General features: G+C 44.1%; 37 protein-coding genes. 23 read left to right on the top strand and 14 right to left on the bottom strand.

Going from position 1 to position 41,052, the window contains the following annotated elements:
- Positions 1–1,335 (bottom strand): TonB-dependent receptor (locus tag Q0081_RS06570; protein WP_298350516.1); only part of this gene is annotated, 1,335 nt, incomplete at its 3' end.
- A gap of 247 nt (positions 1,336–1,582) precedes the next feature.
- Here Q0081_RS06570 and Q0081_RS06565 point away from each other — a divergent pair.
- From Q0081_RS06565 to Q0081_RS06550, 4 genes are all read left to right on the top strand, one after another.
- Positions 1,583–2,266 (top strand): response regulator transcription factor, encoded by a 684-nt coding sequence (locus Q0081_RS06565; protein WP_298350515.1) that lies wholly within the window; start codon positions 1,583–1,585, stop codon positions 2,264–2,266.
- Entirely contained in the window at positions 2,263–3,513 is a 1,251-nt protein-coding gene (locus Q0081_RS06560; protein ID WP_298350514.1) for a HAMP domain-containing sensor histidine kinase, read from the top strand. Before Q0081_RS06565 ends, Q0081_RS06560 begins: the two co-directional genes overlap by 4 nt.
- 223 nt (positions 3,514–3,736) lie before the next feature.
- Entirely contained in the window at positions 3,737–5,119 is a 1,383-nt protein-coding gene (locus Q0081_RS06555; protein WP_298350513.1) for a carboxypeptidase-like regulatory domain-containing protein, read from the top strand.
- Between the two features lie 57 nt (positions 5,120–5,176).
- Positions 5,177–6,871, top strand: coding sequence for a TonB-dependent receptor (locus Q0081_RS06550; protein WP_298350511.1), 1,695 nt, complete (start codon positions 5,177–5,179; stop codon positions 6,869–6,871).
- Between the two features lie 123 nt (positions 6,872–6,994).
- Here the strand turns inward: Q0081_RS06550 and Q0081_RS06545 are convergent, their stop codons facing one another.
- The 4 genes from Q0081_RS06545 to Q0081_RS06530 all read right to left on the bottom strand — a co-directional run bounded on the left by Q0081_RS06545 (position 6,995) and on the right by Q0081_RS06530 (position 15,918).
- Positions 6,995–9,436: a bifunctional YncE family protein/alkaline phosphatase family protein gene (locus Q0081_RS06545; RefSeq protein ID WP_298350510.1), complete on the bottom strand. Its 2,442-nt coding sequence runs from the start codon at positions 9,434–9,436 to the stop codon at positions 6,995–6,997.
- Positions 9,437–9,510: 74 nt separating this feature from the next.
- Positions 9,511–11,040, bottom strand: a complete 1,530-nt coding sequence (locus tag Q0081_RS06540) for a SusD/RagB family nutrient-binding outer membrane lipoprotein (protein ID WP_298350509.1) — start codon at positions 11,038–11,040, stop codon at positions 9,511–9,513.
- Positions 11,041–11,159: 119 nt separating this feature from the next.
- Positions 11,160–14,315: a SusC/RagA family TonB-linked outer membrane protein gene (locus Q0081_RS06535; RefSeq protein WP_298350508.1), complete on the bottom strand. Its 3,156-nt coding sequence runs from the start codon at positions 14,313–14,315 to the stop codon at positions 11,160–11,162.
- A gap of 313 nt (positions 14,316–14,628) precedes the next feature.
- Positions 14,629–15,918 (bottom strand): metallophosphoesterase family protein, encoded by a 1,290-nt coding sequence (locus Q0081_RS06530; protein ID WP_298350506.1) that lies wholly within the window; start codon positions 15,916–15,918, stop codon positions 14,629–14,631.
- Positions 15,919–16,101: 183 nt separating this feature from the next.
- Between Q0081_RS06530 and Q0081_RS06525 the strand changes: the two genes are divergently transcribed.
- Genes Q0081_RS06525 through pstB form a run of 5 tightly spaced genes read left to right on the top strand, consistent with a single transcriptional unit; the run spans position 16,102 to position 19,476 of the window.
- Complete coding sequence (locus tag Q0081_RS06525) at positions 16,102–16,956, top strand: PstS family phosphate ABC transporter substrate-binding protein (RefSeq protein ID WP_298350503.1); 855 nt, start codon at positions 16,102–16,104, stop codon at positions 16,954–16,956.
- Positions 16,949–17,842: a phosphate ABC transporter permease subunit PstC gene (pstC, locus tag Q0081_RS06520; RefSeq protein WP_298350501.1), complete on the top strand. Its 894-nt coding sequence runs from the start codon at positions 16,949–16,951 to the stop codon at positions 17,840–17,842. Before Q0081_RS06525 ends, pstC begins: the two co-directional genes overlap by 8 nt.
- 3 nt (positions 17,843–17,845) lie before the next feature.
- Positions 17,846–18,244, top strand: coding sequence for a PstA family ABC transporter permease (locus Q0081_RS06515; RefSeq protein ID WP_298350498.1), 399 nt, complete (start codon positions 17,846–17,848; stop codon positions 18,242–18,244).
- Positions 18,245–18,703: a PstA family ABC transporter permease gene (locus tag Q0081_RS06510; RefSeq protein WP_298350518.1), complete on the top strand. Its 459-nt coding sequence runs from the start codon at positions 18,245–18,247 to the stop codon at positions 18,701–18,703. It abuts the gene before it with no gap.
- A 2-nt stretch (positions 18,704–18,705) separates the two neighbouring features.
- Positions 18,706–19,476, top strand: coding sequence for a phosphate ABC transporter ATP-binding protein PstB (pstB, locus tag Q0081_RS06505; RefSeq protein ID WP_298350496.1), 771 nt, complete (start codon positions 18,706–18,708; stop codon positions 19,474–19,476).
- Positions 19,477–19,481: 5 nt separating this feature from the next.
- Here pstB and Q0081_RS06500 read toward each other — a convergent pair whose 3' ends face one another.
- Positions 19,482–20,414 (bottom strand): ATP-grasp domain-containing protein, encoded by a 933-nt coding sequence (locus Q0081_RS06500; protein ID WP_298350494.1) that lies wholly within the window; start codon positions 20,412–20,414, stop codon positions 19,482–19,484.
- Positions 20,415–20,747: 333 nt separating this feature from the next.
- On the opposite strand from Q0081_RS06500, the gene Q0081_RS06495 reads away from it, so the two are divergent.
- A complete protein-coding gene (locus tag Q0081_RS06495; RefSeq protein ID WP_298350492.1) occupies positions 20,748–21,029 on the top strand; it encodes a hypothetical protein in 282 nt (93 codons plus the stop codon).
- A 537-nt stretch (positions 21,030–21,566) separates the two neighbouring features.
- Here the strand turns inward: Q0081_RS06495 and Q0081_RS06490 are convergent.
- The 3 genes from Q0081_RS06490 to Q0081_RS06480 form a co-directional block, all read right to left on the bottom strand.
- Complete coding sequence (locus Q0081_RS06490; RefSeq protein ID WP_298350491.1) at positions 21,567–21,968, bottom strand: DUF6855 family protein; 402 nt, start codon at positions 21,966–21,968, stop codon at positions 21,567–21,569.
- Positions 21,969–21,972: 4 nt separating this feature from the next.
- Positions 21,973–22,443, bottom strand: coding sequence for a hypothetical protein (locus Q0081_RS06485; protein ID WP_298350490.1), 471 nt, complete (start codon positions 22,441–22,443; stop codon positions 21,973–21,975).
- 67 nt (positions 22,444–22,510) lie between these two features.
- Positions 22,511–23,314 carry an RNA polymerase sigma factor gene (locus Q0081_RS06480; RefSeq protein WP_298350488.1) on the bottom strand — a complete coding sequence of 268 codons (804 nt, stop codon included), beginning with the start codon at positions 23,312–23,314 and terminating at the stop codon, positions 22,511–22,513.
- Positions 23,315–23,810: 496 nt separating this feature from the next.
- Between Q0081_RS06480 and Q0081_RS06475 the strand changes: the two genes are divergently transcribed.
- The 6 genes from Q0081_RS06475 (at position 23,811) to Q0081_RS06450 (ending at position 29,700) form a co-directional block, all read left to right on the top strand.
- On the top strand, positions 23,811–25,601 hold the full coding sequence (locus Q0081_RS06475) for a TonB-dependent receptor (protein ID WP_298350486.1): 1,791 nt from the start codon (positions 23,811–23,813) through the stop codon (positions 25,599–25,601).
- 85 nt (positions 25,602–25,686) lie between these two features.
- Positions 25,687–26,523: a hypothetical protein gene (locus Q0081_RS06470; RefSeq protein ID WP_298350484.1), complete on the top strand. Its 837-nt coding sequence runs from the start codon at positions 25,687–25,689 to the stop codon at positions 26,521–26,523.
- 103 nt (positions 26,524–26,626) lie between these two features.
- Positions 26,627–27,397, top strand: coding sequence for a hypothetical protein (locus Q0081_RS06465; protein ID WP_298350482.1), 771 nt, complete (start codon positions 26,627–26,629; stop codon positions 27,395–27,397).
- A gap of 17 nt (positions 27,398–27,414) precedes the next feature.
- The gene (locus Q0081_RS06460) at positions 27,415–27,939 is read left to right on the top strand and encodes a PolC-type DNA polymerase III (RefSeq protein WP_298350481.1); all 525 of its coding nucleotides are present in this window, start codon (positions 27,415–27,417) and stop codon (positions 27,937–27,939) included.
- Positions 27,940–28,039: 100 nt separating this feature from the next.
- Positions 28,040–28,576, top strand: a complete 537-nt coding sequence (locus Q0081_RS06455) for a TetR/AcrR family transcriptional regulator (protein WP_298350479.1) — start codon at positions 28,040–28,042, stop codon at positions 28,574–28,576.
- Positions 28,577–28,620: 44 nt separating this feature from the next.
- Entirely contained in the window at positions 28,621–29,700 is a 1,080-nt protein-coding gene (locus Q0081_RS06450) for an MBL fold metallo-hydrolase (RefSeq protein WP_298350477.1), read from the top strand.
- Positions 29,701–29,801: 101 nt separating this feature from the next.
- On the opposite strand, the gene Q0081_RS06445 is transcribed toward Q0081_RS06450, so the two are convergent.
- The 5 genes from Q0081_RS06445 to Q0081_RS06425 all read right to left on the bottom strand — a co-directional run bounded on the left by Q0081_RS06445 (position 29,802) and on the right by Q0081_RS06425 (position 32,637).
- A complete protein-coding gene (locus Q0081_RS06445; RefSeq protein WP_298350475.1) occupies positions 29,802–30,065 on the bottom strand; it encodes a NifU family protein in 264 nt (87 codons plus the stop codon).
- Between the two features lie 119 nt (positions 30,066–30,184).
- A complete protein-coding gene (locus Q0081_RS06440) occupies positions 30,185–31,291 on the bottom strand; it encodes an Mrp/NBP35 family ATP-binding protein (RefSeq protein WP_298350473.1) in 1,107 nt (368 codons plus the stop codon).
- Positions 31,292–31,484: 193 nt separating this feature from the next.
- Complete coding sequence (locus tag Q0081_RS06435) at positions 31,485–31,640, bottom strand: hypothetical protein (protein WP_298350471.1); 156 nt, start codon at positions 31,638–31,640, stop codon at positions 31,485–31,487.
- Between the two features lie 123 nt (positions 31,641–31,763).
- A complete protein-coding gene (locus Q0081_RS06430) occupies positions 31,764–32,249 on the bottom strand; it encodes a hypothetical protein (protein WP_298350469.1) in 486 nt (161 codons plus the stop codon).
- A gap of 46 nt (positions 32,250–32,295) precedes the next feature.
- Positions 32,296–32,637 (bottom strand): hypothetical protein, encoded by a 342-nt coding sequence (locus Q0081_RS06425; RefSeq protein WP_298350468.1) that lies wholly within the window; start codon positions 32,635–32,637, stop codon positions 32,296–32,298.
- Between the two features lie 267 nt (positions 32,638–32,904).
- On the opposite strand from Q0081_RS06425, the gene Q0081_RS06420 reads away from it, so the two are divergent.
- The 7 genes from Q0081_RS06420 (at position 32,905) to Q0081_RS06390 (ending at position 40,813) form a co-directional block, all read left to right on the top strand.
- Complete coding sequence (locus Q0081_RS06420; RefSeq protein WP_298350466.1) at positions 32,905–33,582, top strand: HAD family phosphatase; 678 nt, start codon at positions 32,905–32,907, stop codon at positions 33,580–33,582.
- Between the two features lie 9 nt (positions 33,583–33,591).
- The gene (locus tag Q0081_RS06415; protein ID WP_298350464.1) at positions 33,592–33,981 is read left to right on the top strand and encodes a VOC family protein; all 390 of its coding nucleotides are present in this window, start codon (positions 33,592–33,594) and stop codon (positions 33,979–33,981) included.
- A 2-nt stretch (positions 33,982–33,983) separates the two neighbouring features.
- Positions 33,984–35,141, top strand: a complete 1,158-nt coding sequence (locus tag Q0081_RS06410) for an MFS transporter (RefSeq protein WP_298350463.1) — start codon at positions 33,984–33,986, stop codon at positions 35,139–35,141.
- 74 nt (positions 35,142–35,215) lie between these two features.
- Entirely contained in the window at positions 35,216–36,016 is an 801-nt protein-coding gene (locus tag Q0081_RS06405; RefSeq protein WP_298350461.1) for a DUF4905 domain-containing protein, read from the top strand.
- Positions 36,013–37,083, top strand: coding sequence for a LysM peptidoglycan-binding domain-containing protein (locus Q0081_RS06400; RefSeq protein ID WP_298350459.1), 1,071 nt, complete (start codon positions 36,013–36,015; stop codon positions 37,081–37,083). The genes Q0081_RS06405 and Q0081_RS06400 overlap by 4 nt, the downstream gene beginning before the upstream one ends.
- A 131-nt stretch (positions 37,084–37,214) precedes the next feature.
- Entirely contained in the window at positions 37,215–40,439 is a 3,225-nt protein-coding gene (locus tag Q0081_RS06395) for a VPS10 domain-containing protein (protein ID WP_298350457.1), read from the top strand.
- 170 nt (positions 40,440–40,609) lie between these two features.
- Complete coding sequence (locus tag Q0081_RS06390; RefSeq protein WP_298350455.1) at positions 40,610–40,813, top strand: hypothetical protein; 204 nt, start codon at positions 40,610–40,612, stop codon at positions 40,811–40,813.
- Positions 40,814–41,052 lie beyond the last annotated feature (239 nt).

Below are 41,052 nucleotides of genomic sequence, written 5' to 3'. Positions count from 1 at the left end.
TTTAAGTTTGTCGGTAGGTAAATGATCGCCCTGCAAAGTTGAATTATACACATTTTGACGACGAAAGACCGAGCGGTCATTGTTGCCCACGTCACCAAACAAAGTCAATTGATTGCTTAAAACGTGGCGATGCTGCCAATCGTCCAATTGCATAAACAGGTTGTATAAACTCAATTTATTACGACTGTTAAATGCGTAGTCTAATTTCAGATTCAACCCCAAACGAGCTTGCTCGTTGGAATAGGTTCGTTTCTGAACCGACTCAAAAAGCGGTGTATTCGCAACAGGGTCGGGGCTGGGTTGCCCGTTTAAACTAAAAAAAGAAGAATTACTGCCTCGATACGTATGTTGATAGCTTCCCCCCAAAAGAAAGCCTAACTTATGGTTGAAAATACGATTTCCCAAGGATAAACTTAAAAGGCTGTTGACAGGCAACGAAACCGTTTTGTACTGCAAGTTTTTGACTGAAAAATCCGAAGTTTTGGCCACGTATAAATTGCCGTGAATTTCAGAAGGCGATTTAAATTGGACGTCCTTAGTTCTGAATCCTTCAAAAGGCTGACTGCGGAACAATTGACTGTATCCGCCCGAAGCTGTTGCAGAAACAATCAGGTAATCAGGAACGCTTTTCATGACCATATTCATGGCCCCTCCAATGGCATCGCCTTCCATATTGGGGGTCAGGGCTTTTACCACTTCAAGCCTTTCCAGCAAATCAGCAGGAAAAATATCCATAGGAACATAGCGATTTTTGTTGTCAGGGCTCGGAATTTTCACTCCGTTAATGGAAGTATAATTATAGCGCTTGTCCATGCCTCTGATGACTGCATACTGTCCATCACCTGTACTATTTCTGACTACCGATACGCCCGAAACGCGTTGCAGGATATTTCCGACGGTAATGTCGGGAAGCAATTGAATTGTTTTTGCACTGATGATATTCAGCACGTTATCCGATTTCTGCTCGGTTTTTCGGGCACTTAATTCACTTTCGCGATCTCCTTGGCCCATGACCACCACTTCATTCAATTCTTTGTTGCCTTCCGCAATGGTGAAATTTTCAATGAGCGTATTTGAAGTAACTGTTACTTCTTTTTCGATGGTTTGGTACCCTACATACCGGACAACCATTTTATAGGTACCTGTGGGTACATTTTTTATTTCGTAACTGCCGTCTAAGCCGGCAATTGTGCCTAAATTTGTTTTGTCGAGTCGGACTGTTGCTCCCACCAGTGATTCCCCCGTTTTCCGGTCAGCAATGGTACCTTTTATATTCCCTGCAAATGCCGTTTGAAAAAACAGAAAAAACAAAAAATTGGATAAAACTAATTTCATGTAACTAATAATAAAGTGATAAAATACGCTTGTAAGAGGCAGCGATTAAACTTGACCCCAATATTAGACCCTCAATTCTGTATCAATTTTGGTTTTTTCGGCAAATAGGTTGAATTTAACAATTCAATAAATTTAGAGCCTTAAAATGTCTCAACTATTATTTTTCTGTGATTTTCATTCTATCATTAAGGTACAGTACCGTAATTTGTCAGCATGTCTTTTTAAATTTGCCTGAAGAAGAAAATCTATGAAATTACTATTGGTAGAAGACGAAAAACATTTGGCAGAATCAGTCATTAATTATTTGACTCACGAAGGCTATATCTGTGAATGGGCCGCTGATTTTAAGAAGGCTTCTGAAAAAATTCAGCTATTTCTTTACGACTGTGCTTTGATTGATATTACTCTACCGGGCGGTACTGGTCTGAACTTGGTCCAACAACTGCAACGTCTGGATACAGCGGCCGGGATTATCATCATTTCAGCTAAAAATTCGTTGGATGACAAAATCATGGGGTTAGAGATTGGGGCTGATGACTATATAACCAAACCTTTTCATTTATCAGAACTCAACGCTCGCATTAAATCGCTTATCCGAAGGCGAGCTTTTCATGGAAAGCAAGACGTAGTTTTTCGAGAAATTACGATACAGACAGACTCTTTGGAGGTCTCCGTAAATCAGGAAGCCCTTGTGTTGACTAAAAAAGAACTGGATTTGCTGCTCTATTTCATTGCCAACCAAAATCGTGTTTTAACCAAAGAATCCATTGCCGAACACCTGTGGGGAGAACATGCCGATTCGTTGGATTCACTGGATTTTATTTATACACATATCAAAAACCTGCGTAAAAAATTAATTGAAAAAGGCTGTTCTGACTACATAAAATCCGTGTATGGCATGGGATATAAATTTACCGAGCAAACCAAATGAGACTACTCAACCGCACCGCAACAGCGTATATTATTGCTTCAATTTTAGTCTTGCTGGTATCTATTCCCATCTTTTATTTTGTATTGCATCATCTTTTTGCAAAACAGGCAGACAGTACACTCCAAAGCCGAAAGGAATTTGTGGTTTCTAAATTAGGAGAAATCAATAATGAACTGGAAATAAAGAATTGGACGCGTTTTGAGGATGATATAGAGGTCTCGCGTTTGCCTTCCGATACCGCACCTCTACCCGACAGTATCTACGACAGAATAATGGGTAAAGACGATTACTTTCGGGAATTGGTCACTCAAGCTACTATTTACGGAAACCCCCACCGCCTTGTCATTCGTAGTTCGATGCTGGAAAATCATGAACTTATTGAAACAATTGTTATTTCGCAGGCATTGCTGTTAGCTGTACTGTTGATTTGTTTATTACTCATAAATCGCCGGATTTCCAGACAGGTTTGGCAACCTTTTTATGATACGTTGGCTAAACTGAAAAATTACAGCATCAATCAGCAGACCCACTTACAACTGAGCCATACCTCCATCGAGGAGTTTAGTGAATTAAATGAAGTGGTGGATAAAATGACCCGTAAAATTCAGGCAGATTTTATAAGCCTCAAACAATTTACGGAGAATGCCTCTCACGAAATTCAAACGCCTTTGGCTATTATTCAAAGTAAGTTGGAAGTGATGATACAGGACGAAGAGTTATCTCGTGAACAAATGCAGAATCTACAGATAATTTATGAAACCACTGGGCGACTGTCTAAATTGAATCAAGCGCTTTTGTTGCTGACAAAAATAGAAAACAATCAGTTTGTCCATATAGAGCGTCTTAATCTGAAAGAGCTCATCGAAGCCAAATTGCCTCTTTTTGAAGACTTTATTACTGCCAAAAACCTAACGGTTAAATCTGCACTTACGGATCGTTGGGTACAAATGAACGCGCCTTTGGCCCGAGTAATGCTTACTAATTTGATAAGTAATGCCATCAAGCACAATACGCACGGCGGTACATTGGAAATTATTCTTACCGAAACTTACTTAACAGTATCCAATTCGGGTACGGCGCCTACTCAACCCGCAGAGGCTTTTTTTGATCGATTTAATAAAGCCAACCCTAATTCAGATTCATTAGGATTGGGATTGGCCATTGTAAAAGAAATCTGTGACTATGCCCAATTCAAAATTCATTACGATTACCAGGGGAATATTCACACTCTACGGGTGCAATTTTGATACTTACCTACTTAACTTCCGTTGGTCTCAGGCCAAAAGATAGTCTTTAGTGTCTGAATCTAAACAACTTAATCTTCGATACCTAAAAAAGGTACAATTTTAATACTTTCACTGTAATATTAATGAAATAACAATTTGATAATATTAAATTAACATTTGAGGCTTATATTGTGTGGTTTAAATTAAAATTAATTAACATCAACACGCTAAACTACATTTACCTATGAGATTAAAACATGTACTTTTTTTACTCGTTTCTTGGCTAAGTACAACTGCTCTGTATGCCCAAGTGACAACAGCTTCAATGAATGGTTCCGTAACGGATGACAAAGGAGAACCCCTTTTTGGGGCAACTGTGGTGGCCAAACATGTACCTTCTGGTACCCAATACGGTGTCGTTACCATCAACGACGGGCGTTTTACAATCCCCAATATGCGCGTTGGCGGGCCTTATGAGGTGGTGGTATCTTACGTAGGTTTTAAAGGCGAAAAATACGAGGGTATTAACCTCCAACTCGGCCAAAAATTTGTATTGAATTCCAAATTAAAAAGTGACGCTTCCACCTTGCAGGAAGTAGTCATCAAGGCAGACCCTATTCTAAACAGCACACGTACGGGTGCAGCCCTCAACATTGACAATACCCAGCTGCAAACGCTCCCTACCATTTCGCGCTCGGCTTCTGATTATACCCGCCTTACTCCTATGGCGGCAGAGGGCGGCTCCTTTGACGGACGCAACAGCCAGTACAACAACTACTCGTTGGACGGTGCCATTTTCAACAACCCCTTTGGTTTGGATGCCGCTACTCCCGGCGGGCAGACGGATGCGCAGGCCGTATCATTGGATGCCATTGACCAAATCCAGGTATCCATCGCTCCTTATGACGTAACTCAGGCAGGTTTTACGGGAGCGTCCATCAACGCCGTTACTAAATCGGGTACGAACAAATTTACCGGAACAGCTTTTGCGTTTTTTCGTAACAAAAGCATGATTGGGATTAAAGTAAAAGATACGGAAGTAACGCGCGGTGATTTAAGTGCGTCACAGGCGGGTTTTGCGTTAGGTGGTCCGATTATCAAAGACAAATTGTTTTTCTTTGCCAACTTTGAACTGGAACGTCGTTCCGATTTAGGGTCTTATTTTCTGGCGAATCGCGGTACCGCAGGAGCAAACGTTTCGCGCGTTTTAGCTTCTGATTTAGACAATGTTTCTAACTTGCTGCGTCAAACCTATAACTACGAAACAGGGCCTTACGAGAATTACAAACACAACGCCAATAACCAAAAAGGGTTATTTAAACTGGATTGGAACATCAGCCAAAACCACAAACTCTCAGCCACGGTCAATTTTTTAGACGCCTTCAAAGACAAACCTGCTAACCCAACCGCCATTGGCCGGCGCGGACCGGATGCGATTACGTTGCAATATTATAATTCGGGCTACCGCATCAACAACAAGATTTTGTCGGGTATTGTAGATTTGAAATCTCAATTTGGTAGCAAATTTTCGAATAAGCTACAAGTGGGCTTTGCCCAATTTAATGACACCCGCGACCCATTCTCGGCTCCTTTTCCTGTATTAAACTTTGCCAAAGACGGAGTGTGATACATTGTAGCAGGCCACGAGCCTTTTTCAATCAATAACCGTCTTAAACAACGTGTTTTGCAGTTTACGGATAACTTCAATATTTATGCCGGTAAACACACATTTACGTTGGGAACGAGCCTTGAACGTTTTAGCTTTGATAACTCCTTTAACCTGACAGGCTACGGTGCGAGGGTGTTCTTTGGCCCTGGCGAAGATATTTCTACGGCTGCCACATTTATAAAATCAGCAGGTTTTGCGGCAGAAGTAGCGGGTGCAAAGGCGGCTTATACCAATAATAACGCCAAAGGTACGTGGGCGTTGGCCCAAACTACACTTGGACAATGGGCGGTTTATGGACAAGATGAATTTTCGGTCAATGATAAATTCACTTTAACGTACGGTTTACGTCTGGATATGCCGTTGTATTTCAATACGCCACAATTGGCCGAAGAAAACATCAAGCGGGTAGGCGATTACCAACCTAATGTTCAATATTTTAATGGTGATGCCCAACCCGTTAAACTGAGCAGTACAACTCTTCCTGCTCAAAAACCATTGTTTTCTCCCCGGATTGGCTTCAATTATGACGTAAAAGGGGATCGCTCGCAGCAATTACGCGGTGGTTCAGGTTTATTCACCGGGCGTTTTCCATTTGTATGGATTGGAAACCAAGTAGCTAACCCTGCCTTTTATTTTTATTGCGTGACTGACCCTAACTTCAAGTTTCCGCAGGTTTGGCGTACCAATTTGGGCTATGACCATAAGTTCAAGTCAGGCTGGCTGGTATCGGCTGACGTGATTTATACCAAGGACGTCAACGCGGTAATGGTGCAAAACTGGGGATTGAAAACACCATCGGGTCGTTTGCAGGGGGTAGAGACTCGTCCCATTTATAATGACAGCGACCGAGCTAAACATGATTTTGGGGGAGTAACTAACGCTTACGTATTCACAAACAGTAATTTAGGCAGTACATTTAACCTTCAACTTCAAGCTGAAAAAACGTGGGCAAATGGCTTATTTGTCAAAGGAGGTTATAACTTTTTGGATGCCAAAGACGGAGCTTCCACGACCGTTGAAATCTCCTCCGACGTTTATGATTTGAATCCGGCCGATGTACAAAACTCAAACCGTCCGATTCTGGGACCTTCTCCTTTCGGTAATCGTCACCGTTTTGTGGGCGTATTGGCAAAAAAATATGTATACGGTGGTGGTAAATGGGCAACTAATTTCTCGTTGTTTGCCGAATACGTACAAGGCAATCGTTACAGTTTTACCTATTCAGGAGACATCAACAATGACGGTGGTACCAACAACGATCTACTATTCATCCCTACCGATGCTCAGATCGACCAAATGAAGTTTTCGGGTGCTGCTGCCCAGCAATCTGCACAACGCTCGGGTTTGAAGTCGTTTATTGCGCAGGATGATTATTTGAGCAGTCGTCGCGGACAATATGCCGAAAAATTTGCTTCACTGAACCCTTGGTATTCCAAATGGGATTTACGGATTTTACAGGATTATAATTTGCCCAATAAAAACGTAATTCAGTTGAGTGTAGACGTATTGAACCTTGGAAACTTAATCAGCCCTAATTGGGGTGTCCGTCAGTTGGCCTCTTCTACTCGATTGGCTCAGCCACTTGGGGTGAGTGTTGATAATGGAGTGCCTACTTACAGTTTTGATGCGTCTCAAAAACAAACCTATTTCAACGATTTTACCTTAAATTCACGTTGGCAGATTCAGGTAGGTTTGCGTTATCGCTTTTAATTATTTTCTTTTTTTTCTGACACCGATAAAAAAATCCCCGCTTTTCAGCGGGGATTTTTATTGAGCAAACGGCCAAATAGAATTTTTACTCTCGGTTTAGGTAGGTTTACATGCTGCTAATATTTAATCGTCGTCATCCATTTTTACTACTTTAACAAACGCACTTCGACGGGGAACGGGTAAGGTAAAGTTGTCGCCTTTCAAGCCTTTCCAAAGCACTTCGTTGAATAAATTATCATCATTTCTATCAACTTCGGTAAAATCAAACCCTTCCGAAATAGTGGACCAACGCGAGGCTACTTTGTTGGTTTCATCCAGATTGACGGCAGAAGGCAGTGCCTGAAAAGGGGTAAAATCAGGGACAGGAGTAAAACTGCGAAACATCGGCGTAGCCGCTGCATCATACTGACTCATCGGAGGTAAGCCCAAAATAAGTTCTATGGTGCGCAACATCCCTGAGGTAGAATACATGGTATGGTCTACAAACTTACGTTTGGTATAAGGGCTCACTACCAAGGCAGTGGAACGATGCGCATCTACGTGGTCAGGGCCGTTTTGAGCGTCATCTTCCAAAATAAAGACGGCTGACTGATTCCAAACGGGACTTTTGCTCAAATGCTCAATGAACATCCCAACGGCCAAATCGTTGTCCGCAACGCAGGCATACGGGGTAGGTCGTCCCACGGCCATGCCTTGGGTATGGTCAGAACCGAGCCGAATGGAGTTGAAAGCGGGTACGGCTTTGGCTACTACTAACGAGTCAAAATCGCGCTTCCACTGGTTAACGCGGGTTGTATCTTTTACTTTTTGATTGTAATAGCCCGTGAAATAGGAACAAACGTGGTCTTTGTCCAATACCGGAATATTGCCTTTTTTATCGTCGGCAAAAACGCCGTAGGTCCGGTAACTGACGCCTTTACGTTTGCAGAAATCCCAGATAAATCCATCTTTGTCATTGGCAATTTCGCGCCGTCCCATTCCTTCAGTGACGCCTCCGCGGCGTCCGTAGCCCGTTGGCCAGGTTTTTTCCAAATAGTCGTTGGCGTGGGCTCCCAAGCTCCAGTTATGCCCGTCGGCACTTACTTCGGCATCTACGTAAAAATTATCGAGTAATACATATTCTCTGGCCAATTTGTGTTGATTGGGCGTATATTTTTCACCAAACAAACAGAGCGTGGTGTCGCCGTTGCCTTCTTTTATGTCTCCAAAAACCTGATCATACGTGCGGTTTTCTTTCAAAATGTAAAACACGTGTTTGATGGGCGAACTTTCTCCGTGCGACGGTCCGACCACTTTCATCGGAATCGGGTTGCCTGCCTCCCCGTCCGTGGCGAGTTCTTTTTCCTTTTTGTAAGGCGTATTGGCATACACTTTTCGGGAATAAACGGCCAAAGTAGCTTCGTTGGGGCTGTCAATGATACTGAGCGTACCTTTCATTAGATTACCGATGTACTGCCCCCGCGTATCTTCGCCTAAGTGGGACTCGGAACGTACCGCGTTACTGACCGGTTGCGGGCCTTTCGGATTGGCAAACGAGGTAAATCCTTTGCCATTGGCTACGAAAATTTTACTGCCGATGACGCGTACGTTGGTCGGATACCAGCCTACGGGGATGAATCCTTTGGACACGCTTCTTCCTTTGGTACTTACGTCAAAAACGGCCAAGCAATTGTTGTCAGCGTTGGCAATGTAAAGCGTTTTTTCGTCTTTCGACAAAGCCACGCCATTGGTCACCGAACCGACCGGTGAATTGGGATACAGGGCAGCGTCCAGCACTTCAATGACTTTTTGCTGTTTGGTATCAATCACCGACACGCTGTTGTCGCCTGCGTTTGCTACATACATAAGTGTGCCTTTCCTGTTCAAAATTAGCTCGTTAGGGTTGTACGAAGCGGCAATTGTGCTCGTGATTTTACGGGTTTGGGTATCAAAAAAAGCAATTTTACGCCCGCCCCAAAGAGAAATATACAAGGTGTTACGGTCGGGTGAAAGGACGCAGGTGTACCCTTCGTGGCCCATATTTTGCTCGTAAACAAGGGCTTTGGTGTTCAAATCCAGAATGTAAAGCGAGTTGTTTTCTTTGGTAACAGCGTACAGCAATTGGCGTTCATCGTCTATTTCGATACCTACGGGAGAAATCTTATTCGGCCATTTTTTGCCGAGAATCAAGCTGTCTTTGACCACAAGCTTGTTTTCGACGATGGCGTACTTCAAAATCCAATTGTCGTTTCCGCCCGAAGCATAGAGCGATTTTTCGTCACGACTGAATTTCAGTCCGTAAAACGATTTGGGAATTTCGACGTTGTCCAGGATTTTTTCGGTCTTGGTATCAATCAACTGAATCGTCTGTTTCCCCTGTCCGTTGTTGGTGACGGCCATGAATTTTTGAGAAGAAGATACGGCGATGTTTAACGGCAGATCGCCCACTTCCAACGACCACCCCGCCGGGGTCAGCGACCAGCCATTGGGCAGCATCACACGACGACTTTCGAGCTGATTATCAAGATTTTGGGCCACTGTTGCCAACGACGCAATAAGCAGGAAAAGGGTTAGGAATTGTTTCATTTTGGATTATTTTTAAGAATTCAATATTTCCAGAGAAACCTGTATAAGATTCAAAACCTTGTACAGGTTAGATGTTATTTCTCCCACCAAACTTTCACATCACTTTTATCGCCACCCATCGAAGCCACTGCCGCCGCTAACCCCTCGGGGTTAAGCGATTGTAAATAAGTAGGATACGGCACACGACTTGGGAATTTATTTTCGGTCGGAATGCCCGTGCCTCGCGGTAAAACGGGATAACCCGTGCGACGCTTCTCAAACCAGGCTTGGTAATCCACGAAAAAATAAGCGTAATATTTTTGCAGCATGATTTGTTCCAACTGCTTCTCAGAAGTTGCCGTGGCGTCATAAGCTACTCCTTTTTGGGTCAAAAATGTGGCCGGCATCGTGGCTCCCCACTGCACCATCGAAGAAGCAATCCCAGCCTCGTAGTGTGCCTTTGACGTTTTACCTGTTGTATAGCCTTTGAGGGCGAGTTCCGCTTTAATGAATTCGGTTTCGGCAAAAGTCATCATTACCCCCACTTGCGGCAAGGTTTTGAGCGCATCGGTATAACTTGAGTTCTGTCCTACGACGTATTCAAGCGTAGTGGGATAACCACTCTGAATGCCTTTGAAGGTGGGAACCCCCGCAACTGTGACAGGAATAGCCCATATCGCACGACGCGGGTCGTTTGTTGCGTTCATGGGATCAAGGAAAAATTCGGTGAAATAGGTACCGTCGCGCCAGTCCAAGGTGCGGGCGTTGTAATAAGGATTAAAATACGGAAATGTGCCGGGATAGCGAAAAATCGCGTCGTCGGCCGTGGCTGAGAAAGTAGGGTATTTTGTCGCATCGGCCAGCATAGCAGTAAGTTGCTCTTTCACATTGATCTCCCCATCACGTTTTAAAAGGCGGAGTAACAATCTCAATTTGAGCGAATTGGCAAATTTTTTCCAGCGCTGAATTCCGACGTTTTTTGTTCCGGTCAGTACATTGGCATTATATACCAAATCACCGCCAAAGGTTAAAATCTTGGTGTCATCAAACAAGCCGTTAGCCGTTTCCAAGTCTTTCAAAATCTGCGTATAAATGTCTTTTTGCTTGTCGAAAGCGGGTTTAAAGTTACTTTCGGTCGCTTTGATGGCCTGCGAATAGGGCACATCTCCGTACAAATCGGTGAGAATCGAATACGCCCAGCATTTATACACCAGCGCAATGGCTTTGTAATTATTCTCTTTCAAGCCGTCGGCCACTTTGTAAATATCCTCAATATCCGTCAGGTTTTGGTAAAAACCGGACCAAACGCCTGCCCCCGGATTGACTGCGTACCGGTGCAAGCCCTGTCCGCTTGTGCTGGAGCGCGGCGCATCCACCTGCATCAGTTCGTGCGTAAAACCACGCGCTGCCGAAACGCCGCTGTTGATGATTCGGTACTGCATTTGCCCCAAAATCACGCCGGGATTCACTTTTTCGGGACGGTTGGGGTCGGTATTGATTTCTTCAAAGTTGGATGTGCAGGATGCCACCATCAACAAAACAGCCCCCAAACCGAATCGTCGGACCGCCCCAAAGGGGGCTAAAATTAACAGGGCTTTATAAATGTGTCTTAGAATATTTTTCATTTTTTATGAATCGTTTTGAGAATAAAAATAGAACTTCAAATTAGCCCATCTGAAAAAGGCTGAAAAGCAAAGATCTCAGTAAAATAAAGCCCCCATTGGGGGTTTGGGGGCTGGGCTTTTTAAAACTTAAAAGTCAAGTTTACGCCCATGCTCCGTGCCGACGGAAACTGCGTTAGCTCGACGCCCGGGGTAAGCGTACCGCCGTTGAGGTTACCACCTTCGGGGTCGAAGCCCGGAAACTTAGTGAAGTCAAACAAATCCCTTCCAAACAAAGCTACGCTCGTTTGACGAACTCCTACTTTGTTGAGCAACTTTGGCGGTAAATTAAACTCAAAACGGACTTCCCGAATTTTCAAAAACGAAGCATCAAAAATGTTGACTTCGGCGTTGCTGATTTGGTAATAATTGTCGTAATAAGCGCTTGCTGCCACTTTTACCGTATTAGGTTTGTACGAACCATCGGCCTGTAAAACCACGCCTTCGCCAATCAGGCCTCCATCGCGGCCGGGCAACGTCACGCGGGTTTTGCCGAGTGTGTTGTTTTTATGGTTGGTTTGTGAATACATGCTTCCGCCCATTTGACCATCCAATAATACACTTAATTTCAAGCCTTTATACGTAAATTCGTTCATGAAGCTTCCCTTCCAATCGGCAAAAGCATTGCCCCATTTTTTGGTGGTTGGGTCAAGTTGGGCCGGCAAACCATTGGACGAATAAATGATTTGACCATCGGGCGAACGCTGAAAGCCACGTCCATACATATCGCCCATCAAGCCACCCACGCGGGCTTCAATGGTGACGTTGCCGCTGTGGCTGTAAATGGTTTGGTTGGTAATACCGGCAGCCAATTCGCGTACGTGACTGCGGTTGCGTGACCAAATCACCGTAGAATTCCACGTAAAATTGGGTTTAACAATCGGTTTACCCGTCAATTTAACTTCTATACCTTGGCTGTTGATGAGCCCCGCGTTGATAAGAGCGTTTGAGAAACCCGAAGTGGGGTCAAGCGGCACGGCCAAGATTTGGTTGCGGCTGTTGTTGTTGTAATAAGCCACGTCCAGACCGAGTCGATTTTTGAACAAGCGTACATCCAAACCTAACTCGTAGCTTGAGGTAATTTCAGGTTTGAGGTTGGCGTTGAACAGCGTACCCGGATTGGTAAAACTGTTTCCGTAAATACGGTCGTAATAACGAGTCGTTTGGTAGGGACGTGTGTCATTTCCTACCTGTGCCCACGAAGCCCGGAATTTGGCAAACGATACGGCATCGGGCATTTTGAATAACTCATTCAATAAAAAACTGCTGCTGACCGACGGATAGAAAAACGAGTTATTGGCAAAGGGCAATGTACTCGACCAGTCATTGCGACCCGTTACGTCCAGAAAAACCTTCTCGTCGTAGGCAAACTGCGCGGCTCCGTAGATACTGTTAATGGCTTTTTTTGTCTTCAACGGATCGGCGACGGCTTGGTCTAAACTGTTGGAAATCTGATAAATACCGGGCTGAGCCAATTGATCGGCGTACATGCCGGCAAAATCGTAGGTTTGGCGCATGGCATTCCCACCCGCCGAAGCCGTGACGCTGATTTTGTTGGTAAAATTATCTTTGTACGTCAGCAAAAAGTCGGTGTTTGATTCGTAACTGAAAACATTTTGCTCTCTGAACATTCCCCTTGGGTACTTGGTCATGCTGAAAGGCCGTTGCTGCGAGCGATATTCAAACGACATGTCCGTACCCGTTCTGACCAATAAATCTAACTTCGGCGAGATTTCATAATTGGCTGAAATGTTACCGATCAGTCCGTGTTTGTTCATTTTATTCAACATCTCGTACATGTCCAGATACGGGTTATCCGGACCGGGATTGAACGGGTTGCGTTGTTGGATTCCCTCTAAACCCGGCTGCCAGTAGGGTTTGTACCATTCGGGCCTAACGTTGGGTGAGGGACCGATAATCACAAAATACATCAACGATTGATTGTTGTAGCCCGCTGCCGGCAGGTTGTTACTCCGTTTGTTGGTGTAATTGGCTTTTCCCATGATTTTGAGCTTGCTCGACAACTGTTGATTGACCGACAAAGCCGCGTTGATGCGCTCAAAACCCGTATTGGGAACAATCCACTCATTTTTGAGGTGCGTAAACGAAAATCGCGCCGAGCCTTTTTCGGTGCCGCCTTCGAGCGAGATACTGTTGGAAAAGGTGCGCCCTGTTTGGAAATAGCCCGAAATATAGTCTTTGTAAGGAACCCAGGGCGTGCGCTCCGTAGGTTTGCCATCGGGTGCGTTGGGATTGTATTGGAAGTACGATTGTCCGTTAAATTTGGGACCCCACGCCCGACCTGCGGCGGCGGTGGTGCCTGTATTGATACCGTCGGCGCTGTTTAAATAAGAGTAATACACATCGGTACGCCCTTCACCGTATTCAAATTGATAATCGGGCCAACGATTTACCTGCTCAATGTTAAAATTCGTATTGAACGTAACCCCGATTCCCCGGTCTTTTCGTGCCCCTGTTTTGGTAGTAATGATAAGCGCACCTCCTGCCGCCCGGCTCCCGTACAATGCCGTAGCGCCCGGGCCTTTCAGCACCGTCACTTTTTCAATATCGTCGGGGTTCAGGTCGGAAACGGTAGAGCCGTAGTCAATTGGGCTGTCTGCCGAAAGGTGTGAATTAAAGCCAGTACTCGTGATTTTGCTGCTGATGGGTACGCCGTCTACCACAATCAGGGCTTGGTTGTTTTCCAAATTGAGCGACGACTCTCCCCGCAACGTAATCCGCGATGAACCCATCGGCCCACCGCCTACGCCCTGAATGTTGAGACCCGCCACTTTGCCCGAAAGTGTATTGACCCAGTTGTTGGATTTGGCATCTACCACGGCGTTGGCATTGATGGTTTGCGCCGCAAATCCCAGCGACTTTTCTTCCCGTTTGATACCTAAAGCGGTAACCACCACCTCATTGAGCAGCTTGGTGTCTTCCTGCAACAGTACATCAATCGTACTGCGATTACCGACCTTGATTTCCTGCAATGTAAACCCAATGGCCGAGAAAGTAAGGATGGATGTGTTGGAAACGGCATTGATTTTGTACACGCCGTTGGCATCCGTAGTGGTGCCCGTATTGGTGCCTTTCACGAGGACGTTTACGCCCGGAATGGCCTCTCCGGCCACGGAGGTAATCTTGCCGGTGACGGCGTTGGTTTGGGCGAGCGTACTCAATGTAACAACCCAACCCAACAGAAGCGATAATCCACTTAGAAGTAGATTTTTTTTCATAATTTTACAATGTTTTTAGTGAATTGAAAGAAAGCTGAAGACAATCCAAGTCGTAGCCGTTCCAGCGGCTGCGACTTTTTAGTTAGGGTTAACCCATTTGCAAAATTACCATGAAGTTGCAGGTTGGATGTTATGAGAAGTTTAAGAGTGTGTTATGTTTTGAAGGGTCGGGAATCAATAAAAAAATCCCCACTGAGAAGTGGGGATTTTTAGTTTCTTAAAGCAAGTCAGGCAAAAGGACATTGCTCATTTTGATTCAAACACCATTTTTCCATCAATCATGGTTTATAGGCTGGTGGTTGATTTTTAGATTTTATTTTACAATGGAAAAACGGTCTCTGACTACGCCGTCAGCACAAATCCAACGAGCTTCGAGTTTGTTGCCCACTACGTCCAAAATAAGCGAACCGCCTTGGGTATTGTTGGAATAAGCGGCGGCTTTGAGCGGGTAGCCCGGTTCATGTCCGCCTATTTGCCCGCCCGAACCATTGACGATGTAAATCACCCCCTGACGGCCTTTGACATGGTATTGGTCAGGAGCATCTTTCTGTTCAACGACGTGTTTGGCTGGGTCAAAACTTTCCGACAAACCCGTATGTCCCAAAATCGGGTGGGTGCGTTCATACACATGGCTGTGGCCGCCCAAGACCAAATCTACGTTGAACTGTTCCAAAACAGGCAGCAGTTTTTCACGGATTTTTACCATTTTTTCTTCCGTATCCGAGTCGTGAGAGCCTTTGGAATAGGGTGGGTGATGCCAAAATACAATCGTCCACGGCATTTTATTGGCGGTTAGGTCCTTTTTGAGCCAAGTTACCTGCTTGCCAGTAGTATCGGATAAAATTTGTCCCCCATCCAAGATACCTTCCGAGTCCAGCGAAACAAAATGGACATTGCCATAATTAAAGGAATAATACGATTTTGAACCCGATGCAACGCCCCCCGCTTCGCCTTTTTGGGGCATGGAGAAAATATTGAAGTACGGAATGGTAGTACTTTCCAGATGACCACCGTAGTCATGATTGCCAGGCGTAGCAAAAAAGGGCATATTTTTAAGTAAATCTTTCTGATAAACCTCAAAAACGTGCTTTTGATACTCTTCTTCCAAGCCGGTATTGTAGGTATTATCGCCCAACCAAAGCCAAACGTCAGGTCGGTGGCTGGCGGTAGCTTTGAGGATAGCATCACGGCAATCAAACTGATTTTGGGAGCTGTTGCCAAAGTCGCCTAATGCCCAAATCCGAATGGGCTGCGTCGAACCGGGTACGGGAGCCGTAGTAAAAAATTGGTCGGCATCTTTGGGAGCCATTTTGGTACGCGAACCCACGTTGTAAAAATAACGGGTGTTAGGTTTGAGTCCTGCTATTACTACTTCGTGGTCAATGACGGGTTTTACATCCACTACCTTTTTGGTCAATTTATCAGCCTTCGTCCCCAAAAGCACTTGACTGTCTTCCGCTTGAGCGGTTCGCCAGCGAATGGTAATGGAAATGGGGGTAAGCACCTGTAAATAAGGGCCCCGTACCAAAGCAGACGGTTGTGCACAACTATTTTCTGAGACAATCATACTAAGGATTAAGAAAGGAATGAGTAGTTTTTTCATAAACAAATTTTCAATTGATAGGAAATGGGCAGGTAATTCATGCCAGTTTTTGGATCGAAATATACACAGCTGGTTTAGATAAGACACGCTGTATTTGTGTTATCTTTTAGTTAACTCTTCACTAAGCGCTGTCATTTCTTATGTCTTATTACTAAATTTGATAAGAACTACTTTCAAAGCGGGATGCGTCTTCATTGGCTGTCTTACCTTTCCCTCTTTTCGCTTTTGGCGTGCAACGGAAAAAATCATTTACTCAAAATCAAAGGTTCTGATACAGAAGTGAATCTTTCGGTGTTGTTGGCCGAGGCGTATCATCAACAACATGACGACCGACAACTTTCCATTTCCGGAGGAGGGTCGGGTTTGGGAATTGCTTCGTTGCTGAATGGTTTGGCCGATATTGCCAATTCTTCACGTCCCATTAATCCCTATGAAGTGCAGTTATTCAAACAAAAAGGCATCGAAATCATACCTTTTGTCTTTGCTCAGGATGCTTTGGCCATCATTGTTCATGACGATTTGCCCATTGATTCTTTATCCATTGAGGAGGTCAAAAAGATTTTTAGCGGCGAAGTAGTTAATTGGCAACTCCTTACGTCCGACAAATTACCTATTTCACTGTATGGCCGTCAAAGCAATTCTGGTACCCACAGTTATTTGAAAAACAAACTGGGCATTGAGTTTTCGCTTTATGCCAAAGAAATGAACGGAAATGCCCAAATCATTGAAGCCGTGAAGGCAGACAAAGGGGGAATTGGGTACGTAGGAGCGGGTTACGTGGTTAAAAATGGAAAAAAACAGGGTTCAGGTTACAAAATTCTCAACATCTATGAACACAACCGCCCTGCCTACTCGCCTCTGGATTATAACGCCGTGCTTCAAAAGCGGTATTATTTTCAGCGCCCGCTGTATCAGTATGTGTTAAAAAGTTCTTACTCCCGAGCCAAGTCTTTGTTGGAATTTGAAAAAAGCGTAGAAGGTCAAAAAATCATTGTCGCCAATGGGTATTTCCCCATAACTCCCTCTACCGGTGAATAGAACACAATTTCGCATACAATCGGATAATGGGTTCCGCTTTCTGTTTCAGGCATCGGGGGTGCTGTGTATTGCGGTGCTGTTGGGCATTTTTGTGATGCTTTGCTACAATACGATTACTTTTTTTACGCAAATCAGCCCGTGGGATTTTATCTCTGATTCACAATGGAACCCGTCGAGCAGCATCAAAACCTCAGTGTATGGGTTATTGCCCCTGTTGGTAAGTACTTTGTTGGTCACGATGGGTGCCATGCTGTTAGCGGTTCCTTTGGGCGTTGGAACGGCTCTGTTTATTTCCGAATACGCGGGCGAATCTGTTAAGAGAATCCTAAAGCCAACCGTCGAAATGTTGGCGGCTATTCCATCGGTCGTGATTGGTTTTTTGGGGATTGTGGTCATTAGCCCCGCAATTTCCAACGTTTTTGGCTTGCCTAACGGTTTGAATGCACTAAACGGGGCCATTCTACTGGCGATTATGGCCTTACCTACCATCATTACCGTATCAGAGGATGCCATTCATGCCGTCCCGTATTCCTTGAAGGAGGCATCGTTGGGATTGGGAGCAAGTCAATGGCAAACGCTTCGCTTAGTGATGCTTCCTGCCGCCTACCCGGGCATTATTGCCGCCGTGATGTTAGGTATGGGGCGAGCCATCGGTGAAACGATGACCGTATTGATGGCCACGGGAAATTCGTTGGCTTTCCCAAAAGGATTCTTTGATTCGATACGCACCATTACGGCAACGATAGCCATCGAAATGGGCGAAGTGCCTTATCAAACCACTCACTACTACGCTCTTTTTGCCATTGCCTTTGTTTTGTTTCTTATCACCATGTTGGTCAATATTTTGGCTGAACGAGTGGCTAATAACATTCGGAAATTTCAGTAAACTATGAAAGCCCTACTCCACATTACCCGTCAAGAAAATAAGGGGCCGTTTCTGGTTTTGCTGGCCTGTACCCTGATTGTATGCCTGTTTTTATTCAGTATTTTGTTTGCCATTTTTTCTAAAGGACTGGCCGTCGTTTCGTTTGATTTTATTACCCAATCTCCTACGAATGGCATGACCCAAGGGGGGATTTTGCCGGCGATCGTAGGTACGCTGTTATTGACACTGATTACGGCCGTATTGTCGTTACCCTTCGGCATTGCCTGCGCTATTTATTTGAACGAGTATGCTAAAAACAATCGGTTTACCCAACTCATTCGGGCGGCGATTCGTAATTTGGCAGGAGTGCCTTCGATTATATTCGGACTGTTTGGTCTGGCTTTATTTGTACAACTGTTTTAACTGGGAACCTCCTTACTTTCAGCGAGCTTAACGCTGGGTTTGCTATCGCTACCTTACCTGATTACTACCACCGAAGAAGCCCTCAAAACCGTCCCTCAATCCATGCGCGAAGGGGCGCTGGCGTTGGGTGCTACGCAATTTGAGACCATTCGCGACATTGTCCTGCCACAGGCGGTGCCCGGTATTGCAACGGGCGTAATTTTGAGTTTATCGCGGGCGGCGGGCGAAACGGCTCCGATTTTATTCACGGGTGTTGCTTTTTTTATTACCGACCTTCCCACCGATCTGAGCGGGGAATTTATGGCCTTGCCCTATCACTTATACATGCTTTCTACGCAGCACCAGTCCATTGAGGCCGTCAGGCCGCTGGCTTATGGCACTGCTTCTGTGTTGATTATTTTGGTGTTTTTACTGAACCTTACTGCCATTGTGATTCGGAATCGTTATCGTACAAAATAACTATGGAGACACTCATCACCACCAAAACTGCCATCCAAATCAGCGATTTGAACTTGTTTTTTGATACAAAGCAAGCCTTGAAAAATATCAATTTAGAGATTCCCGAGAAAAAAGTAACCGCCTTGATCGGGCCTTCTGGCTGCGGAAAATCTACCTTACTTCGCACCCTGAACCGGATGCATGACCTTACACCAGATGTCCGAATTACGGGAAAGGTAATGGTAGGTACTACCGATATTTTTGACCATCATACCAATGTACATTTGCTTCGCAAAAAAGTGGGGATGGTATTTCAAAAACCCAATCCGTTTCCGAAAAGTATTTACGAAAATATTGAATATGGCCTGAAAATCAACGGTTTCCCCAAGCACAAAATCAAAGATATTGTGGAAGAATCGCTTCGTAAAAGTTATTTGTTTGACGAAGTAAAAGACAAACTCAATGAGCCCGCCAACCGACTTTCGGGAGGACAGCAGCAACGGCTTTGCATTGCCCGTACCATTGCGATCAATCCCGAAATAATTCTCATGGATGAGCCTTGCTCGGCACTCGACCCCATCAGCACCGCAAAAATTGAGGAATTGATTTTGGAGTTGAAAAAGGATTATACGGTAGTCATCGTCACCCACAACATGCAACAGGCGCTGCGGGTATCTGAAAATACGGCTTTTATGTACCTTGGCGAATTGATAGAGTATGACGAAACCTCCGTTATTTTTCAAAATCCGGCGCAGGAACTGACCAAAAATTACATTGGCGGGCATTTTGGTTAACGTAGTTAATCAGGCTGCTGTACAAACTGCCTGTCGTACCAAACCATGGCGCTTTTTATATTTCGTTCAATCAGTTCCTTCATTTGTATTCCGTGATGATTGGCAAGGGCCGGTAAATAGCTGCGCTGCGGGTCTAAGTTAGGCATCGTATTAATGTCAAGTACGTAGATCTCGTCATTAGCTACTCGGATGTCAGTACGAGACATTCCTTTTATTTCAAGAAGTTTATGCAGTGCTAAAATTCCTTCGGTCATCGTATCATACATTGTTTCATCTAATTCAGGCTGAAAATCTTTATAGGTAAGTCCATAACTCTGACCTGCTACATAGATAGCTCTGCCGTCGTTTGGGATAATTTCCAAGGGTGGAAGGCATTGAGGGTTCAGTCCATTTTTTTCAGGAATCAGCGCAAGGGTAAACTCACGGCCTTCAATATAGGGCTGGATTATATAGTCTTCTAAGTTGTTTAATTGCTGATAAGGAATGCTGTCTTTCTTAAAAAACAGCATATTACGGTGCAGGCTACCGTAGCGATGTTTGGCAATAAAAGTCTCAGAAAGAGGCCAATCACCCAATTCATTTAATTGCAAAATAGGAGGGGAATTCAACCCTACCTGCTTACACATATCGGGCAAAAGGGCTTTGTCCATGGCCAAAAGTTGGGTTGAATAAGAGCTAGCGGTATGTTTAACTCCGTGCCAATCAAGCCAACGAACCACTTCTACCTGATCAGCTACACCGTACCCATAGCAAACGTTGAAAACAAGGTCGAACTGACGTAAAAAATCGGCGAACTCGGCAGTAAAACCAACGAAATGGGTCACAAAAGATTGGACATGTTCAGGGGTTGCCTGAATGAGTGAAGCAATGGTGGCGGCATTGATGTTTTCACGCCAAGGGGTAAAATCTGAGTCAGAATATAAATAAAGCAGTTTCATCGAAGAGAGATGGTTTTTGTCTGCGAAAGTAGCGTTTTGTCAAGCGGGGGATGTTAAGGTTTAGTCAACAAATCGTTATGTTTTACATCGAAAAATTTAATGGTAATTTATTGATTATAAACAAAATAAATGACTTTAGCCAGCCACAATAAAAGAACCGTCCCTATGGAAAAAACAATAGCGATTTTAGTGCCTACTGTTCAGATTTAGGAGGGGGTGGCTTGAAAAAATCTTAACATAAACATAATATTTAACTATTGTTTTGTCAAAAAAATAGCTATCTATTTGCAAATTTTTTTGACTCGTACATTTTCTTAAATTGTTCAAACCAAAATGAAATCAAAAATTAGAGCTCAAGCCGGCGAAATCGCCCAAAAAATTGCCGATGTGATTATAGACGAAACCACCTCGAAAAAAATAAAAAAAGCAGTCAGTAAGACTTCGGAAAAATTGGCGAAGAAAATCGAAAAAATTAAGCGCAAGGAGAAAAATGAGAAGCAAAAAGAAGCAAAAAAGACCGAAAAAGAGGTGCTGAAAGCTGCAAAAAAAGTAGCAGAAGCAAAAAAGTCAGTTAAACCCTCGAAAAAGGAAGCAAAAGTTGCCGCAACAGCTTAATACTTATATTTCATAGGTCAACAGCATAGATTTCCAGCCCATTGGGAAGGTATAATATAACCTACCCCAATTTTAAGGAGTATTAAGTAAATAGTACCAAGTATTGCGTTTGTCAAGTTATTGATAAACAAATAATTATACATTTTCTAAATACTCAATTACTTAATACTTAAGACAGGGTTTATAAATTTTGACTCATAAACCCTGTCTTAAAATAGTACATAAAATGAAAAAGCGTATCCAGCACTATTCCGATAGAAATTTTAATGTTATAGGATTAAGTAGATCAATTTACTGCTGCACGGGCAGCCCTGTACCAACCCTGAGAAGAAAGTGCGGAAAATTGACTAATCTGTCCAAATTAAGTGCTAAAGCACAACGGGACCGCCCGTGCGGTTAATCGTTATTTGTTAACCGTTTAAAATCAACGAATTATATCAAAGCAAGTACCCTAAAACTTTTGCTCTACTACTTAATAATACAATTCTGTCTTTGTAGCCCTTCATAAATTCGTAGTAGATAAAATGCTTCTACTCATCAAACAGCCCTCATCCTATTACCTTTGGCATCGTGGGTTACTTCCGCAAGCCCCAACTCTTCCATCAGTGGCGGAATATACATCCCAAACCTGCCTCGAAGGCCTTTTTTGACCCCGTACCAACCTCCGTTTGGATTGGATTCGGAACGCCCCCATGCTTCTACTGTTCCTTCTTTTGCCGTTTTTTGCTCGTCAGCACTGCCCAACTCCATCCAATCGCCGGGATTCTTGAGCATGGCATGCAAGTCTTCAAGAGAGCGATAATCGTACAATAAGGTGGTTTTACCCACCACACACACAATCACCTCTTTCCCGTCCTTTATATCTCTATACATTTCATACTCGGAAGTCAACGGGGGAGTTTTCAACTTCCAGGGGTTTTCTTTTGTTCCATTTTCCATGTTTTCAGTTTTTAGAATTTTGAATAGTTTCGGCTTCCTTTTTTAAATCGAGGGCAAATTGTTGAAAAGAGGAATCAAACGATGGGATGTACTTGGCATACAGAGGGAAAAGCGGACTGCCGATTTTTTCGGTCATAGAAAAAATGTGGGCATTTTCTCTATTTTTAGTGATAGTATAAACACGATTTCCCTGTCCATCGCCCCAAACCAGTTTTTTGTCAGGTTCTGCTTCTTTTACTTTCAACTTAAATACCCTTTTAGGGTCAAGGGTAGATTTGAGCTTGATTTTCCCGCCTAAAGTAATTGTCCCTTCTATGGAAATAATCGTAGAATTCCAACGGGGATAATCAGCTGCATTGGTTAACAGCATCCAAATAATCGTTGGGTCAGCGTGGATTTCAATACTGACCGAGGTTTCGCGACTGAACGTTTTCTTGATTGTGATGGCTTTGCCGTTTTGTTCTGAGGTTATCATACAGGTAAGAATTGCAATTGAATGTTTTGTTTTCTCTTTTGACGAATGAGCAAAACAAAACGATAGGCTAATCACCTTTTTTTTTCAAATATTTTTCCATTACTTGTCTATTATGCTCTAAATGATGCAGTTGCAATTCAGCGGCATTGGATTCAAAGGGGTCAATTCCCCGAAGTATCTGCATTCTTAAATCAAATAAATAGTCCTTATCAGCATTTTCAGCTACTCTTGCCATTTCAATTTTAACAAGCTCTTCCTGCGTATTTTGTTTGGGATTGAATATCCCGTTCAATTCGGTACATTGATGACAAACACCCTCTTTATTTATCAGGGCGCATCTACCTTCAAAAATGTGAATCATTTTTGATCTGCCGGTATGCAGATAATATTTTACAATTGCCTCAGTGATGGTGAGAATTAAGGCAATTTCACCTACCTTAAACTCATAGATTTCTTTGAGTAAGATACAAATTTGCTGCTCTAACGGAAGTGATTTTGCAATGCAGGTAAAGCAAAAAGCGATGTGCTCTTTAATTTCAAAATCGCCTTGAGGCGAAGTAGTACGGATATCGATTGCTTCCTGAAAGAACTGGCGATTAGACAGAACCTCTTCTCTGCAAATGTCCGTTACATTTTCGACCCATCGTTTTCGGACTCTTAGATTGTCTTTGGCAAGATTGGAAGCAATGGTAAACAGCCAGGTTTTCAAGCTTGATTCTCCTCTGAAGGTATCAAATTTTTCGGTAGCCTTTATAAAGGTATCCTGCACAATATCCTCTGTGTCAGCTACACTGGCCGTTATTCGCAAAATATAGGACTTCAATTGCCCTCTCGCCTGTTCAAATTCGTTAGCCAGTTGTTCCAATGTCATTTTTTATTATAATGTGTTTTGTCTGCCATGACCAAAGCTAAATTACCAACCTTGTCAAAGAGGAATTCTTTTACGGTATAATGTCAATTTTACTCTAATATACTGTTGCAATAAACCATTTTAGCTCTCCTTTCTTTCAGTTCTAACCGACAATTCAAATTGCCATTATAGAACCAATACATCCTTATTAGTTGGAATACATTTTAGAAATAATTGCAAAAGAGACCGTTCAACTTAACCCATATTGCTTTTGGCAACCTAAATCAAAGCTAAAAAATTGATGCCAACTATCCAAACTTCGGGCTTAAGTTCTGCTTTATCAACGGGAGGGTTCTGAGTTAGTTCAAGTGAAATCATTTTTCGAACCAGGCCATAAAATCAGCTTCGATTTCTATGTCATTTACTGAGTAAAAGTCAGGCTAAGATGGCGAAAAGTTTGCCCGGAGTAGTAGTTTATACCTATGTTTGCAGCGTGCAACCCACTCCAAAGAAGAAAATGAAACGAATTTTTAGCCACATTTTACTTATTTTAACAGTCACTGAATTTTCACTCGCTCAAGTCCCCACTCGAAAAAAAACCTTAGAGTTAGACACGCTTTATTTGAAGGAAGTTATTGTTTCGGCATCACGTACAGCTGAACCGCTCATGGAAACGCCCGTCACGGTAGAGCGAGTAACGAGGGCACAATTACAACGCCAACCTTCTTCCGAATTTATCTCGTCGCTGTCGCGGCTAAAAGGTGTAGATGTAAGTCAGTCGAGCTGGCTGATTACCAGTTTCAGTACGCGAGGCTTCAACAGTTCCAAAGCCGAGCGTGTGGTGCAATTGGCCGATTACGTCGACGTTACCTCTCCCACGGCTTCGTTGTATTACGGCAACTGGGTGGGCACTTCGGAACTGGATTTAGAAAGTGTGGATTTGGTTTTTGGGGCAAATTCCGCTTTATACGGTTCCAACGCCTTCAACGGGGTGTTATTAATGCATTCCAAAGATCCCTTTAAGTATCAGGGACTTTCAGCCTCCTTACGCGGTGGAAATCGGTCCATGATAGATGGGCAAATCCGGTATGCGAAAGTGCTCGGGAATCGTTTTTCCGTCAAATTCAACGCCAATTATTTTGAAGCCGACGAGTTTTTGTCCTCCAATAATTCCGCCATCAAACGCGTCACTTCGGGCGGTTTGGCAGGCTCCGACCCCCTCAACAACGCCGAAGGAAATCCCGCCGGTTGGAATGCCGTGAATCGCTACGGTGACTTGGGAAGTGCCGTTACGGCTCCTGCCCTTACGGCACTCAACAACAACCAAAGTTACCGCATTTATACCCAAGGATATACCGAGGCCGAAATAGCCAATTGGCCCGAATCGTCCGGCAATCCATTCAAATTGTTTAACAATGGCAACTATAAAGCAGGAAATTATCGCATCAACCCGTCGCTTCATTGGCAGGTAACTACCAAACTAAGAGCTGTTTATGAATATAAATTGGCGGTAAGCAACGGAATTTTTCAAAGTACCAGTCGCTATGCGCAACACGGCATGAAGTACGATGTGCATCGGTTCGAGCTCAAAACCGACAAATGGTTTTTGCGAGCTTACACGGTTTTTGACTACGGCGGAAAAGCCTACGATTTAAGTTCGCTCGCGAGCGGTTTGCTGAATGCACCCATGGCCGTCGGAACGCAGACCAACGGGACGCGTTACCCAACCTTTGCCCAAAACTACTACAGCGTTTGGAATCAAGCATTTACGGCGGCTCGTACCAATGGCTTAGCCGCAGGAACGGCATTGCCCAATGCGTATGCAGCCAACGGGAACGGTGGTGCGCCAACGTCGTATACCTTGCCACAGGCGATTGCGGGCAATCAAAGCATTGAGGCAGCACAGGCATTGGCTACGCAGTTGGCGACCGGCGGCCAATTGCCCATTGGCAGCCCGCTGTTCAATCAACTTCGTGAGCAGATTGTGAACGGCGTCGGGCTGATTGATGTCAACGGTACCAAGACGGTACGCGGTGCGGCTTTTGCCAACACAGCTCGTTTTTGGGACGTGAGCGGACAGCGAGAATGGAATATTGAAAAACTAAATATCATTGCCGGAGCATCTTACCGAACGCATCTTCTGCAATCGGCAGGAACGCTGTTTTCCGACGGCCCCAACTCTCCTATCTCACCCAATACCAACGACATACAACGCCGCGATCGCATCATAAATTGGGATGGCGGTGCGTATGGTCAAGTGTGGGGTATGGTAAAACCGCCTCAAACTCGCAGCAGCAGGACGGTTTGACCGATTCCGTAATTTTAGCAGCCGTTTTTCTCCCCGCGTCTCGGCCGTGCTAACCTTGGGTGATAATCGTCAACATAATTTTCGTTTGAATTACGCACAGGCTTTCCGTCAACCTGCGCAGTTGGATCAGTTTATTTACCTTGATTTTGGTACGCTCTTGGTGAAGGGAAATGTGGAAAATGGCTACCAAGGATTCAACGCCGTTTCCGCTTTGCCAAACGGACAGGCGAATCCAGATTTTTTAAAACCCATTACCCTTAAGAAAATCGCTCCCGAGCAAATGAATACGTGGGAAATTGGTTACAAAGGTCAGTTAATCAAAGGATTGTACGTGGACTTGAGTTATTACCGTTCACTCTACAACAATTTCATCGGAACACTCCGTTTCTACGGCCGCGAAGACGGCATTGCTCCAACGGGCGTACCGCTCCCTGCCGCTACGGGCGATTTTGACAAACCCACTACCGACCGCACCCGTGGGCGCTTGATACAAACGTGGGCCAATGCCGACCGACAGGTACAAACGCAGGGCTTCGTAGCAAGTGTCGAGTATTTTCAGAGTAAAAAACTGAATCTAAACGCCAATTATACGTGGTCACACATCAACGAGGCTGACGTTCCGGGCCTAATTTTAGGTTTCAATACTCCTACTCATAAGTTTAATGTTGGAGTAAACGGCGAACCCATTAAAAACCTAAGTTACGCCCTTAATTATCGTCACAACAGCGTCTATACCTACTTTATGCCCATTGATGAAGGCTATATCAATGCCTTCGGTGTAGTGGACGGACAGGTAAGCTATCGATTACCCAAAAGCAGTCTGCGTTTGGGAGGCACAAACTTAGTGAATGCCAACGCAGTACAGGTCTATGGTGCCGCCTCTATTGGCCGTGTGGTGTATGTGGGCTGGGTGTTTGAATAAGCCTCAAACGCCGTTTAGTAAAATAGTATTGCAATTTGCGGGAGCCCTGTTACTTTTAAAGTTACGGGGCTCTTTTTTTACTCTCTAAACCTTCTTCTCTGCCATGCAATCCGCCACCCAATTTCTCTCTGCCTGGGCTGCTCGCCATCCGCGACAAGCCATTCCTTTGATTGTTTTAGTGGAGATTGCCAACATCCTTATTGGCATAATGGTTGGAAGTGCTTTGTTAACTGGCTTTTCATCTTTGGCCTTAACCGGTTTGATAACAGGAATGATACTGCTCCGTCGAACCCTGAGTCGGTATGCCCAAGTTTGTGTGGAGGATATGATTTCTCATGCTCGCTTTCAATTTCAGAAACGAGTCTTTTTTGGCCTGTTTATCATCAATTTAATGACTTCTACCTTAGCAGGAAGCATTGTTGGACACGTTATAGAATATCCTGAAGCAACGACCAATCTATACGGCAGAATGACGACGGTCTATGAATCGTCATCGAATGGCAAGAAAATCTCGCTTCGCGAAAAAATGCCTCAGAAATACCTTAAACGTAACGCAGAAAACTCTGCCAACAAAGCATGGATGCGATTAGGATACGTTGGCTTATTTCTGTTAGGGATTGTATTGGCCTATTTTGGAACGGTGTTGGGTTGTTCTCTGATCTGTTCTGAAATGGCCTTTTTGGGTATAATGGTTTTGTTACTGAGTACGGGTGTACTTGCGGGTGGGTTTTACTTTCTGGGAAGAGGAATAGATAAAAATATGAAACCATTCCAAGAAATGACCCGAGACGAACGAAAACGGGAATCAAGGCGGTATTGGCGGACGTTATTGATGACGTTCATTGTTCTGTTAGTAATTATATTTAAAGGATAAGTGGTAAATTTGCACTTATGTTTGCTATTGTTGATATTGAAACCACCGGCGGCACCTACGCTACCAGCCGAATTACCGAAATCGCCATCGTCCGTCACGACGGGCAAAAGGTCATTGATTCCTACCAAACCCTTATCAATCCGCAGTGTTGGATACCGGGATTTATTACTCAATTAACGGGCATTGACAATAAGATGGTCAAAGACGCCCCTACCTTTGAAGAAATCTCTCGCGAGGTCTACCGAATGACCCACAATGCCGCCTTTGTGGCTCATAATGTCACCTTCGACTACGGTTTTGTAAAACGGGAGTTTGGTCGCCTCGACGAATATTTCGACCGCGATACGCTTTGCACCGTACGCCTGAGTCGCAAGATTTTTCCAGGTTATAAGTCCTACAGTCTCGGAAATATTTGTCGTGATCTGCAAATCCAACATACCAATCACCACCGCGCCATGGGCGATGCCGCCGCTACGGTTCGTCTGTTTGAACTTCTTCTTGAAAACGACCACAAAGGAATTTTGAAAGACTGGGTTCGATAAAAATTTTCTTTACACTCTCCCATTTTCACTCTACACTTTACCAAAAAGGTGAACTTTATTTTTGGCCGTTCAGTTATGTGAGTGATTGCTCACTTTTTATATGACCGAGAAACAGGAACTGATCTTAGAAACTGCCTTACGGCTCTTTGCCAAATACGGCTTTGACACCACCCCAACGAGCCAAATCGCTAAAGAAGCAGGCGTATCGGAAGGGCTGATTTTTCGCCATTTCACCAACAAAGACGGCCTCATGGATGCGATTTTGGCACTCAGCGATGAGCGCATGAGTACGCATGTCAGCAGAATTGTTGAATTAACCGACCCATTAGCCCAAGTTCACGCTACAATTGAGTTACCTGCCAAGCTGTTCAGTGAAGAGAGAGAGTTTTGGATGTTACAGTTTTCATTAAAATGGCAGAAAAAATATAAAAATCAGCCCTACCAAGCAAGTACACATCAGCTTGAACTGACACAACTCATCACGAATGCGTTCCAAAAATTAGGTTATCCCGAACCGGAAAAAGAAGTTTTATTCTTAATCATGTTACTGGACGGATTGAGCAGCCAATTGATGCGGCAACCTTCTGACGAATTCATCCAAACGATACTTGCCTTTATAAAGTCAAAATACCGATAAGCCATTTAACAAATCAACCCATGTTCCGCAAATTTAGAAAAACAATGCTGTACCTTCTTATTACCATTGCCGTCCTTGCTTTGGGCATTTATGTCTTTATGCAAACCCCTCCTTTTGGACAGAACCCCGAAGGCGCACGTCTTGAACGCACCCAAAAATCGCCCAACTACAAAGAGGTAGCTTTTCGAAATCAGCACTTTACGCCCGATTTGGCCGAAGGGGTCACCTATTGGAAAATCTTAATGGCATATACTTCTCGGGTCGAAAACAAAGAACCGAGTAAGCCTCTTCCCTCTGTAAAAACTGATTTGAAAAACATTCAGTCTGACAAACCTGTGGTGGTTTGGTTTGGGCATTCTTCTTACTTTATGCGCATTGAAGGAAAAAATATATTGGTGGATCCTGTTTTCAGCGGACATGCTTCGCCCGTAACTTTCTTCGGGGCCAATTATCCGGGAAGCAATATCTATTCCGTAGAAGATTTTCCTGAGTTAGACGTACTTATCATTACCCACGACCACTACGACCACTTGGATTATGAAACGGTCAAAAAACTGCAACCGAAAGTCAAAAAAGTAATTACTTCGTTAGGAGTAGGTTCTCATTTAGTACATTGGGGATATACGGAGAATCAAATTGCCGAATTGGATTGGTCGGAAAAAACCTCCGTAGACAGTTTAGAATTTACGGCAGCTCCCGCCCGTCACTTTTCGGGAAGAGGTTTCAAGAGAGGGCAAACCATTTGGTCATCGTTTGTTCTAAAAACACCTCACCATAGCGTTTATATAGGAGGTGATTCAGGCTACGATACTCATTTTAAAGAAATTGGCGAAAAATACGGCCCGTTTGATTTAGCCATTTTGGAATGCGGACAGTACAATGAATTTTGGAAGTACATTCACATGATGCCCGAAGAAACCGCTCAAGTGGCAGTTGAACTGAAAGCTAAACTCCTGCTGCCGGTGCATTGGGCTAAATTTACGTTAGGTTTACACCCTTGGACTGAACCCATTGAGCGAATCGTGAAGAAATCAAAAGAATTGAATCAAGCTATTACAACCCCGATGATTGGAGAAAAAGTTGAAGTCGGGGGCACTGTTCCAGTAAAAGAATGGTGGAAATAGAAAAAGATAAAACTTTGTCAAAGAAACCCATAAGGTTTAGACCTGCTATCCAGTCTTGCAAACCTTATAGGTTTTATAGTCTAAATCTTTGACAAAGTTCTTTAAAATGCCGGAGTAAGGTTCAGGGCTTCGACTTTTTTGATTTCAGGAACAGATTTCAAAATAGCTTCTTCCAACCCTGCCTTAAAAGTCATCGACGACATAGGGCATGAACTGCAAGACCCCAAAAGTTCGAGTATTACTGTCATATCATCCGTTATCTCTTTGACCATCACATTGCCACCGTCGGCTTCCAAATACGGACGGATACCGTTGAGAGCCTTATCAACGCGTGTTTTAAGTGATTCTTCGATGAAGCTTTCCATTTTATAGATGAAATAATACGCTAAGTTGCTAATTTATAAGTTTACAGTTAATAGTTGGCAGTTTACAGTCCACAATTATTAATAACATTGACTATTGACTATCGTCCGTGGACTAACCACTACACTCTAATCTCCACTTGTTTGGTCTTGGCCAAAGTTGCATTACGAATTGCTACCTGTTGTGCCAGATTTTCGGCAGCTTCCTGAAAAGCTTCCTTGGTAATGAGATCGTCGCTCAAATATGCCGGGCGACCTTCATCTCCTCCTTCACGAATACCCTGTACCAAGGGAATGTGTCCTAATACGGGAACGTCAAACTTGTCGGCCAATTGCTGTCCACCGTCTTTTCCAAACAAATAATACTTGTTATTAGGCAATTCGGCAGGAGTAAAATACGACATATTTTCCACAATTCCCAATACCGGAACATTAATTTGCGGTTGCCGAAACATAGCTAACCCTTTGATAGCATCAGCCAAAGCTACTTTTTGAGGTGTAGTTACAATCACCGCTCCCGTTACAGGCAGTGCCTGCACAAGAGTGAGGTGAATATCGCTGGTACCGGGCGGCAAATCAATCAGCAAATAATCTAATTCGCCCCATTCTACATCACCGATCAACTGACGCAAAGCCGTACTTGCCATCGGTCCGCGCCAAACTGTGGCGCTGTCGGCAGGTACCAAAAATCCCATCGAAATCAATTTAATGCCCCACTGCTGAACCGGAACCATCATATTTTTTCCATCTCGCGAAACAATGCGTGGTTGCATATCCTCCGCTCCAAACATCACCGGCATGGAAGGGCCGTAAATATCCGCATCTAAGATTCCTACTTTTGCTCCCGAACGATACAACGCCATGGCCAAATTGGCCGTAACGGTTGACTTCCCTACTCCCCCTTTTCCCGAAGCTACCGCAATGATATTTTTCACCTGAGGTACTACGGGACCACCTGTACGACTGGTGGTTACATCAGAAGTCAGGTTAATATTTACCCGAATATGAGTACCGAAAAATGTATGAATGGCATTGGTACAATCCTTGCGAATAAGTTCTTTGAGGGGGCAGGCAGGAGTGGTCAAAACGACCGTAAAACTCACTGAATCAAGCCCCGTTTCTACATCCCGTATCATTCCGAGAGTAACGAGATCTTTCTTCAAATCTGGTTCCTGAACTGTACTGAGTGCTTGGAGAATCTTTTCTTTGTTTATGGTTAAGTCGCCCATGGGAAAGGTAAATCGTTATAACAGTAACTTGTACTATTTTTTATATTTAGTTTAATTAGAACCCCAAAATTAGAAGGAAAGTTTGCTAAAATGCCATTTGTCCATTGAAAAGACCGGCTCCTTTCGAAAATAAAAAGGTCGGTATTGCTACCAACCACATTTTCTGACTGCTTACTAACCGAACGGCATTAGCTTATTTCAATTCAAATTTTATACCTAAAAACAAATCATTCGGCGTTTCAAACTCAATATTATTATACGAATTTGCATTGTTGTATTCGTATTCTACCCCAATATACACCCCCTGCCATTTTTCAAATGAAATCCACCCCGAAACTTGAAATACCATTTGTCTTTATAGGGAATACGACCCGACTAATTCCGGTGGATGAAAATAAGGAACCTTTGATGAATCTGAATTCTTTGGCAGTAAATTCATAACCCAATACTAAATCAGTCAAAACCCTACTAATCAACGAAATACGCTTATATATTTATTATCGTAGGCTGTATATTGGGGGCCGATACTGATGTATTCTTCGCCTGTCACCGAACCCACTTCGGCACCCAGCTGGAAATTTTTTAATCCATAAATAACCTCCGTATACATGATGAGGTCTTTCATATTTCTGCTTCCGCTTCCCCAGTGCGTATTGGCATCTGCAAAAAACCGGGCATTTAGCAGTCTGTCTTTTTTCAAATATCGGTGATAATCAAACATCGCTTCATTTTTAACGACAGGGTCTGTGGGGACTACAATAGTAAAAGGATAGATTTCCAATTCTGTTTCAAGGTGCCCTTTATCAAGGTGATGAGTTTTGTCAGAAGGCTCTTTCCCGATTAATTCGTGCCATTCTATTTTTTTTAAGGTAGTGTCAGAAGGATGATTTTGACAGAGGGAAATCTTGGGCAGTATCAATGCAACCAAGATATGAAGTGATTTTAGAACTGTCTCCACCTTACAGGTTCGTTAAGAGTGAACATAGTAAAGGTGTATCTATTTTTTAAAGGGAATTATTTTTCGGTGATTGGGGGGAGGATTCCGCTTTTACATCGGGTGACTCAAAACCAATTACAAACACCAAAAACGCCAGCAGTAATACATGGATAACAGGCAACAGGCTTACTTTAAAAGCAAAACTATAATTTTGACGGTAAAAGGCAACCCAGGAAATAATTTGGCATCCGACAATCACAACGGGCAAGGCAATCATTGTCCAAAAAATACGCCATAAATTTTGATTTTCACCGGCATCAAAAATCATAGGAGACATTATCGCCGCTAAAATTACCGGGATTAGTGCTAAAAGCAGAATAACGTTGAGGACAATAGTTGCTATTTTCATCTTTTTGTTGGATAAAGGTTTAGAAATTCAAAGGTAAAGTATTAAACCGGAAAAGTATAAGCTTTAAGAAACGCGTCCAAAAAATAAAAATCAGCGCTCTATTTGCCCATAAATGTTCCATATCGTCAAAAAAACAATAAAGTGTCATAAATGGCAAACAAAGTCGTAGCATTCAAAAGGAAATAGGCAGTAATTTTGCGGTCACAAACAATCCCATGATTCTGATTGCGAAAACTTTTGGAATTATTTAGCATTTTCCATTTTATTATGTCTGACTTTGCCGTAATTTTTGATATGGATGGCGTCATTGCCGATACCAATCCCACTCATAACATCGCTTGGCGAAAATTCCTGGATCGCTACGCCATTATTCCCACCGAAGAAGAACTCCAGAATCACATGTATGGGAAGCACAATAGCTATATTCTGAGTTACTTTTTCAAAAGAGACGTTATTACTGACGAACTTGCTCAATTGCAGTTTGAAAAAGAAGCTTTGTTTCGAGAATTGTATGCCTCCATTGCACAGCCCATCCCAGGACTTTTGGCTTTTTTAGCAGATTTAAAACAAAACGGAGTAAAAACGGGTATCGCCACTTCCGCCCCCGTTGAAAATTTAGTCATGATGGTAGAACAGATACCTGTTTTGGGAGAGGCGATGGAATCAATGTTGTCGGAGCAGGACGTAACGCAACACAAACCCAATCCTGAAGTCTATCTCAAAAGTGCAGAACGATTAGGCGTTGCGCCCTCCCAATGCGTAGTTTTTGAAGATTCGGTCTCAGGAGTAAAAGCTGGATTGGCCGCAGGTATGAAAGTAGTCGGAGTTACTACGTCGCATATTGCCGATGAGCTGCCGCCGTGCAGTGCTTACATCAACGATTACCTTGAAATGAACTATGAGTTTATAGAAAATTTACTCAATCAACCCATCATAACTCATTAATACTGAATTATGTACATTGAACATATTGCTCTTTGGTGCCGCAATTTGGAACAAATGAGGGGATTTTACGAAACTTATTTTGGAGCCAAAGCCAATGAGAAGTACGTAAATACCAAAAAACAATTTGAGTCTTATTTTTTAACTTTTAAAGAAGGCCCTCGACTGGAATTGATGCAAATGGTTGGAATCCCTGACCATCAAAATGACATTTATGAGCAGTTTACAGGCTTGATTCATTTTGCCGTTTCAGTAGGAAGCGAAGTTAATGTCAATCAATTGACGGAACGCCTTCGTACCGATGGATATGAAGTAGTAGGCGAACCTCGTTGGACGGGCGACGGCTACTACGAAAGTGTTGTATTTGACCCAGAGCAGAATCGAATTGAGTTAACCATTTAATAATGACAACACACTTAAAAACATATTTTACCCACAGCCGGAGCTTGGCCATAGGAGCCATTTTTGCTTCGGTCGGTTTTTTGTTTGGAAACTGGGTAACGTGGATTCCCTACGTAAAACAGAAATTTAATTTAGACGATGCCCAATTAGGATTGTTATTGCTCAGTTTACCGCTTGCCTCTACGCTTACCAATCCTTTTTCTACCGTCATTATCAATCGTTTCGGAATGCGGGCTACCGCTATCTGGGGATTAATCGCGATGGCACTCGCCTATTCTTTGCCTGTCAATGTACCCTATTTATGGATGACTTCGGCGGCATTGGGACTAATGGGAATCGGAATCGCCTTCACCAACGTAGCCATGAATACCTGCGTGACGAGCATTGAGCGGCAGGATGGCATTTTCATCATGTCTACTTCCCACGGAATGTTCAGCGGAGGAGGCATGTTAGGCTCGGCGTTAGCCAGTATTTTAATGGGTTTTAAAGTTCCTCCGGCTATCCATGTAGCTGCGGTTTCAGTCACCATTGTAGCATTGGTTTTATTGGTGCGTCCCATCATCATGGGGATTCACGAAGAGAAACGTCAAAGCGAAGGAGGGGCAAAATTTGCGTGGCCCAATCGAGTTTTAATGGGTATGATTGCCATTTCACTTTGTACCAACATCACCGAAGGCACCATGTCCGATTGGACGGCTGTTTACATGCGTGACGTTGTCAAATCCAACGATTTTTTCATCGGTTGGGGCTTTGCCTGCTATGCCTTTTTTATGGCTTCGGGGCGTTTTGTCGGCGATGCCCTCATACCCCAATACGGCAGTCGAAAAGTATTGGTTACGGGAGGAATATTAGCCGCGTTCGGTATTTTATTAGCTGTATTGATTCCACATACCACTACCGCCATTTTAGGTTTTGGTTTAGTTGGCGCAGGTGTTTCGTGCGGAGCGCCCATCTTATACGGGAGCGCGGCGCGAGTTCCGGGTATGGCCAAAGGAGCAGGATTGGCGACGATGAATACGTTCAGTCTGGCAGGATTTTTGGCAGGACCAGCGTTGATTGGCCTCATTTCCAATGCTTACAGCCTCTCTTTTGCCATTGGATTGGTCGCAGTTTTAGCGCTGATTTGGGCTTTCTTATCGAATCGGGCGCATTTGTACTGAAAATCTAAAGCCAATGGGTTTGATATAACTGCCGTCTTTCCCTACTTTTGACCAATTAATTATCAAATTGGCACTTGTTAGATTCCCACAATATTCGTTTTACCCTTCCCATTTGGCGTGTTTTGTACGATGTCCTTCCTACATCGGCCACTCAGAATATTGTAGTTCTCGAACTGCGCGACAAAACCAACGTAGAATGGTGCGCTCTTCATGTCGAAACGGGTGAAATTAGTTGGCAACACGCATTTATCGAAACAGATTGGTGGACCGGACTAATTGGTTTTTACGCAGGGAAACTATTATTACATGCGTATACAGGTAGTGAGCAGCCCGCCCCCAAACAACTTTTAGTCGTCGATGCATTGTCGGGTAACATGAGTTGGACGTTGGCAGGATGTAAGTTTGAGGGGACTGACGGACTAACGATTCAAACATCCCGAGCTAATCCCGAACAGCCTCTTATTTTAGAACATTGGTCAATAGCCAACGGAAATCCTGCGGGGGCTTCTTTTTTACAGCCGATTCAGGAATCTACTTTTTGGAAATTCCCCATAAGTCACGAAGAGTCAAGTCCATATTATTCGGTAATAAGGCAATTTATCCAAAAAATAACGAATAAAATTCCTCAAAAAGCGATAAATTATGGCGAAATCGCTGGACATCTATTGTTTTTTAATTATCTTTACCCCGCTAACGCTATTACTTTATCCCGCTCTATCTTGGTAGTAAATTCAACGAAGACAGTACTATTGAACGAACCAATTGATTCGGACAAGGATAGTGCTGTCTTTGATGAATGTTTTTATAGTGAACACCATATTATTTATTTAAAAAAATTGGACGAATTAGTCGTAATAAAATTACCAAGACCATGATAACGCGAGCCGGATTTTGCCTCGTAATAGCAGCGATTTTGTGGGGAACCTCCGCATTTGCTACTCCTTTTGTTGTTGATTCTACGGGTACTGAAAGTAAGAACGGTAAAACCTACGTACTTCACCGCGTAGAGGCGGGACAGACACTGTACGCCGTAATGCGCAAATACAAGACTACCATTAAAGCGCTTAAAGATGCCAACCCCGGCATGAAAGACAATTTATCGGTAGGACAAACGGTACGTGTGCTTACCGAAAGTCGTGCCGTACCTGCCAAAGCACCTGCGAACGTAGCCGCTAAAGAACCTGAAAAAAAGCCAGATAACACCAAATTGGTGCTTGATTATGAGATTCAACCCAAGGCGAATCCCCCTGTCAAAGTAGAAGAAGAAAAAGTCGAAAATGTAAAGGTTGAGGAGAAAAAAGAGGTTGAAAATCCTCCTGCGAAAGACCCAGAAACGGATAAGGTCGAAGCAAAACCAAGTACCGTTCTGGCCAAAATGGGGATTCATCGCGTAGAAGGCGGACAATCACTCTACGGTATTGCTGTCAAACACGGAGTATTGATGGCTGATATTCGCCGATGGAACGGCCTCACTTCCGACCAACTACGCTCAGGGCAGGAACTGATTGTCTCTGAGCATACCTATCAGGACTATTTAAAAAAGAACAAACTTGACTCTGCTAAATTGACGGAAGTCCGAAAAGCAAACCCCGAGAAAATGCCCCCTCCACCTCATGCCGAAGATTTAACAAATGCCGATTTACCAGAGCCCAAAATTGCCAATACTGGTAAACGAATTTTAGAAACGGGAGTTGCTGAAGTATTGGACGGAACGGATATTAATAACAAATTCCTTGCCCTTCACCGTACGGCTCCCGTTGGTTCTTTGATTCAAGTCAAAAATGTAAACAATAGCCAAAGTATTTGGGTAAAAGTGATTGGTAAGCTACCAGACATCAGCGCCAATAATCGAATCATCATCAAACTCTCGGCACGAGCTCAGGAAAAATTATCTCCAGGCGGTCGTCAGTTTATTGCTGAAATCAGCTATTTGTCACAATAATCATTCAGAAGAATTAATCTTCATCTACATAAAAAGTAATTGTGTCGTTTTGACCTGAGAAAATAGGTTTTCTCAGGTCATTTTTTTTATTTTTGCTCAAACATAATCTTCTCTCCTAACCTAATGAATGTATGAAAAAAACACTTTTATCGGCTTTACTCTTTTCATTTGCTTTGATAACCGTAGGCTTTGCCCAAAAGAAAAAAGCAAAAGAAGTTTCAGCATCGGCACCTCCCTCAGCCAAAACCGTTGATTCTAAACTATTCAATGCCCTTCGCTACCGCAACATCGGCCCCTCCGTGGGTGGGCGCTCATTGGCTGCTACAGGCGTAGCAGGTCAACCCTTGGTCTACTACTTCGGTGCCACAGGCGGGGGCGTTTGGAAAAGCGTCAACGGAGGCAATGATTGGTTCCCCATTTCCGATAGCACCTTCAAATCAAGTTCAGTTGGGGCAATTACCGTGGCCAGTTCCGACCCCAACGTGGTCTATGTGGGCATGGGAGAAACCGACATCCGTGGCAACATCACTTATGGTGACGGAATCTACAAGTCCACCGATGCGGGCAAATCATGGAAACACATTGGTCTTAAAGAAACCATTTCCATTGCACATATTGCCGTGCATCCCCAAAACCCCGAAGTACTCTTTGTAGCCGCCCTTGGCAATCACTGGGGTCCCAATAAAGAACGGGGCGTGTATCGCTCCAAAGACGGTGGAAAAACGTGGCAGCAGGTGCTCGCTAAAAACGACAGCACGGGAGCCGTGGATGTAGTATTTGACCCCACTAATTCCAACATCCTTTATGCAGCTCTATGGCAATCGTTTCGTAACCACCACATGATGAGCAGCGGTGGCCCTGGATCGGGTCTGTACAAGTCCACCGATGGCGGCGACAGTTGGCAACTCATTTCTCAGAACCCGGGAATGCCCAAAGGGCTGTTGGGTAAAATTGGCATTGCTGTCGCTCCTACCAATGGCAACCGCCTTTGGGCAATGGTAGAAAATAAAGAAAAGGGAGGCTTATATACCTCTACCAACGGTGGCGAAACATGGGCTCACATTACCGACAACCCGAATCTCAAACAACGTCCGTGGTACTACATGAATTTGGCCGTGAGCCCTAAAGACGAAAATCAGTTGGTAATTTTGAACGTAAATGCCTTTAAAACCAAAGATGGCGGCAAAACTTTCCAACGCATCAACGTTCACCATGGTGACACTCACGATGTATGGATTAACCCCAACAATCCGGATAACTACATTATCGCTGACGACGGCGGTGCCGAAGTCACCTTCAATGACGGCGAAACTTTTACGGAATTAGACATCCCTACTTCACAGTTTTATCACGTATCGGTAGACAACGACTTTCCCTATAACCTCTACGGAGGACAGCAGGACAACTCCGCCAAGCGCATTGCCAGCCGCTCCGACGATGCTACCATTGGTATCCGCGATTGGTACCAAGTAGCCGGCGGAGAATCGGGCTACATTGTATCCGATCCTCTCGACCCCAAAGTAACTTTTGGAGGCAGCTACGACGGCCTCATCACCCGGCAAGACAAGCGTACCAACCAAGAGCAGGTCATTAACGTGTATCCTGAGTATTTTATGGGAGCACCAAGCAAAGACCGCACTTACCGCTTTCAGTGGACGTACCCGATTTTGTTTAGCCCACATGACCCTAAATTGCTGTTTTGTACGTCTCAGTACGTTCATAAAACCACTAACTACGGGCAGTCGTGGCAAACCATCAGCCCTGATTTGACCCGCCACGATCCCGCCACCATGGGCGAAACAGGAGGACCGATCAGCCTCGACCAAACAGGTGCCGAAACCTACGCAACGATTTTTGCCTTTGACGAATCTCCCGTTGAAAAAGGCGTGTATTGGGTAGGCTCCGACGATGGCTACGTACACGTAAGCCCCGACGCAGGCAAAAGCTGGAATAACGTCACCCTGCCCAAAACTCAATTGGGTGATTTTGCGCTTATCAGCATCATCGAGCCTTCGCAGTTTGACAAAGGAAAGGCGTACCTGACCGCTACCCGCTACAAACTCAATGACTTTAAACCGTATATCTTCAAAACCACCGACTACGGCAAGACATGGACTTCCATTACAAACGGTATTCCTGCCGACGAATGGACACGCGTCGTACGCGAAGACCCTAACAAGCGCGGCCTCCTGTACGCAGGTACTGAACGCGGGATGTATGTATCTTTCAATGATGGCGGAAATTGGGAAAAACTTCAACTCAATCTCCCCCTCACGCCCATTCATGACTTAGTGATTCACAAACGTGAAAAAGACTTAGTGGTTTCGACCCACGGACGTGCTTTCTGGATCATGGACGATGTAACGCCTCTCCATGAAATCATGGACAAGCAGGTAGCCGCCGATGCACAAGCGCACTTGTATAAGCCTCGCCACAGCTATCGTTTCCAAGGCGGTGGTCGTTTTGTGATTGACGAGTCTTTGAGCGATGGTGAAAATACCCCCAACGGCGTCTTGACGCGTTATTACTTCAAAGAAGCTCCCAAAGACGAAGTAAAGCTGATTTATTTTACGGCCACAGGCGACACCATCGTTAGTTATTCGAGCAAGAAAGACCTCAAAGGCGAGGATGTAAAAGACCCGAAGGATTTTTATGCTAACCCCAAAACCCGCGTGCCCAACGTGTTACAGGCCAAAGCAGGCATGAACGTGTTTTTGTGGAATATGCGTTACCCCAACGCCACCGAAGTAGATGGAACCAACGTGATGTGGAGCGGCAGTACCATTGGCCCCAAGGTTGTGCCGGGTAAGTACAAGGTACAGATGGTTATGGGAAAAACGCTCATCAAAGAACAAGAGTTTGATATCTTACAAGATCCTCGCGTGAAAGTACCGTTGGCTGACTTACAGGAACAGTTTGAGCTTTCGATGAAAATCAACAAAAAACTTTCTGACACGCACAAGGGCATCAACCAAATTCGCAAAGTGCGCAACGATGTCAACGCTTATTTGAAAGCCGTTAAGGACGAAAATTTGGCTAAGAAACTCAAAGAGCAGACCAAAGAATTAATGAAAACCTTAGACGAAGTTGAAAGTACGCTCATGCAACCCAAGTCAAAAGCCGGACAGGACGCTTTGAATTTTGCTATTCAACTTAACGACAAGTTAGCCGGTGTAAGCAGCACTGTTTCTTCGGCAGATACCAAACCGACCAAGCAAAGTTACGACGTATATAATGATCTCGCGGGCAAGATTGACAAGCAACTCGACCGCCTCAAAACGGCCATTGCCAAAGATGTACCCGCCTTCAACGAAGCCGTTCGCCAAGCCGACATCAAGGCCGTGAATGTGAACTAATTACCAGCGACGCCATCGCTTTGAGGCGGATGCCCAATCCGACGGCGTCGCTAAAAAATGCTTTTACACTCTTTTCTTTCAACGGTGTCAGTCTTTTATAAGATTGACACCGTTTTTTGTTTTTGAATTTGCCTCCATTCTGGTAGCTTTGTTAAAACAAAATCAAGGCAATGACTTCCAAAACTCAATTTATCACTGACAACAGCAGAAAGAAAATAGCGGTTATCTTACCGATTACAAGCTATGAAAAAATGATGGCCGACTTAGAGGAGTTGGAAGACATACGACTCTACGACAAAACAAAGCAGGAAGACAAAGGCTCGAGGGTTTCGTTTGACGACTATCTAAATAAGCGTAAGCTGAAAAATGCCTAAGTACACCGTTGTTTTGCCCCAGTTGGTCGTAGTTTGCAACTACGACCCCAAAATAAGCAAAGTGTTTGCAACACGGTGAGTGCCAAGCCAACCTCTTTTTATGCTTCCAACCAAGCAGTTTTATAGGGCAATTGCATGAAGTGGTAAGTTAGCCCGACCTTTGGGAAATGAATGTAGCTGAATTTTTCTTTGAGTTGGACGACCCTCGCCGGGACGGAAGCTGTTATCACGTCCTATCG

The organism is Runella sp., assembly GCF_027484545.1.
Lineage (GTDB): Bacteria > Bacteroidota > Bacteroidia > Cytophagales > Spirosomataceae > Runella.
This window is presented reverse-complemented; position numbering and strand designations above follow the sequence as displayed.

Coding starts and splice junctions, on each gene's coding strand:
- Q0081_RS06390 (WP_298350455.1), top strand. CDS start 40,610: ATGACTTCCAAAACTCAATTTATCACTGACAACAGCAGAAAGAAAATA.
- Q0081_RS06525 (WP_298350503.1), top strand. CDS start 16,102: ATGCGTCTTCATTGGCTGTCTTACCTTTCCCTCTTTTCGCTTTTGGCG.
- Q0081_RS06460 (WP_298350481.1), top strand. CDS start 27,415: ATGTTTGCTATTGTTGATATTGAAACCACCGGCGGCACCTACGCTACC.
- Q0081_RS06415 (WP_298350464.1), top strand. CDS start 33,592: ATGTACATTGAACATATTGCTCTTTGGTGCCGCAATTTGGAACAAATG.
- Q0081_RS06515 (WP_298350498.1), top strand. CDS start 17,846: ATGAAAGCCCTACTCCACATTACCCGTCAAGAAAATAAGGGGCCGTTT.
- Q0081_RS06500 (WP_298350494.1), bottom strand. CDS start 20,414: ATGAAACTGCTTTATTTATATTCTGACTCAGATTTTACCCCTTGGCGT.
- Q0081_RS06395 (WP_298350457.1), top strand. CDS start 37,215: ATGAAAAAAACACTTTTATCGGCTTTACTCTTTTCATTTGCTTTGATA.
- Q0081_RS06490 (WP_298350491.1), bottom strand. CDS start 21,968: ATGGAAAATGGAACAAAAGAAAACCCCTGGAAGTTGAAAACTCCCCCG.
- Q0081_RS06400 (WP_298350459.1), top strand. CDS start 36,013: ATGATAACGCGAGCCGGATTTTGCCTCGTAATAGCAGCGATTTTGTGG.
- pstB (WP_298350496.1), top strand. CDS start 18,706: ATGGAGACACTCATCACCACCAAAACTGCCATCCAAATCAGCGATTTG.
- Q0081_RS06465 (WP_298350482.1), top strand. CDS start 26,627: ATGCAATCCGCCACCCAATTTCTCTCTGCCTGGGCTGCTCGCCATCCG.
- Q0081_RS06475 (WP_298350486.1), top strand. CDS start 23,811: ATGAAACGAATTTTTAGCCACATTTTACTTATTTTAACAGTCACTGAA.
- Q0081_RS06540 (WP_298350509.1), bottom strand. CDS start 11,040: ATGAAAAATATTCTAAGACACATTTATAAAGCCCTGTTAATTTTAGCC.
- Q0081_RS06480 (WP_298350488.1), bottom strand. CDS start 23,314: ATGACATTGGAACAACTGGCTAACGAATTTGAACAGGCGAGAGGGCAA.
- Q0081_RS06560 (WP_298350514.1), top strand. CDS start 2,263: ATGAGACTACTCAACCGCACCGCAACAGCGTATATTATTGCTTCAATT.
- Q0081_RS06425 (WP_298350468.1), bottom strand. CDS start 32,637: ATGAAAATAGCAACTATTGTCCTCAACGTTATTCTGCTTTTAGCACTA.
- Q0081_RS06455 (WP_298350479.1), top strand. CDS start 28,040: ATGACCGAGAAACAGGAACTGATCTTAGAAACTGCCTTACGGCTCTTT.
- Q0081_RS06440 (WP_298350473.1), bottom strand. CDS start 31,291: ATGGGCGACTTAACCATAAACAAAGAAAAGATTCTCCAAGCACTCAGT.
- Q0081_RS06535 (WP_298350508.1), bottom strand. CDS start 14,315: ATGAAAAAAAATCTACTTCTAAGTGGATTATCGCTTCTGTTGGGTTGG.
- Q0081_RS06565 (WP_298350515.1), top strand. CDS start 1,583: ATGAAATTACTATTGGTAGAAGACGAAAAACATTTGGCAGAATCAGTC.
- Q0081_RS06435 (WP_298350471.1), bottom strand. CDS start 31,640: ATGGTATTTCAAGTTTCGGGGTGGATTTCATTTGAAAAATGGCAGGGG.
- Q0081_RS06530 (WP_298350506.1), bottom strand. CDS start 15,918: ATGAAAAAACTACTCATTCCTTTCTTAATCCTTAGTATGATTGTCTCA.
- Q0081_RS06450 (WP_298350477.1), top strand. CDS start 28,621: ATGCTGTACCTTCTTATTACCATTGCCGTCCTTGCTTTGGGCATTTAT.
- Q0081_RS06445 (WP_298350475.1), bottom strand. CDS start 30,065: ATGGAAAGCTTCATCGAAGAATCACTTAAAACACGCGTTGATAAGGCT.
- Q0081_RS06420 (WP_298350466.1), top strand. CDS start 32,905: ATGTCTGACTTTGCCGTAATTTTTGATATGGATGGCGTCATTGCCGAT.
- Q0081_RS06485 (WP_298350490.1), bottom strand. CDS start 22,443: ATGATAACCTCAGAACAAAACGGCAAAGCCATCACAATCAAGAAAACG.
- Q0081_RS06545 (WP_298350510.1), bottom strand. CDS start 9,436: ATGAAACAATTCCTAACCCTTTTCCTGCTTATTGCGTCGTTGGCAACA.
- Q0081_RS06495 (WP_298350492.1), top strand. CDS start 20,748: ATGAAATCAAAAATTAGAGCTCAAGCCGGCGAAATCGCCCAAAAAATT.
- Q0081_RS06410 (WP_298350463.1), top strand. CDS start 33,984: ATGACAACACACTTAAAAACATATTTTACCCACAGCCGGAGCTTGGCC.
- Q0081_RS06555 (WP_298350513.1), top strand. CDS start 3,737: ATGAGATTAAAACATGTACTTTTTTTACTCGTTTCTTGGCTAAGTACA.